General features: G+C 61.2%; 51 protein-coding genes and 4 tRNA genes (2 of these 55 running past the window's edge). 26 read left to right on the top strand and 29 right to left on the bottom strand.

Translation table 11 applies throughout. From position 1 onward, the window contains the following. Positions 1–891 carry the final stretch of an acetyl/propionyl/methylcrotonyl-CoA carboxylase subunit alpha gene (locus tag ACO77H_RS11395; RefSeq protein ID WP_169954374.1) on the top strand. 1,062 nt of this gene lie to the left of the window's left edge, so the window shows 891 of its 1,953 coding nt (coding positions 1,063–1,953); its start codon lies beyond the left edge, outside the window; its stop codon occupies positions 889–891. Here ACO77H_RS11395 and ACO77H_RS11390 read toward each other — a convergent pair. Further along, complete coding sequence (locus ACO77H_RS11390) at positions 888–1,532, bottom strand: LexA family protein (RefSeq protein ID WP_432755472.1); 645 nt, start codon at positions 1,530–1,532, stop codon at positions 888–890. The two genes, ACO77H_RS11395 and ACO77H_RS11390, sit on opposite strands and share 4 nt — an antisense overlap. Before the next feature lie 130 nt (positions 1,533–1,662). On the opposite strand from ACO77H_RS11390, the gene ACO77H_RS11385 reads away from it, so the two are divergent. Beyond that, positions 1,663–2,010 (top strand): DUF6124 family protein, encoded by a 348-nt coding sequence (locus ACO77H_RS11385; RefSeq protein ID WP_432755471.1) that lies wholly within the window; start codon positions 1,663–1,665, stop codon positions 2,008–2,010. A 479-nt stretch (positions 2,011–2,489) separates the two neighbouring features. Beyond that, positions 2,490–3,641 carry a M14 family metallopeptidase gene (locus ACO77H_RS11380; protein WP_432755470.1) on the top strand — a complete coding sequence of 384 codons (1,152 nt, stop codon included), beginning with the start codon at positions 2,490–2,492 and terminating at the stop codon, positions 3,639–3,641. A gap of 21 nt (positions 3,642–3,662) precedes the next feature. Here the strand turns inward: ACO77H_RS11380 and ACO77H_RS11375 are convergent, their stop codons facing one another. Further along, the gene (locus ACO77H_RS11375) at positions 3,663–4,118 is read right to left on the bottom strand and encodes a winged helix-turn-helix transcriptional regulator (protein WP_170043120.1); all 456 of its coding nucleotides are present in this window, start codon (positions 4,116–4,118) and stop codon (positions 3,663–3,665) included. Between the two features lie 97 nt (positions 4,119–4,215). Between ACO77H_RS11375 and ACO77H_RS11370 the strand changes: the two genes are divergently transcribed. Next, a complete protein-coding gene (locus tag ACO77H_RS11370; RefSeq protein WP_170058825.1) occupies positions 4,216–5,481 on the top strand; it encodes an MFS transporter in 1,266 nt (421 codons plus the stop codon). On the opposite strand, the gene ACO77H_RS11365 is transcribed toward ACO77H_RS11370, so the two are convergent. The 4 genes from ACO77H_RS11365 to ACO77H_RS11350 all read right to left on the bottom strand — a co-directional run bounded on the left by ACO77H_RS11365 (position 5,379) and on the right by ACO77H_RS11350 (position 9,977). Continuing rightward, a complete protein-coding gene (locus ACO77H_RS11365; RefSeq protein WP_432755469.1) occupies positions 5,379–5,915 on the bottom strand; it encodes a cytochrome b in 537 nt (178 codons plus the stop codon). The two genes, ACO77H_RS11370 and ACO77H_RS11365, sit on opposite strands and share 103 nt — an antisense overlap. After that, complete coding sequence (locus tag ACO77H_RS11360; RefSeq protein ID WP_432755468.1) at positions 5,912–6,994, bottom strand: catalase family peroxidase; 1,083 nt, start codon at positions 6,992–6,994, stop codon at positions 5,912–5,914. The genes ACO77H_RS11365 and ACO77H_RS11360 overlap by 4 nt, the downstream gene beginning before the upstream one ends. 101 nt (positions 6,995–7,095) lie before the next feature. Next, positions 7,096–8,373, bottom strand: coding sequence for a hypothetical protein (locus ACO77H_RS11355; RefSeq protein ID WP_432755467.1), 1,278 nt, complete (start codon positions 8,371–8,373; stop codon positions 7,096–7,098). Next, a complete protein-coding gene (locus ACO77H_RS11350; protein ID WP_432755466.1) occupies positions 8,370–9,977 on the bottom strand; it encodes an amino acid adenylation domain-containing protein in 1,608 nt (535 codons plus the stop codon). The genes ACO77H_RS11355 and ACO77H_RS11350 overlap by 4 nt, the downstream gene beginning before the upstream one ends. Before the next feature lie 205 nt (positions 9,978–10,182). Between ACO77H_RS11350 and ACO77H_RS11345 the strand changes: the two genes are divergently transcribed. Genes ACO77H_RS11345 through ACO77H_RS11330 form a run of 4 tightly spaced genes read left to right on the top strand, consistent with a single transcriptional unit; the run spans position 10,183 to position 13,897 of the window. After that, entirely contained in the window at positions 10,183–10,689 is a 507-nt protein-coding gene (locus ACO77H_RS11345) for a sigma-70 family RNA polymerase sigma factor (protein WP_169954384.1), read from the top strand. Beyond that, positions 10,686–11,432, top strand: a complete 747-nt coding sequence (locus ACO77H_RS11340; RefSeq protein WP_169954385.1) for an anti-sigma factor family protein — start codon at positions 10,686–10,688, stop codon at positions 11,430–11,432. The genes ACO77H_RS11345 and ACO77H_RS11340 overlap by 4 nt, the downstream gene beginning before the upstream one ends. A 12-nt stretch (positions 11,433–11,444) precedes the next feature. Beyond that, on the top strand, positions 11,445–12,557 hold the full coding sequence (gene zapE / locus ACO77H_RS11335) for a cell division protein ZapE (RefSeq protein ID WP_432755465.1): 1,113 nt from the start codon (positions 11,445–11,447) through the stop codon (positions 12,555–12,557). A gap of 35 nt (positions 12,558–12,592) precedes the next feature. Further along, positions 12,593–13,897, top strand: coding sequence for a leucine-rich repeat-containing protein kinase family protein (locus ACO77H_RS11330; RefSeq protein WP_432755464.1), 1,305 nt, complete (start codon positions 12,593–12,595; stop codon positions 13,895–13,897). A 133-nt stretch (positions 13,898–14,030) separates the two neighbouring features. Here ACO77H_RS11330 and ACO77H_RS11325 read toward each other — a convergent pair whose 3' ends face one another. Together ACO77H_RS11325 and ACO77H_RS11320 are read right to left on the bottom strand one after the other, a co-directional pair. Further along, a complete protein-coding gene (locus ACO77H_RS11325; protein WP_057441529.1) occupies positions 14,031–14,738 on the bottom strand; it encodes a YebC/PmpR family DNA-binding transcriptional regulator in 708 nt (235 codons plus the stop codon). Positions 14,739–14,856: 118 nt separating this feature from the next. Further along, the gene (locus tag ACO77H_RS11320) at positions 14,857–16,182 is read right to left on the bottom strand and encodes an MFS transporter (protein WP_170057941.1); all 1,326 of its coding nucleotides are present in this window, start codon (positions 16,180–16,182) and stop codon (positions 14,857–14,859) included. A gap of 266 nt (positions 16,183–16,448) precedes the next feature. Between ACO77H_RS11320 and ACO77H_RS11315 the strand changes: the two genes are divergently transcribed. The 4 genes from ACO77H_RS11315 (at position 16,449) to ACO77H_RS11300 (ending at position 20,166) form a co-directional block, all read left to right on the top strand. Next, positions 16,449–17,327, top strand: coding sequence for a LysR substrate-binding domain-containing protein (locus tag ACO77H_RS11315; RefSeq protein WP_432755463.1), 879 nt, complete (start codon positions 16,449–16,451; stop codon positions 17,325–17,327). Between the two features lie 276 nt (positions 17,328–17,603). Further along, the gene (locus ACO77H_RS11310; protein WP_432755462.1) at positions 17,604–18,587 is read left to right on the top strand and encodes a DUF1852 domain-containing protein; all 984 of its coding nucleotides are present in this window, start codon (positions 17,604–17,606) and stop codon (positions 18,585–18,587) included. Positions 18,588–18,613: 26 nt separating this feature from the next. Next, on the top strand, positions 18,614–19,642 hold the full coding sequence (locus tag ACO77H_RS11305) for a methionine synthase (protein WP_076962641.1): 1,029 nt from the start codon (positions 18,614–18,616) through the stop codon (positions 19,640–19,642). An 8-nt stretch (positions 19,643–19,650) separates the two neighbouring features. Beyond that, positions 19,651–20,166 (top strand): flavin reductase family protein, encoded by a 516-nt coding sequence (locus tag ACO77H_RS11300; RefSeq protein ID WP_170043131.1) that lies wholly within the window; start codon positions 19,651–19,653, stop codon positions 20,164–20,166. 154 nt (positions 20,167–20,320) lie between these two features. Here the strand turns inward: ACO77H_RS11300 and ACO77H_RS11295 are convergent, their stop codons facing one another. Next, a complete protein-coding gene (locus ACO77H_RS11295; RefSeq protein WP_432755461.1) occupies positions 20,321–21,181 on the bottom strand; it encodes a LysR substrate-binding domain-containing protein in 861 nt (286 codons plus the stop codon). 112 nt (positions 21,182–21,293) lie between these two features. Between ACO77H_RS11295 and ACO77H_RS11290 the strand changes: the two genes are divergently transcribed. From ACO77H_RS11290 to ACO77H_RS11280, 3 genes are all read left to right on the top strand, one after another. Beyond that, on the top strand, positions 21,294–22,403 hold the full coding sequence (locus tag ACO77H_RS11290; RefSeq protein WP_172314155.1) for a 2-aminoethylphosphonate--pyruvate transaminase: 1,110 nt from the start codon (positions 21,294–21,296) through the stop codon (positions 22,401–22,403). Between the two features lie 78 nt (positions 22,404–22,481). Beyond that, a complete protein-coding gene (gene phnX, locus ACO77H_RS11285; RefSeq protein WP_169954393.1) occupies positions 22,482–23,309 on the top strand; it encodes a phosphonoacetaldehyde hydrolase in 828 nt (275 codons plus the stop codon). A 114-nt stretch (positions 23,310–23,423) separates the two neighbouring features. After that, positions 23,424–23,969 carry a cytochrome b gene (locus ACO77H_RS11280; RefSeq protein ID WP_099169023.1) on the top strand — a complete coding sequence of 182 codons (546 nt, stop codon included), beginning with the start codon at positions 23,424–23,426 and terminating at the stop codon, positions 23,967–23,969. Here the strand turns inward: ACO77H_RS11280 and ACO77H_RS11275 are convergent. Together ACO77H_RS11275 and ACO77H_RS11270 are read right to left on the bottom strand one after the other, a co-directional pair. Further along, positions 23,966–24,856, bottom strand: a complete 891-nt coding sequence (locus ACO77H_RS11275) for a 1-aminocyclopropane-1-carboxylate deaminase/D-cysteine desulfhydrase (RefSeq protein WP_432755460.1) — start codon at positions 24,854–24,856, stop codon at positions 23,966–23,968. The two genes, ACO77H_RS11280 and ACO77H_RS11275, sit on opposite strands and share 4 nt — an antisense overlap. A 57-nt stretch (positions 24,857–24,913) precedes the next feature. Further along, positions 24,914–26,953, bottom strand: a complete 2,040-nt coding sequence (locus ACO77H_RS11270; protein ID WP_169954395.1) for an NADPH-dependent 2,4-dienoyl-CoA reductase — start codon at positions 26,951–26,953, stop codon at positions 24,914–24,916. Between the two features lie 211 nt (positions 26,954–27,164). Here ACO77H_RS11270 and ACO77H_RS11265 point away from each other — a divergent pair, with 211 nt between their 5' ends. Both ACO77H_RS11265 and ACO77H_RS11260 read left to right on the top strand, forming a co-directional pair. Beyond that, positions 27,165–28,295 carry a carbon-nitrogen hydrolase family protein gene (locus ACO77H_RS11265; protein WP_169954396.1) on the top strand — a complete coding sequence of 377 codons (1,131 nt, stop codon included), beginning with the start codon at positions 27,165–27,167 and terminating at the stop codon, positions 28,293–28,295. Positions 28,296–28,299: 4 nt separating this feature from the next. Further along, entirely contained in the window at positions 28,300–29,340 is a 1,041-nt protein-coding gene (locus ACO77H_RS11260) for an AraC family transcriptional regulator (protein ID WP_169954397.1), read from the top strand. Between the two features lie 268 nt (positions 29,341–29,608). Here the strand turns inward: ACO77H_RS11260 and ACO77H_RS11255 are convergent, their stop codons facing one another. Next, a complete protein-coding gene (locus ACO77H_RS11255; protein ID WP_169954398.1) occupies positions 29,609–30,397 on the bottom strand; it encodes a DUF2242 domain-containing protein in 789 nt (262 codons plus the stop codon). Positions 30,398–30,441: 44 nt separating this feature from the next. After that, entirely contained in the window at positions 30,442–31,386 is a 945-nt protein-coding gene (locus ACO77H_RS11250; protein WP_432755459.1) for a LysR family transcriptional regulator, read from the bottom strand. Between the two features lie 126 nt (positions 31,387–31,512). Here ACO77H_RS11250 and ACO77H_RS11245 point away from each other — a divergent pair, with 126 nt between their 5' ends. Then, positions 31,513–32,688, top strand: coding sequence for an MFS transporter (locus ACO77H_RS11245; protein ID WP_432755458.1), 1,176 nt, complete (start codon positions 31,513–31,515; stop codon positions 32,686–32,688). 63 nt (positions 32,689–32,751) lie between these two features. Here ACO77H_RS11245 and ACO77H_RS11240 read toward each other — a convergent pair whose 3' ends face one another. The 10 genes from ACO77H_RS11240 to ACO77H_RS11195 form a co-directional block, all read right to left on the bottom strand. Further along, a complete protein-coding gene (locus tag ACO77H_RS11240) occupies positions 32,752–34,623 on the bottom strand; it encodes a SurA N-terminal domain-containing protein (protein ID WP_432755457.1) in 1,872 nt (623 codons plus the stop codon). A gap of 230 nt (positions 34,624–34,853) precedes the next feature. Next, positions 34,854–35,126: an HU family DNA-binding protein gene (locus ACO77H_RS11235; RefSeq protein ID WP_003174819.1), complete on the bottom strand. Its 273-nt coding sequence runs from the start codon at positions 35,124–35,126 to the stop codon at positions 34,854–34,856. A 148-nt stretch (positions 35,127–35,274) separates the two neighbouring features. Beyond that, positions 35,275–37,671 (bottom strand): endopeptidase La, encoded by a 2,397-nt coding sequence (lon, locus tag ACO77H_RS11230; protein WP_169954402.1) that lies wholly within the window; start codon positions 37,669–37,671, stop codon positions 35,275–35,277. 160 nt (positions 37,672–37,831) lie between these two features. Beyond that, entirely contained in the window at positions 37,832–39,115 is a 1,284-nt protein-coding gene (clpX, locus tag ACO77H_RS11225; protein WP_029298419.1) for an ATP-dependent Clp protease ATP-binding subunit ClpX, read from the bottom strand. Between the two features lie 112 nt (positions 39,116–39,227). Continuing rightward, on the bottom strand, positions 39,228–39,863 hold the full coding sequence (gene clpP / locus ACO77H_RS11220; protein ID WP_029298421.1) for an ATP-dependent Clp endopeptidase proteolytic subunit ClpP: 636 nt from the start codon (positions 39,861–39,863) through the stop codon (positions 39,228–39,230). 92 nt (positions 39,864–39,955) lie between these two features. Further along, positions 39,956–41,266 carry a trigger factor gene (gene tig / locus ACO77H_RS11215; protein ID WP_029298423.1) on the bottom strand — a complete coding sequence of 437 codons (1,311 nt, stop codon included), beginning with the start codon at positions 41,264–41,266 and terminating at the stop codon, positions 39,956–39,958. Between the two features lie 401 nt (positions 41,267–41,667). Then, positions 41,668–41,743 (bottom strand) — tRNA-His (locus ACO77H_RS11210). A gap of 77 nt (positions 41,744–41,820) precedes the next feature. Next, positions 41,821–41,905: transfer RNA gene (locus tag ACO77H_RS11205), tRNA-Leu, on the bottom strand. Positions 41,906–41,963: 58 nt separating this feature from the next. Next, a tRNA-His gene (locus ACO77H_RS11200) sits at positions 41,964–42,039 on the bottom strand. Positions 42,040–42,071: 32 nt separating this feature from the next. Next, a tRNA-Arg gene (locus ACO77H_RS11195) sits at positions 42,072–42,148 on the bottom strand. Positions 42,149–42,428: 280 nt separating this feature from the next. On the opposite strand from ACO77H_RS11195, the gene folD reads away from it, so the two are divergent. Together folD and pbpG are read left to right on the top strand one after the other, a co-directional pair. Beyond that, the gene (folD, locus tag ACO77H_RS11190) at positions 42,429–43,283 is read left to right on the top strand and encodes a bifunctional methylenetetrahydrofolate dehydrogenase/methenyltetrahydrofolate cyclohydrolase FolD (protein ID WP_432755456.1); all 855 of its coding nucleotides are present in this window, start codon (positions 42,429–42,431) and stop codon (positions 43,281–43,283) included. A 207-nt stretch (positions 43,284–43,490) separates the two neighbouring features. Beyond that, complete coding sequence (gene pbpG / locus ACO77H_RS11185; protein WP_169954404.1) at positions 43,491–44,414, top strand: D-alanyl-D-alanine endopeptidase; 924 nt, start codon at positions 43,491–43,493, stop codon at positions 44,412–44,414. Between the two features lie 48 nt (positions 44,415–44,462). On the opposite strand, the gene ACO77H_RS11180 is transcribed toward pbpG, so the two are convergent. Further along, positions 44,463–45,149, bottom strand: a complete 687-nt coding sequence (locus ACO77H_RS11180) for a peptidase C39 family protein (RefSeq protein WP_170058082.1) — start codon at positions 45,147–45,149, stop codon at positions 44,463–44,465. A gap of 212 nt (positions 45,150–45,361) precedes the next feature. Between ACO77H_RS11180 and ACO77H_RS11175 the strand changes: the two genes are divergently transcribed. Beyond that, a complete protein-coding gene (locus ACO77H_RS11175) occupies positions 45,362–45,523 on the top strand; it encodes a hypothetical protein (RefSeq protein WP_169954405.1) in 162 nt (53 codons plus the stop codon). A 38-nt stretch (positions 45,524–45,561) separates the two neighbouring features. Here the strand turns inward: ACO77H_RS11175 and ACO77H_RS11170 are convergent, their stop codons facing one another. Then, a complete protein-coding gene (locus ACO77H_RS11170; RefSeq protein ID WP_432755455.1) occupies positions 45,562–46,842 on the bottom strand; it encodes a Zn-dependent hydrolase in 1,281 nt (426 codons plus the stop codon). A 155-nt stretch (positions 46,843–46,997) separates the two neighbouring features. Beyond that, positions 46,998–48,485 (bottom strand): NCS1 family nucleobase:cation symporter-1, encoded by a 1,488-nt coding sequence (locus ACO77H_RS11165; protein WP_170057930.1) that lies wholly within the window; start codon positions 48,483–48,485, stop codon positions 46,998–47,000. Positions 48,486–49,088: 603 nt separating this feature from the next. Between ACO77H_RS11165 and hydA the strand changes: the two genes are divergently transcribed. The 3 genes from hydA (at position 49,089) to preA (ending at position 53,319) form a co-directional block, all read left to right on the top strand. Next, positions 49,089–50,528: a dihydropyrimidinase gene (gene hydA, locus ACO77H_RS11160; RefSeq protein WP_432755454.1), complete on the top strand. Its 1,440-nt coding sequence runs from the start codon at positions 49,089–49,091 to the stop codon at positions 50,526–50,528. A 148-nt stretch (positions 50,529–50,676) separates the two neighbouring features. Beyond that, positions 50,677–52,044 carry an FAD-dependent oxidoreductase gene (locus ACO77H_RS11155; RefSeq protein ID WP_170043143.1) on the top strand — a complete coding sequence of 456 codons (1,368 nt, stop codon included), beginning with the start codon at positions 50,677–50,679 and terminating at the stop codon, positions 52,042–52,044. Beyond that, on the top strand, positions 52,045–53,319 hold the full coding sequence (gene preA / locus ACO77H_RS11150) for an NAD-dependent dihydropyrimidine dehydrogenase subunit PreA (RefSeq protein WP_169954410.1): 1,275 nt from the start codon (positions 52,045–52,047) through the stop codon (positions 53,317–53,319). A gap of 111 nt (positions 53,320–53,430) precedes the next feature. Here preA and ACO77H_RS11145 read toward each other — a convergent pair whose 3' ends face one another. Continuing rightward, positions 53,431–54,051, bottom strand: coding sequence for a TetR/AcrR family transcriptional regulator (locus ACO77H_RS11145; RefSeq protein WP_029298440.1), 621 nt, complete (start codon positions 54,049–54,051; stop codon positions 53,431–53,433). A gap of 115 nt (positions 54,052–54,166) precedes the next feature. Here ACO77H_RS11145 and copC point away from each other — a divergent pair, with 115 nt between their 5' ends. Together copC and copD are read left to right on the top strand one after the other, a co-directional pair. Next, a complete protein-coding gene (gene copC, locus ACO77H_RS11140; RefSeq protein WP_169954411.1) occupies positions 54,167–54,532 on the top strand; it encodes a copper homeostasis periplasmic binding protein CopC in 366 nt (121 codons plus the stop codon). A gap of 3 nt (positions 54,533–54,535) precedes the next feature. After that, positions 54,536–55,393, top strand: a complete 858-nt coding sequence (gene copD, locus ACO77H_RS11135; protein ID WP_432755453.1) for a copper homeostasis membrane protein CopD — start codon at positions 54,536–54,538, stop codon at positions 55,391–55,393. Between the two features lie 43 nt (positions 55,394–55,436). Here copD and ACO77H_RS11130 read toward each other — a convergent pair whose 3' ends face one another. Then, entirely contained in the window at positions 55,437–56,588 is a 1,152-nt protein-coding gene (locus ACO77H_RS11130) for an HlyD family secretion protein (RefSeq protein WP_170043145.1), read from the bottom strand. Then, positions 56,585–56,776: the final stretch of an MFS transporter gene (locus ACO77H_RS11125; protein WP_432755452.1), read on the bottom strand. Its footprint extends 1,470 nt past the window's final position; only the last 192 of its 1,662 coding nucleotides appear in the window; the start codon falls outside the window, past its right edge; it ends in the stop codon at positions 56,585–56,587. Before ACO77H_RS11125 ends, ACO77H_RS11130 begins: the two co-directional genes overlap by 4 nt.

The raw sequence follows: 56,776 nt of genomic DNA, 5'->3' as shown, positions 1-56,776 counted from the left end.
GCCACCGGGCATCTGGCGCTGTACCGTGAATCGGCGCCAGGCCCGGGACGCCGGGTGGACAGTGGCGTCGAGCAGGGCGACGACGTCTCGCCCTTTTACGACCCGATGCTTGGAAAACTGATTGCCTGGGGCGAGGACCGCGAACAGGCGCGCCTGCGTCTGTTGAGCATGCTCGACGAGTTTGCGGTCGGCGGCTTGAAGACCAACCTGGGCTTTTTGCGGCGCATCATCGGCCACCCGGCATTCGCTGCGGCGCAGTTGGATACCGGCTTCATCCCGCGCTATCAGGAGCAATTGCTGCCGGGCGCCAGCGCCTTGAGCGATGAGTTCTGGCACGCGGCTGGGCACGCGTTTATGCAAAGCCAACTGCCTCGACTGCGGGACGACGACCCCGCCTCGCCGTGGGCTGCGACGCAGGGCTTTCGTGCGGGCCTGCCCGCCGAGACTTCACTGCACCTGAGCTGCGACGGCCAGGACCGCTTGGTAACGCTGCAAACGCACGCTGTGCCGCAACTGCGCGACGAACACTTGGTGATCGCGGATGCCGGAATCCGCCGCTCGCACCTGGCCGTGCGCCATGGGCAGACGCTGTTCCTGCGCTGGCAGGGTGAGATGCGCGGCGTGACGCTGTTTGATCCGATCGCCGCCGTCGATGCCGGACAGGCCCATCAGGGCGGCCTCACTGCGCCGATGAACGGCAGCATCGTGCGGGTGCTGGTGGAAGTCGGGCAGACGGTCGAGGCTGGCACACAACTGGTGGTGCTCGAGGCCATGAAGATGGAGCACAGCATCCGCGCGCCCCATGGGGGGGTGGTCAAGGCGCTGTATTGCCAGGAAGGCGAAATGGTCGGCGAAGGCAGCGCCTTGGTGGAGCTGGAGGCCCTGGCCTAGAACTTCACCGTGGCCTGTACCACGACGCCGATGATCTGACAGTCATCGGTGAGCAGGGCCTTGGGGTAGGTCGGGTTGAGCGGCATCAGGTAACGCTGGCCGCTTTCCTCGATCAACTTGCGAAAGGTCGCCTGGCTGCTGCCGGCCCATTGGGCTACCACCAATTTGCCGGGCTCGGCGGCGAGAGCCGGGTCCACCAGGATCATCATCCCTTCGGCGATGCTCGGCCCGCTCGGTGCCGTCATCGCATCACCGCTCACCTGCAGCCAGAACGCCTCGCCATCGGCGTCGTAGTCGCTCGCCTCAAAACGCGCAGGGCCGTAGGCCGGCCGCGATTCATGGACCCGGCCGGGCTGCTTCCAGTCCCTCACGGGGTAGCGAAAATACGGGTTGTATTGAACGGCCGGCGCGGCTTCGTCGGCCGGGGCCTCGCCCTTCTCGCGGATTACCAGTGCCGCTTCCAGGTAACCCAGGCCCAGCTCCTCGAGCACCCGGTTCATGTCGTCGAGGCTCGGTACCCGGCGCTTGCCCAGCCAATGCCCAACGCCACCCTGGGACATGCCCAGGCGCGCGGCCAGTTGGTTTTGCGTGACCTTGCGGGCCTTCATGTTGGCTTTGACCAACGCTATCCATTTATCCATGGGGCATGACAATACCGGGTGTATTCGCGGCGACAATAAACAGTTTGTAGTAATCAATCAAATGACATAAATACAGATCGTATTATTATCAGCTCCACCTGTTCACCTTCCCACCCAGAGCACCGACCACATGACCACAACCCCGGATCACCTGCCTGGTACACCTGATTACGATGAAATTAAGTGCTTGCAGGGCAGCGACGCAGCCCGGCGCGCCTTGGACTACTACTTCAAAGAAGACGCCGAGCCCACATCGGACGATGTGGCCTGGTTCGAGGCCAGCCCCACTGTCAGCCATGAAGAAGCCCTGGTCCACGCTTCGGACCTGCTACGCAGCGCCGCCGCCATCGCGTATGAGCTGGCGAACAACAAGCTGGGGGGCACCCGGGACCTGGCGTTTTCGGTGGTGTATCTGATTGATATGGCCAAGGCCATGCTGGAGCGTCCACTGCAACTGGTCGGCGGGAAAACCCCTTGACCCGGTAGGCGTGCAGGAACAGAAGGAAAAATATTTCTATCTGGCAGATAAAAACATTTGACTTGCAAATGATAATGATTATTATTGCATGCAGCTGGTCGCGAGATCAGTCGATAGACCAAGGGACCTTAGGTCGGACTCTTGGAATATCTCCTCATCAGGCTAATCACGGTTTTTGACCCGGCTCTTTGGCCGGGTCTTTTTTTTGCCAGTTATTCTGGCGTGGCTTCAGGCTAATGAAGACTGTGTGTTGCTTGATGGCGCGCATGGTAGCAAAAGACCATCGCCGAAAGAAAGCCGATAAAGCGCTCTAGCCCGGATCTTTCCAAATTAGCACTTGAGAATCAATCTCATAGACTCTAAGCTGCTGCAGCGTCAAGGATGACGCCCCCTTCTTTTTCGCATTAATTTGCGTCCAGATTTTACCCCGCGCCTGTGTAAACTGCCCGCCACACCATTTAAATTCAGGCAAGCAGACTATGACCGTGGCCTTGACCTCCATCAAAATCAGCAGCGACTTCGACAGCGGCAATATCCAGGTGCTCGACACCAGCGATGCCCATCAGTTGCTGCTGGCAATCAAGCCGGATACCCGCAGCCAGCACTTCCAATGGTTCCACTTCAAGGCCGAAGGGATGCACATTGGTCATACCCATACCTTCCGCCTGAGCAACGCTGGCCAGTCTTCCTACAAACATGCCTGGAGCGGCTACAACGCCGTGGCGTCCTATGACCATATCAACTGGTTCCGGGTGCCGACGCGCTTTGATGGCGAAACCTTGCACATCGAATTGCAAACCGAGCAAAAATACGCCTGGCTCGCCTACTTCGAGCCCTACAGCCGCGCGCGCCACGCCTGGTTGATCGACCAGGCGCTGAACCGCGCCGGAACGCAACTGCTGGCCACCGGCAAGAGTGTCGAAGGCCGTGATATCTCCCTGCTCCGCCGTGGCAAGGGGGACGCGGGGCAGCGCAAAGTGTGGATCATTGCCCAGCAGCACCCAGGCGAGCACATGGCCGAGTGGTTTATGGAAGGCATCATCGAACGCCTGCAACAGGACGGTGATGATGAGCTGAAAAAACTCCTGGCCGCCGCCGACCTGTACCTGGTGCCGAACATGAACCCGGATGGCGCGTTCCATGGCCATCTGCGCACCAACGCCATGGGCCAGGACCTCAACCGCGCCTGGCAGAGCGCAAGCCAGGAACTGAGCCCGGAAGTGCTGTTCGTCCAGCAGCAGATGGAGAAGTACGGCGTAGACCTGTTCCTGGATATCCATGGCGACGAGGAAATCCCCTACGTGTTCGCCGCAGCGTGCGAAGGCAACCCCGGCTACACCCCGCGTATCGAAGGCCTGGAAAAACACTTTCGCAGCCACTTGAGCGAGCTGACCCGCGACTTCCAGACCACCCATGGCTACACCCGCGACCTGCCTGGCCAGGCCAATATGACCCTGGCGTGCAACAGCGTGGGCGAGAAATTCGACTGCCTGTCCCTGACCCTGGAAATGCCCTTCAAGGACAACGACGATGCGCCCGATCCGCGTACCGGCTGGTCTGGCAAACGCTCCCGGCAACTGGGCAAGGACGTGTTGAGCACCGTGGCGGACATGGTCAACGTACTGCGCTGACCCTGCCCCAATAAGTTAACCCTAAGCCTCGGACTGCGCCGCCACCCGCAGGCAGTCCTGCGGTCCGAGCACCCGGCCATCCGCCGCATGCACCTGCAAAGCCTGCAGCGGCTGACCGTGCTCACGGTCCAACAGCACCGAATGGGCCTCGCCTTCGGCGTAGAAAAACCCCTCGCCCCATTGCCGCAACCCAATGATCACCGCAAACAGCCCCCTGCCCTTTTCCGTCAACACGTACTCCTGATAAGCGCTGCCATCCGAGGCCGGGACAATCTCGAAAATTCCGTGACCGACCAGGCTGCGCAAGCGCGTGGCCAGTATGTTCTTGGCCATGCCCAGGCTGCGCTGGAACTCGCCAAAGCGGCGGATGCCATCGAATGCATCGCGAATGATCAGCAGCGCCCAACCATCGCCAATCGCCTCCAGTGAGCGCGCCACCGGGCATTCGGCAGTTTCAAAGCGGGTGAGTCTGACCATGGGTAACGCCTGCCTGACAAAAAATGTAGTTGCAATATAAAACCGCAATACCTACCGTACAACCAGTTTCATTTAGCAACCACATTGAGAATTGAGCATGCCCCCATCATCGTTAAGCGCCGCCGTGGTGCTGCTGTTTGCCATTGCCTGTGGCCTGTCGGTGGCGAATGTCTATTACGCCCAACCCCTGCTCGATGCCATGGCCATGACGTTCGCCATGGACCCCGCCACCGTCGGCATCGTGATCAGCCTGACCCAGGTTGGCTATGGCGTTGGCCTGTTACTGCTGGTGCCGCTGGGCGATCTGCTCAATCGCCGGCATTTGATCGTCGGGCAGTTACTGCTGTCCACCGGTGCGGTGTTGCTGGTCGGCCTCTCCAACAGCCTCGTCGGGTTTCTGGCCGGCCTGCTGCTGACGGGCCTGCTCGCCGTGGTGGCCCAGGTGTTGGTGGCCTACGCCGCCAACCTGGCGCGGCCCGAGCAACGGGGGCATGTGGTGGGCCTGGTGACCAGTGGCATCGTGGTTGGCCTGCTGCTGGCGCGCACGGTGTCCGGGATCATGGCGGACCTGGCCGGCTGGCGTTCGGTGTATCTGCTGTCGGCGGGCTTGACCCTGTTGATGGCACTGCTGCTCTGGCGTGTCTTGCCCACCACCGAGCAGCCTCGGGCGTCAGGCTCCTATCGCCAGTTGCTGGTTTCAGTGTTCAGCCTGTTGCGTGAGGAAAAAGTACTACGCGACCGCGCAGTGCTGGCGTTTCTGATTTTTGCCGCGGGTACCGTGCTCTGGACCCCGCTGGTGCTGCCCTTGAGCGCCCCACCCCTGTCGTTGTCCCACACCCAGATCGGCCTGTTCGGCCTCGCCGGTGCCGCCGGCGCATTGGGCGCGGCCCATGCCGGGCGCCTGGCAGACCGCGGCCTCGCCCAGTGGACCAGCGGCGCGGCCCTGGTGCTGATGCTGCTGTCATGGCTGGCCATCGCCTTGACCCAGTCTTCGTTGTGGGCGCTGCTGCTTGGGGTGATTACCTTCGACCTCGGCCTGCAAGCCGTGCATGTCACCAGCCAAAGCCTGATCTACAGCGTACGCCCCGAAGCCCAAAGCCGCCTGGCAGCCGGCTACATGCTGTTCTACTCGGCGGGCAGCGCCCTGGGCTCGCTCGGCGCGACCCTGATGTACGCCTGGGCCGGCTGGCTCGGCGTGTGTGCCTTGGGCGCCGCCATCAACCTGCTGGCGCTGGTGTACTGGCGGGCGACCCTGGGGCCTCAGTCCTTGCCGAGCATGCTTTGCAGCACGCCATCCCGGCGAACCCAACCATGGAACAACGCCGCCGCCAAATGCAGCAGCACCGTGAGGAACAGCAAATAAGCGAGATACCCATGGGCCTTGCGCAGCACCGCGAACAACTGCGCGTTGGCCGGCACCCACGAAGGCAACTGCAGCGCGCTGGACAGCATTACCGGGTCACCCGCCGCCGAAATCATCGCCCAGCCCAGTAGCGGCAGCACCAGCATCAAGCCGTACAGCAGCAGATGCGACGCCTTGGCCGCCAACACCTGCCACGCCGGTAAATCGGCAGGCAACGCTGGCTGACGGGTAGAAAAACGCACCGCCAGGCGCACGATCACCAACAGCAGAATCGCAATGCCCAACGGCTTGTGCAGGTGCAACAACCATTCATGGCGCTGGGACACCGAAGCCACCATGCCAGCACCGATAAACAGCATGGCGATGACCATCAGCGCCATCAGCCAGTGCAGCAGGCGCGCCAGCGGGGCGAAAAACCGCGGTTGGGCATTCATGGCCGGGACTCCTGAGGGGGGTTGGGCAACTGGCTGACTTCACCGGTACGGCGCAGGTATGAACTGGCATAGGCAGCGGAACGTGCCGCCAGCAGCGGGTCATTGGACGCTTCGATACCGCTGGGCAGGATCAGCGGGTCAAAGTTGATATCGCGGCAATCGCCGTCCAGCTGTGGCTGGCTGCGTTCGAACACCAGGGTGCCGGCGTTCAGCACCGTGTGCGCGCCGGCCCAGGCCTTGCTGGCGTCATCCACCGGGTCCGCGGGGTTGGCCAGGGTGATCTGCAATTGCCAGCGCAAGGGTCCGGCCGCCAACCGCTGCTCCAGGTCGGCCTGGAGAAAATCCGCCCCTCCTGGCGCAACGGCGCCACTGGCGTCCTGGCTCATCGGCACCACGCCCCAGCGCACGGCCTGGCGCTGCCCGTTGGCGCTGACCAGGTAAAACGCATTGATGCCGTTGTAAGTTTCACTGGCATAGCTGGCCGAAGGCCTGGCGGTCTTGACCCAGGCCAGGAACGGCGCGGTCTCGGGATGACTGGCAAAAAACGCCGGCAGACTGGCCGGGTTGGGCTTGCCGGTCGCAGGGTCCGCAGCCCCCGCCTTGAGCATCTGGTAGAAGGCCTCGGGGGTGCCCACCGGGAACACCGGCATGCTATTCATCCCGCTGCGCCATTGCTGGCCGTTGGCCTGGTTGAACTGCACCGCCAGGCTGCGGATCGGCACGCTGCTGTCCGGGGCATAGGGGTTGCCGCTGGGTAGGGCGAAACGCCCGATCACCGGGGTGCGCGCTTCACTGAATACCTGCGCGCTGGAATAGGCACGCGCCGCAGGGCTGCTCTCGAAATAACCCGCCACGCATACGCCCTTGGCATGGTTGCGCCGGTAGCCAGGGTGCAGGCCGTTGTTGGTTTCCAGGGCATTGACCAGGGTCTTGGGGCGCAACCGCTGTGGGTCGAGGGTACCGTTGACGTAGGCAAAGGCCCCGGCAACGACGCCGACGACCACGCCGATAGCGGCCAGGCGCAGCACCAGGCTGGCGCGCCCCAACGGCGTGCGGGGTGGCGATGGATGATCTGGCATGAAGTGCTCCGAGGCCAACGGCCACAGGTGGAAGGTGCAATGAGACGCCGCTCACGCAGGCTTATTCCACCAAGGCCGTAGGCTTTTTCGCAGCGGGTGATTCAGGAGTCCCAGATCGCGCCATAGGCCGGGATCCCCCGCGCCTCCATTTGCGCCACCACCCGGCGCGTCAACGCCTGGTTGGCGATACAGATCACCGCTTCGGCACCAAAATCCTGCACCGCCGCGTACGCCAACTGCACCAGGTCTGGCTTGCCGCGCACGTCGGTGTCCCAAATCACTGCGTGCGGTTGCGCCCGCAGGATCTCGGCGACCAGCTCTTCACCATAGGTCTTTGCCGGGCTGCGGGTGGACCACACCAACTGGATCGGCACCTGCCCGGCCAGCAAGTGCGGCATCACCGGGCCAATCCCGCTGCCGGTGGCGATATACACCACCGACTTGAACAACGTCTCGATATTCGCCACGCCTGCCGTGGTAATGCCCTTGACCCAGACATGGGCTGGCATGTGCTCGATAAAACGCCCCGTCCAGTCCCCGGCCCTGGAAATAATCAGGCGAAAGCCCGGCTGGCCCGGGGTCGGGATATTGGCAAACGAATGCCACTCCAGCAGGGGCTGCAGGCTGATCGCCGTCGACGAGCCGGCAAAGGGCGTGGTGTGGCGCAATGTGGTGATCACCGCATGAGCGCAAGGCCGCTGATGACTGACTGCCACTTTGCGCAAGCGCAACCAAGGCAGGGCAATGCTCAAGGTCAGCACCAACAGCATCCCGAATGCAACCGGATGAGCCTCGGCCAGCAGTGCCTGCACCCAGAACAACAGCAAGGCCGCCCACCCCGCAAAGCGGTGCACGCGCTCAAAGCCATTGTGAAAACGCCTGCGAATCCCCGGCTGCGCCATGACCACCATCAACAGCAACACTCCCAACAGCGCCGCACTGACCAACAACCACGGCGCAGAAACACTCTGCGGCTGTTGCAGGTAACGCCAGCCCTGGCTGGCGACCAACAGCGCGAACCACAGCGTCGCCGCCAGCGCACCGCCGCTGTGCAGCCCGCCCAGGTGATAGACCTTGGCAGCATGGCGACGCAGGTACAGCGGCCAGCTCAGCGGGATGCGCGTGGCCAGCCAAAACAGCCCGTTGATCACGTACTGCTGGCGCACCAGGATCGCCAGGGACAGGTTGATCATCACCAGCATCGACACTTGCTGCGCGTCGATCACGGGCAGCTTCAAGCCAGACAGTGCAAACCACCCGTTGCCCAGCAGCACCAACGCCACCAGCCGGTTGTAATGGGAAAATATCGGCAAGCCACGCCACCGCCGCCACCCGCCAGGCAGGGCGGGCACTACCGTCGCCATCCACCGCTCAATCATGCTCGGCCCCCTGCTTTGAGGGCGAGTTGGCGACCCTCCTCGCTGTCACAGGCCCATTGCCGCAGCAGGGTCTTGTCGATCTTGCCGCGTGCCGTCAGGGGCAAGTGCTCCAAGGCAAAAATCACCGCCGGCACACAGTAGTAGGCCAGCCGCTGCGCGCAGAACTGCCTGGCTGCCGCAATGTCCGCCGTGGCCGGTGTGACGAATGCCACCAGGTGCTGACTGTCGAACTTCAACGCCACCGCCCGGCTACAGGAGCCACTGGCCTCCAGCGTGCTGGCCAGCGCGTCCAACTCCACGCGAAAACCGCGCACCTTGACCTGATCGTCGACCCGCCCCAGATGCTCTAGGGCCCCATCGTGCGTCCAGCGCCCCAGGTCGCGGGTACGGAACATCATCCGCCCCGCCCCCAGGAACGGATCAGGCCGATAACGCTGCGCAGTCAACAACGGGTCATGCAGATAGCCCGCCGTCACCCCGTCGCCCCCGGCCCACATCTCGCCCACTTCCCCCGGCGTGCAGGCCTGGCCGTGTTCATCCAGCACATACACGGTGTTGTTGGGCGTCGGTTGGCCGATGGTCAACGGCGCCCCCGGTACGTGCCGGTGCAAGGTGTTGACGATGGTGGTTTCCGTGGGTCCGCAACCGTTATAGAACGTGCAATGGGCCGCCCAGCGATCCGCCAGGGCCTGCGGGCATGGCTCGCCCGCCACTGCGACCACCTCAAGCGTGGCGCACTGTCGCGGATCCAGGGTGGCGAGAATCGACGGGGTGGCGATCAGCACTTGGCAATGGCGGGCCGTTTCGCCGATATCTTGCTGACGGATATACAACGTCGCCCCGTGGGCCAGGCAGCCGAGAATTTCCCAGGCGGCCATGTCAAACGCGATATTGAGGATTTGCCCAACCCTCATGCCCGGCTTGATGCCCAGGTTGCCCGGTGCCGTCAGCAGGATGTTGCACACATTGCGGTGCGTCACCCGCACCCCATTGGGCCGCCCTGTGGTGCCGGAGGTGAACAGCACAAAACACAGGCTGGCGGGGTCTGGCGCGGCGACGTTCAGCTCGCAGGCCTGCGCCACCCACGGCTGTTGCGCCAGGAACTCGTCCAGGCACACGCACAAATGCCCCGCTGCCAGCGGCAATTGGTCCTTGAACCCCGACAAGGTCAGCACCACTGCACTCGACAGCGCCTCAAGGATCATCGCCAACTGCGCCGGCGGAGTGATCCTGGCATCCTGCGGCACATAGGCCGCGCCGATCTTCAACACCGCGAGCATCCCCACCAGCATGGGGATCGACCGCTCGACAAACAGCGCCACCGTATCGCCCGCCATCACCCCCTGCGCGAGCAGGTGCCGGGCCAGCCGATCGGCCTGGCGGTTCAACTGCTCATAGCTGATGCTCTGGCCCGAGCAGAGCGCGGCGATCCCATGGGGGGTTGCCGCAGCGTGCGCCTCGAATGCCTGGTGGATACACGCGTACGGCAGCGCCCGCGCCGGCCCGCAGCCCCAGGTTTGAAGGGTATGACGTTGGATGATGGGCAAATGGCCCAGTGCCTTGGTGCAAGCAAAACCGCTATCCGCTGCTGTCGTCGATATCATGGGTCAACTCCTCAACTGGCCCCTGCCTCACACTGTTCGGGCAGGCAGGGGGCTGGACTGAGGACGATTCACGACATTACAGGGCTACGGGAGCTTACAAACGATAGAGACCAAGGCTATCTACAGCGCTTATTTTTCCCACAGATGGAATAACCTTTGCCCCTAGGCGTCTTCCTCAACACCGCCCACGACACGCAGGCCCTCCATGCACGAGCTCGACGACCAGTTGCGTGAACTCCTCCCCAGGCTGCGGCGCTTTGCCCTGTCCCTGACGCGCAACCCCAGCAGCGCCGACGACCTGGTGCAGGCCAGCCTGGAGCGCGCCATCGTCAGCTGGCGCCACAAGCGCGTCGACGGGGATTTGCGCGCCTGGCTGTTTTCGATCCTCTACCGGCAGTTCCTCGACGCGCACCGGCGTTCGCGGCGCTATGCGCGGATGCTGGAGTTCTTTACCGGCCGCGATGACGCGCAACCGTCAGTCGAACGCACGGTGATCGCGCAATCGACCCTGCAGGCCTTCGACCAGTTGAGCAGCGAGCAACGCGCCCTGCTGCTATGGGTCTCGGTGGAAGGCTTGAGCTACAAGGAAGTCGCCCATATCCTCGACGTGCCCATTGGCACCGTGATGTCACGCCTGTCCCGCGCCCGCCAGGCCTTGCGCCAGCTCAGCGACGGCGATATCACCCGCCCTACCCTGCGGATACTCAAATGATCAGCCTGCCCCCCAATGAACGCGACCTGCACGCGTACGTCGATCACCAACTCAGCGAGCCGGATCGCCGCCAATTGCAGATCTGGCTCGCCGCCCACCCCGAGGTCGCGGCCCAGGTCCACGCCTGGCAACAGGATGCCCAGCACCTGCGCGCGGCCATCGGTGCGCCGCCAGCGGTCAACCCCGAGCTGGATCCGGCGCTGCTTCGCCAGCGCCTCAAGCGCCAGTCGCGCCGCCACCTGGCCACTGCCGCCATGTTGCTGGTCGCCATCGGTCTGGGCGGCCTGGGTGGCTGGCAAGCGCGGCAGGCCACCCTGCTCGCCAGCAGCCTGCCGATGACCGACGCCATGCAGGCCTATCGCCTGTTTGCCCAGAACCCGATCATGCCCGCCGACTACCAGGTGCAGGGCAATGGCGATATGCAAGCCTGGCTCGACCGCTACTTCGCCCAGGCCCATCGCCTGCCAGACCTCAGCCAGGCCGGCTTCAGCCCAGTCAGCGCGCGCCTGCTCAGCACCGACCAGGGCGCGGCGGCGATGGTGCTCTACGAGAACCCACAAGGCCGGCGCATCAGTTTCTACATTCGCCCGCCGGGCCCGCAGAACACCCTGCTGCCAAGGGGCAGCCGCAGCGCCGAGGGGCTCCAGGCCGAGTACTGGTCCAGCCCCGGCTACAACTATGCGATGGTCAGCCAAGAGGACGAGCCGACCACCCCATTGCTCAAGCAGACCACTCGGTTCTAGGACGCCACCGCCATGCCTTTTCGAGAGAGCCGCCCGCGTCGCCTGCCCTTGCTCAGACGCCTGTTCGGCAAAACAACCGCCAGTGACAGCGCGCCAGCCATTCAGCGGTTCTTCGCGGACAAGGCCCGGCAACAGGGCTACACCCTCAGCCCCAGCCAATTACAGGTGATCGACGCCATGGCCCGGCAGACCTCGTACCTGCTGGACCGGCGCCCGACCCGCAGCCTGTACCTGCACGGCGCCGTCGGCCGGGGCAAAAGCTGGCTGCTGGACGGGTTTTTCCAGGCCCTGCCATTGCCTGACAAGCAGCGGGTGCATTTCCACGACTTTTTCGCCCGCCTGCACCGTGGCATGTTTGCCCACCGCCAACAGGCCGATGCCCTGGGCGTCACCCTGGACCAGTTGCTCGACGGCTGCCGGGTGCTGTGTTTCGACGAATTCCATGTGCATGACATTGGCGATGCGATGTTGATCACTCGTCTGTTCAAGGCCCTGTTCCAACGGGGCATCCTGGTACTGGTCACCTCCAATTACCCGCCCCAGGGCTTGCTGCCCAACCCGCTGTATCACCAGCGTTTCAAACCGGTGATCGACTTGATCGGCGCGCACATGGACGTCATGCAAGTCAGCGCGCCCCAGGACTACCGGGGCCTGGCGCAGAACCACCAGCAGCAGCGTTTCACCCACGGCCAATACGTGTGGCCCGGCACCCCGGCCCAGCGCCGCGAACTGGCGCTGCCCGCCACCGCTGGCCCGCCCCTGGCGCTGGCGGTCGGCTCGCGGCAACTGCAAGTGCGCTGGCACCAGGCGCGCAGCCTGGCCTTGACCTTCAACGACCTGTGCGAACAGCCCACCGCCGTGATGGACTACCTGTTGCTGTGCGAGGATTTCGACCACTGGATCATCGACGACCTGCCGCTGCTCGGCGATTGCCCGATTGCCGTGCAACAGCGCTTTATCAACCTGATCGACGTGCTGTACGACCAGGACAAGCACCTGACCCTGCTGGGCCAACAGCCACTGGACGACGCCCTGCAAGGCCAGGCAATTGACCTGGCGCGTACCCGCAGCCGCCTGGGGCAGTTGCAACAAGTCAGCCCGCTGGCGCTCAAGTCGCTATCATGAGCGCCTTTGACCTTGTCGAGTGACCTAAGCTGTTCATGGATACCCTTGCCCAACTCAAGGCCGGCCAACTGGCTGGCATCAAGCGCCTGGACCTGTCCTGCGGCCTGACGCAGTTCCCCCGGGAAATCTTCGACCTGGCCGACTCCCTGGAAATTCTCAACCTGAGCGGCAATGCCCTGCGCAGCCTGCCGGACGACCTGCATCGCCTGCCCCACCTGCGCGTGCTGTTTTGTTCGGACAACGCCTTTACCGAGCTGCCCTCGTGCCTGGGCCTGTGCCCGCAGTTGAGCATGGTCGGCTTCAAGGCCAACCAGATCGAGCAGGTGCCCGCCGCCGCGCTGCCACCGCAGTTACGCTGGCTGATCCTCACCGATAACCGCATCCGCCAGTTGCCGGACGCACTCGGTGAGCGGCCACTGCTGCAAAAACTCATGCTGGCCGGCAACCGCCTGGAGCAACTGCCCGCGAGCCTGGCCCAGTGCCATAACCTCGAACTGCTGCGCATCGCTTCCAACCGCCTGACTCAGTTACCCCACTGGCTGCTGACACTGCCGCGCCTGACCTGGCTGGCCTATGCCGGCAACCCGGTGGAAAGCGCGGTGGACGTGGCAACTGATGACGCGACGCCGAACATTCCCTGGGCCGAACTGGAACTGGGCCAGGTGCTGGGCGAAGGCGCCTCGGGGGTGATTCGCAAGGCCCTGCGCAAACCGTCGAACGAGCCAGTCGCGGTCAAACTCTACAAGGGCACCATCACCAGCGACGGCTCGCCGCTGCACGAAATGCAGGCCTGCATTGCCGCCGGGCTGCACCCGAACCTGATCAAGGTGCAAGGCCGCGTGGTCGGCCACCCCGATGACCAGGCCGCGCTGGTGATGGACCTGATCGATCCGAGCTACCGCAACCTCGCCGGCCTGCCCAGCCTGGCGTCCTGCACCCGGGACATCTACGACCCCACCACCCGCTTCAGCGTGGAGGTAGCGTTGCGCATGGCACGCGGCATCGCCTCCGTGGCCGCGCACCTGCACCGGCACGGCATCACCCATGGCGACCTGTATGGCCACAATATTTTGTGCAATGCCCAGGGTGCTTGTTTGCTTGGGGACTTTGGCGCCGCGTCGTTCCATGCCACGGCCGACACCCTGGAAACCAGGGCGTTGCAGCGCATTGAAGTGCGGGCGTTCGGGGTGTTGCTGGGGGAGTTGCTGGAGCGGATTGACGCGGGTTTGAGTGATGCACTGCGCCAGACGCTGGAGACACTGGGTGACAGTTGCTGCCAGACGCAGGTGCTGGCGCGTCCGGCGTTCGAAGAGATCGAGGCACTGCTGTCCTCACTCTGAAACGCCCTGTAAATGTGGGAGCGGGCTTGCCCGCGATAGCAGTGGGTCAGCCAGCTGATGTGCCATCTGATACACCGCTATCGCGGGCAAGCCCGCTCCCACACAAGTCTGCGCCCATAATTCCAGGCCGGGTTTAGCCCGCCAGGCCGACGAACATATCCTGCACGTCGTCATGGTTGTCCAGGCCTTCGAGGAAGGCTTCGACTTCAGCCATCTGCTCATCGCTCAAGCCGCTGACCGGGTTTTTCGCAAGGTAGCCCAACTTGGCCGACAACACGGTAAAACCCTGCTCCGGCAAAGCCTTCTGCACCGCGTCCAGGTCGGTGGTCTCGGTGATGAACAGGGTCGTGCCCTCTTCTTCACCTTCTTCAAAGTCCTGGGCGCCGGCTTCGATGGCGGCCATTTCCGGGTCGGCGTCCGGGGTATCCGGCGAGGCTTCGATCAGCCCTACGTGGTTGAAGTCCCAGGCCACGGAGCCCGAAGCCCCCAGTTGCCCCTTGCGGAACGCCACGCGGATTTCCGCTACGGTGCGGTTGATGTTGTCGGTCACGCACTCAACGATCAACGGCACCTGGTGCGGGGCAAACCCTTCGTAGGTCACGCGATGATACTGCACGGTCTCGCCCAGCAGGCCCGCGCCTTTCTTGATCGCGCGCTCGAGGGTTTCCTTGGGCATCGAGGCCTTCTTGGCCTGCTCGACCACCAGACGCAGGTGGGCGTTGGTCGCGGTGTCCGCACCGTTACGGGCGGCAATGGTGATTTCCTTCACCAGCTTGCCGAAAATCTTGCCCTTGGCATTGGATGCCGCTTCTTTATGTTTAACCTTCCACTGTGCGCCCATGACTCACTCTCTTGATATCCGTGGCGCCGAGACGTCTACTGGCCGGCGCTTTGGCCGCAGAGTTTATAGGGCAAGAACCCATCGTTCCACCAAAAAACCGGCCAGCGTTGCAGGGGCCTCAGGTGCGCAGGGGTTTGATCGCGACGGAACGATCCGGCACAAAGTCACCCACTTGCGCCAGAACCGCAGGCCGCGCGTTCCAATAGGGCATCAGCACCAGCGCCGAAAACAACGCGGCGCCGGCGAACACGATAAACACCGTCACCGTGTCGAAGTAGCCCGGCAGCAGGCCACCGAGGATCGCCCCCACCGAACCGCAGCCGTTGACGAAGCCCGCTGCCGTGGCGCCCGCCTTGGCCGTACCGAAGTCAATCGCCGCCGTGCTGCTGATCATCGAGTCCGGCCCGTACAGGGTCAGGCCCATCACAAACAGCAAGGCCATCACCAACAGCACGCTACCGGTATGCAAGGCCCCCATGAACAGCGCCAGCGACACCGTCAGCGCCAGCAGGCTGAGGACACAGGCCGGCATGCGCCGGGCGCCGAACAGTTTGTCGGACGCCAGGCCAATCATGATCGGCCCCAACAACCCCGCCAGCTCGAACGCCGTCGGCACAATCGCTGCGCCGACCTTGCCCACCGAGGGCATCTGCTCATAGACAATCACCGGGCCCCACAACAGGATCGCGTAGCGCGCCGGTTTCAACAGGAAGTACGCCAGGCCCAGGGTCAGCACCGTGCGGTTGCGCAAGATCTCGCGCAACGGCTCAAGGATGCTGATTTTTTTCGCCGCTGCCTGCTCTTCAGCGCTCATTGCCGGCTCGGGTTCCACTTGCGGCAGGCCGACGTCCTGTGGCGTGTTGCGCTGGAAGATAAAGAACAGCACCGCCACCACCGCCACCACCGCGGCACTGGAGATAAATGCCGCGTGCCAGCTGCCAATCAGGGTGTAGGCCCACCAGCCGGCAAATGGCGATGCCACCAGCCCGCCAAACGCGTAACACGAGCTCCACAGCCCCAACACCCGCCCGCGCTGCTGCGCCGGGAAGAAACTGCCAAGGTTCTTGCACAGCCCCGACCAGCCGGTGGACTGCGCCAGCCCCTGGATCAACATGCAGGTGACAAAGATCGGCAAAGTGGCAAACGTACCCATGACCAGGGCGGCGGCCGCCGAAATCACCAGCCCGCCCAACACCACCACCCGTGGGCCGAAACGGTCGGCAAGCATGCCCCAGGTGAACTGGCCAACGGCATAGGCCGCCAGGTACAGGCCATCTAGGTTGGCCATCATCATCTTGTCCAGCGGGAAACTGGGGTCGTCGACGAGCCCCAACTTGGCCACGGAAAACGCTTTGCGGGTGAAATAGAAGGCGGCATATGCCAGCCAGGTGATGGCGAAAATCTGCATGCGCCAACGCTTGATGCTACCCATAGGGATATTCATGGTGGTTCTGACCTCAGGTGTGAGTGTGCCGGCAGAATCGAGAAGCAATTGCCTGTGTTTTTATTGTTTTGCACTGCAGTACCGGGGCGCAGGGCGCTGGGTACTGGTCAGATGAGTCCTGCAAGGGTGCACGCAAGGGCCCATGATCGCCGAAGTTGTAGGACTCAACCTACGGCGACTGAGCGCTATCAAAGCAATGGCTGACTAATAGGTAAAATCGATTTATCGTATTTCAAATATAAGCTCAGCTTGTAAGAGGTCGTGCCATGTCGGTTTCCCATGCCCAACTCAAAGCCTTCCATGCGGTGGCCGTCCACGGCAGCTTTACCGCGGCGGCGCAGCGGCTGTTCCTCACCCAGCCGGCCATTTCCGATCAGGTGCGCAAGCTTGAAGAGCGTTTTGGCGTGCTGCTGTTCCATCGCAACAAGCGTTCGGTACGCCTGACCGACCTGGGGGAGCGCCTGCTGAGTATCACCCAGCGCCTGTTCGTGATTGCCGCCGAAGCCGAGGAACTGCTGCAAGACTCCAAGGCCCTGCAGACCGGCAGCCTGACCCTGGCCGTGGACGCGCCGGTGCATGTGCTGCCGCAGATCGCGCGGTTTTGCGAACGCTATCCGGGGATCACCGTAAGGATCGAGACCGGCAACACCGATGATGCGCTGTATCGCCTGCACAACTATCAGGCTGACCTGGCGCTGGTGGGGCGCGATGTCGACGATGAGCGCCTGCTCTCGATCCCCCTGCGCGATGACCCGATGCTGGCGTTTGTCGCACGTAACCACCCATGGGCCGGGCGCGAGTCCATCGACCTGGCGGACCTGGACGACACGCCCCTGGTGCTGCGGGAAATCGGCTCGGTGACCCGTCAGACCCTGGAGCGCGAGATGCACCAGGCCGGGCTGCGCATCCGCCCGGCGATCCAGGTGGAAGGCCGCGAGGCCGCGCGTGAGGCGGTGGTGGTGGGGATTGGCGTGGGGGTGGTCTCGGCGTCGGAGTTCGGCGCGGATTCACGGGTGTATGCCATGCCCATCCGCGACTGCACCCAGCGCATGAAGGAAACGCTGGTGTGCCTCAAGGAGCAGAGTTCGCGGCGGGTAGTGGCGACTTTCCTGAAGATTGTCCGGGAAAGCCTGCGCGAAGATTAGCTGAGTAATTGCATTGAGTTGACCCGTGCACAGGCTCTCGATGACTGGCCAGACTCGACCCAACCTCGTTCCTGAGCCTGCACGCCATCATGAGCGTGACTAATACTCTTTTGAAATCAATTCGTTTTTGTTCATGTAGCCTCCTTGCTTAAAATACGTGCAGCTCTTCACGCTGGCCGATCTACAAGCCGTCGAGTGAAGAAACAGCATGTTGATCAAATCTGAAAGAGGCCAGGCGCCATTTCAGGTTTGTCCAAAATACGGGTGCAGGTCACGATGAACAACGAATTCACATTTGCTATCAAGAGCATTTGTTTTGATGAGAATTACTTTCCTTCAGACACTACGCGCATCACGACCAACTTTGCCAATCTGGCGAGGGGGGAGAGTCGTCAGGAGAATCTGCGCAACACGTTGAAGATGATTGATAATCGCTTTAATGCGTTGGCGCACTGGGACAATCCTAAGGGTGATCGTTACACGGTCGAGTTGGACATTATCTCCGCTGAAATGAAAATTGATACTGAAGGTCGCGGCCACGCTATTCCTTTGATTGAGATTTTGAAGACCACGATTGTTGATCGAGAAACCAATCAACGCATCAGTGGCATAGTGGGAAATAACTTCTCATCCTACGTACGAGACTATGACTTCAGTGTGCGGCTGCTGGAGCACAACAAGAACCAGTCACAATTCAGCACCCCACATGACTTTGGCGATTTGCACGGCAAACTATTCAAGTGCTTCGTCAACTCCAGCGCTTACAAAGAGCACTTCGACAAGCCACCGGTCATCTGCCTGAGCATATCCAGTACCCGGACATACCTGCGAACCGAGAACCAGCACCCTGTGTTGGGCTTTGAGTACCAGCAAGATGCCTACTCTTTGACAGATGAGTACTTCAGGAAAATGGGCTTGAAGGTTCGTTATTTCATGCCGCCGAACAGTGCCGCGCCACTGGCTTTCTACTTCTCAGGGAATTTGCTCGGTGATTACACCGATCTTGAGTTGATTGGCACCATTAGCACCATGGATACGTTCCAGAAAATCTACCGCCCTGAGATTTACAATGCAAACTCCGTAGCTGGAAAGTTCTACCAGCCTAGTTTGAAGCATCAGGACTATTCATTGACTCGAATTATTTATGATCGAGAAGAGCGAAGCCGACTGGCTACTGAACAGGGAAAGTTTGCCGAAGAGCAATTCATCAAGCCCTATAAGGTCATTCTTGATCAATGGTCTGTTAGCTGCGCGCTTTAATTAATTTCAAATCAAGGTCTTCTTTAATGAAAAAGCTGTTGCCTACTTCGACCGCTGGGAGCTTGCCTAAACCTTCCTGGCTTGCACAACCTGAAACGCTTTGGTCGCCCTGGAAATTGCAGGATGAAGAACTGGTTGAAGGTAAACAGGACGCTTTGCGCCTCGCCTTGCAGGAGCAGCAGTTGGCCGGCATTGATATCGTCAGTGATGGCGAACAGACCCGTCAGCATTTTGTGACGACCTTCATCGAGCATCTCGAAGGGGTCGATTTCGAGAATCGTGAAACCGTCCGGATTCGTGATCGCTACGATGCCAGCGTGCCGACGGTTGTGGGTGCCGTTTCTCGGAAAAAGCCGGTGTTCGTGGAAGACGCCAAATTCTTGCGCCAGCAGACGAAGCAGCCAATTAAATGGGCCCTGCCCGGCCCCATGACGATGATTGACACCCTCTACGATGCTCACTACAAAAGCCGTGAAAAACTGGCTTGGGAGTTCGCGAAGATTCTCAATCAGGAGGCCAGAGAGCTTGAGGCTGCCGGGGTAGATATCATCCAGTTCGATGAGCCTGCATTCAACGTGTTTTTTGACGAGGTGAATGACTGGGGTGTGGCCACCTTGGAGCGAGCAATCGAAGGGCTCAAATGCGAAACCGCCGTGCATATTTGCTATGGCTATGGCATCAAGGCCAACACCGACTGGAAAAAAACGCTGGGTTCGGAGTGGCGCCAGTATGAAGAAGCGTTCCCCAAGTTGCAGAAATCCAGCATCGATATCGTCTCGCTCGAATGTCACAACTCTCACGTCCCGATGGATCTGATCGAGCTCATCCGGGGTAAAAAAGTGATGGTGGGCGCCATTGATGTGGCAAACCATGCCATCGAGACGCCCGAGGAAGTCGCCAATACCCTACGCAAGGCACTTCAGTTCGTAGATGCCGACAAGCTCTATCCTTGCACCAACTGCGGCATGGCTCCGTTGCCTCGCCAGGTGGCAAGGGGCAAGTTGAATGCGTTGAGCGCAGGCGCAGAGATCATTCGAAAAGAGCTGTCGAACTAGGAACCGCGATGTCACTCACTACCACTGCTACTTCCATCGAGCCCCTGAGTTTTCGTCAGGCGCTCGGGCACTACGCTTGCGGTATCACGGTGATTACTTCGCACACCGGTGATGAGCCGATTGGCTTTACTTGCCAGTCGTTTTATAGCGTATCGATGAACCCGCCACTGGTCTCGTTCAGCGTCATGTGCAGCTCGGCCAGCTATCCGAAGATTCGTGAGGCAGGTCGATTCGCAGTCAATATTCTGTCCGGTGAACAGGTTGGGATTTCCAACCAGTTCGCTCGTCGAGGCACGGATAAGTGGCATGGAATCGAATGGCAGGAATCACCGCTAGGTAATCCCGTCATTGCCGACAGCCTGCACTGGCTCGACTGTGAAATCCACGCCGAGCACGTCGCAGGCGATCACGTGATAGTGATTGGTGAGGTGAAAGCCATGGATCTGCAAAAGGCCGACACCGCACAGCCATTGCTGTATTTCAAAGGGCAGTATCGCAACCTGGCGGCGCATGGCGCAGTTTGAGCGACGAGGGTTTTCCTGCGTAAACGCACTGGCCACAAGCCACTGCGTTATGTTGCGTTAACGCACACTAGACACCTACAGCCCTGCGAGAGGGGTACGGGGCCAACTCGAAGTCGAATGCAAACGACTGGTCAAACGGGGTGCAACGTCCCAATCAGCTTGCGGCCAACTCGAAAAACGCCTGAATCAAGCGCAACTCGCGGCGTCGTTCCATGCAGCCGAGCATGTGCTGGTTCAGCAGCCCATCGCCACGGATCGCAATCGCATGCACCCGCGGGTCCCGGCTGACTTCCATGGAGGACACCACCCCCACCCCCAATTCGGCGGCCACCGCTTCCGCCACCGCTTCGCGGCTATCGAGTTCCAGCAACACCTTGGGCTGCACGCCGGCCTTGGCACACGCCTCGTCGAAAGTGCGGCGGGTGATGGAACTGGGCTCGCGCAGCACCATGATCACCTGGTCCAACTGCTCCAGGCGAATACCCGCCGGGTCCGCCAGCCACGGATGGCCAGCCGGTACCAACGCGCAAATACGTGACTCGTTCAACGGCTGCAGGTGCACGCCCTTGCGCGGCTCGACTTCGGTCAACACCGCCACATCCGCATGCTCGGACAGCAGCGCCGCCAGGGTTTCCTGGGCATTGCCCAGGCGCAGGTTGACGGTGATCCCCGGGTAACGGGCACGCAGCTTTGCCAACATCGGCATGACCATATGCGGGCCATCCGCCGCCACCTCCAGGCGTCCGGTGAGCAATTGGCGGTTGGCTTCGAGCAGGGTCTGCGCTTCATCCACCAGGCCGAAGATGCTGCGGGTGATGGCCGCCAGCTTGATGCCCTCCTCCGTCAACTCCACGCGCCGCGCGGTACGCCGCAGCAGGGTGATCTGGTAGTGCTCTTCCAGCGCCTTGATATGCCCGGTCACGGCTGGCTGGCTGATAAACAGGCGCGCGGCGGCACGGGTAAAACTGCCGTCCCGGGCCACCGCGTCAAATGCACGGAGTTGGAAAAGATTCATAGCTATCGGCCTCACTGATGGCTGGCATAACAACAAACAATTTGATTGATGACAAGCCAAACTGCAATTTATGTCCCGTAGCGTCATCCCACTGCTTTGCGAGGACATGAGAATGAGTACTGCCGCGCCGATCCTGCTCACACCTGGGCCCCTGACCACCTCTGCCCGCACCCGCCAGGCGATGATGGTTGACTGGGGTTCGTGGGATGACCGCTTCAACCAACTGACCGCCAGCCTCTGCGAGCAACTGCTGGTGATCATTAACGGTGGCGACAGCCATCACTGCGTGCCCTTGCAGGGCAGCGGCACGTTCGCCGTCGAAGCCGCCATCGGTACCCTGGTGCCCCGCGATGGCAAAGTGCTGGTGCTGATCAACGGCGCCTACGGCAAGCGCCTGGCGAAGATCTGCGAAGTGCTGGGCCGCCCGTTCAGCACCTTCGAGACCGCTGAGGACCAGCCCACCACCGCCGCCGATGTGGACCGCCTGTTGCAGGCTGACAGCAGCATCACCCATATCGCGCTGATCCACTGCGAAACCAGCACTGGCATCCTCAACCCGCTGCCGGAGATCGCCCAGGTCATCCAGCGCCATGGCAAGCGCCTGATCATCGACGCCATGAGCTCCTTTGGCGCGCTGCCCATCGACGCCGCCCAAGTGCCGTTTGACGCCCTGATCGCTGCCTCCGGCAAATGCCTGGAAGGCGTGCCCGGCATGGGCTTTGTCTTTGCCAAAAAAGACGCACTGGCCGCCGCCCAGGGCAACAGCCATTCCCTGGCCATGGATTTGTTCGACCAGCACGCCTACATGGCCAAGACCGGGCAATGGCGCTTTACCCCGCCGACCCACGTGGTAGCCGCCCTGCATGAAGCGCTGCTGCAATACAACGAAGAAGGCGGCCTGCCAGCCCGTCACCAGCGCTATGCCGCCAACTGCCAGACGCTGCTGGACGGCATGGCCGACCTCGGCCTGCGCAGCTTCCTGCCGGCCGCGATCCAGGCGCCGATCATCGTCACCTTCCACGCGCCAAACGATCCGCGCTACCAGTTCAAGGACTTCTACGAGCGGGTCAAGGCCAAGGGTTTCATTCTGTATCCGGGCAAATTGACCCAGGTAGAAACCTTCCGCGTGGGCTGCATCGGTCACGTCAACCAGGCCGAGATGCAAGCGGCGGTGGCGGCGATTGCCCAGGCGCTGCAAGAGATGGAAGTGCTCGAAATCTGACTCCCTTCGGCGATGGGGCCTTCAGGGCCGCTATCGCCGGCAAGCCGGTTCCTACACATTATTTACAGGATTTGAACCATGAACTATCAGAACCCCAACACCCTGCAGGCCGCCATCCTTGATTGGGCCGGTACCGTGGTCGACTTTGGCTCGTTTGCCCCCACGCAGATTTTTGTCGAGGCGTTTGCCGAGTTCGACGTGCAGGTTTCCATCGAAGAAGCCCGTGGCCCGATGGGCATGGGCAAGTGGGACCACATCCGCACCCTGTGTGATCAGCCGCAAGTGGCCGAGCGCTATCGCAAGGCCTTCGGCCGCACGCCGACCGATGATGACGTGACCGCCATCTACGAGCGCTTCATGCCGTTGCAGATCGAGAAGATCGCCGAACACTCGGCGCTGATTCCCGGCGCCCTGGAGACCATCGCCGCGCTGCGTGCGCAAGGGATCAAGATCGGCTCCTGCTCCGGCTACCCCAAGCAAGTGATGGACAAGGTGGTCGAACTGGCGGCTACCAACGGCTACATCGCCGACCATGTCGTCGCCACCGACGAAGTGCCCAATGGCCGCCCATGGCCGGCCCAGGCCCTGGCCAACGTGATCGCCCTGGGTATTGATGACGTGGCGGCCTGCGTGAAGATCGACGACACCGTGCCGGGCATCCTCGAAGGCCGCCGCGCCGGGATGTGGACCGTGGCGCTGACCTGCTCGGGCAACGCCCTGGGCCTGACCTACGAGCAGTTCCGCGCCCTGGACCCGGCGACCCTGGCCAGCGAACGCAAGCGTATCGAAACGATGTTCGCCGGCTCGCGCCCGCACTACCTGATCGACACGATCACCGACCTGCCCGGCGTGATCGCCGACATCAATCAGCGCCTGGCACGTGGTGAAATGCCGCAAAGCGCCTGATCGAGATCAATACATCGCCCCTCACTCGGGCAAACCTTGCATAACAGGTTTAGGCTTTAGGGACTCCGTCGCCAAAGAACGGAGGTTTGCCCCTGATGAGTGAGGAAAGACGCGATGCCGTGGAAAAACAGCGAGTCCCGTTACAGTACGATGTCCATCGCCTTGCACTGGCTGATGCTAGTGCTGCTGGTGGCGGTCTACGTCACCATTGAATTTCGCGGGATTTTCCCCAAAGGCAGTGGCGGACGCACGTTAATCAAGGAACTGCACTTCATGTTCGGCCTGACCGTATTCGTACTGGTCTGGCTGCGCCTGTTTGCCCGCAGCCTTGGCGTGGCGCCGAAGATTTTGCCCGCGCCGCCGCAATGGCAAGCGCTACTGGCGACCTTGATGCACGTGGCGTTGTATGTGTTCATGATCGGCATGCCGATCTTTGGCTGGCTGATTGTCAGTGCCGAAGGGCATTCGGTGTGGTTCTACGGGATCGAGTTGCCACCGCTGATCGGTGAAAACAAGGACCTGGCCAAGCAGATCGAAGGCTGGCACGTATTGGGCGGCACCATCGGCTACTGGCTGATCGGCCTGCATGCGGCGGCGGGTCTGTACCACCACTACTTCATGCGGGATAACACCGTGTTGCGCATGTTGCCCAAGCGTTAATCCACAAAACCCCGGCGGCCCTGCAAGCCGCCGGTGTGCACAAAGACCAGGCGAGTGCCGGGGGCAAAGCGCCCGGCCTCGATCTGCTGCTTGAGCGCCAGCAGCGCCTTGCCGGTATAGAGCGGCTCCAGGGGCAAGCCACTGGCCTGCTGCGTGGCGTCGATGAAGGCCAGCAATGGCGGGTCGACTTTCGCAAAACCGCCACGACTGGCGTTCAACAGTTCATACCCGCCCTGCACGATGGCCCGCACGTTCTGCACGACACCGTGGTCATCCGGCACCGCCATGGCCCCGTAAACAGGATGCGCGCCCGCCTCCGCCAGCACCAAACCCGCCAGGGTGGTACCGGTGCCGGCTGCCAGCCACCAGGCGTCGTAGTCGGCCCACCCCAGGGCGGGCAACTGCCTGCGCACCTGCTCGACCAACACGCCACAGCCCAACGCCCCGGTCATGGCGCCGCCGCCCTCAGGTACGGGATGAAGGTGCGGATACCGCTCGCGCCAGGGCAACCAGAAGTCCGGCGCATGACGCGCACGGTAACCGCCGTAGCCCAGCCAGTGCAGTTGCATGCCGAAGGCTTGCAGGTCGAGGACCGTCGGGGTGTCTTGCGGGTGCCCGCGCAACAGGCCGACGGTGGCAAAACCGAAGCGTTTGCCGGCCGCCGCCAGGGCATGCAGATGGTTGGAGTAGGCGCCGCCCAGGCTGATGATGCCGCTGGCACCCGCCTGTCGCGCCTGGGCCAGGTGCCCGGTGAGCTTGAACCACTTGTTGCCGCTGATCAGCGGGTCGATGCGGTCCAGGCGCAGCACGGCCACCTCGACCCCGTTCAGCCAATCCAACTGCAAGGGTTCAAGGGGCGCGTGGGGAAGCCAATCGAAAGGACCCATCAGGGCATGTCTGCATGAAAAAAGGGGCGGTAGTCTAACACCGCCCCTGCGCGGCCCTTACAACTCGGCGGCCAGGCGCGAGCCCTGGTTGATGGCGCGCTTGGCATCCAGCTCGGCGGCCACGTCGGCACCGCCGATCAGGTGCACGTTCTGGCCAGCGGCGACCAGGCCGTCCTGCAGTTCGCGCAGCGGGTCCTGGCCGGCGCAGATCACAATGTTGTCCACCGCCAGCACTTGCGGCTCGCCCTCGGCACCAATACGGATATGCAGGCCCTCATCGTCGATCTTCAGGTATTCAACGCTATTGAGCATCTGCACCTGCTTGTTCTTCAGGCCGGTACGGTGGATCCAGCCGGTGGTCTTGCCCAGGCCGTCGCCAACCTTGGAAGCCTTGCGCTGCAACAGGTAAACCTCGCGCGCCGGAGCGTGGGGCTGGGGTTTGATCCCGGCCACGCCGCCGCGGGCCTGCAATAGGGTGTCGATGCCCCACTCCTTCCAGAACGCTTCGCGGTCCAGGCTGGTGGACACGCCCTGGTGCACGAGGAACTCCGACACGTCAAAGCCGATACCACCGGCGCCGATCACGGCAACGCGCTTGCCCACCGGCTTGCGCTGCAGGAGCACGTCCAGGTAGCTGAGCACCTTGGGGTTTTCCACGCCAGGAATCGCCGGGGTACGCGGCGCAATACCGGTGGCGAGGATGATCTCGTCATAACCGCCGGCCACCAGTTGCGCCACATCCACCCGGGTGTTGAGGCACAGCTCGACATGGGTGGTCTGCAGCTTGCGCTTGAAGTACCGCAGGGTTTCAAAAAACTCTTCCTTGCCCGGCACGCGCTTGGCCACGTTGAACTGGCCGCCGATCTCGCTGGCCGAATCGAACAGGGTCACCTGGTGCCCGCGCTCCGCCGCCACGGTGGCAGCGGCCAGTCCGGCTGGGCCGGCGCCGACTACGGCGATTTTCTTGATCTGCTGGACCGGCAGGTAATTGAGCTCGGTCTCGTAGCAGGCGCGCGGGTTGACCAGGCAGGTGGTCAACTTGCCGCCGAAGGTGTGGTCCAGGCAGGCCTGGTTGCAGCCGATGCAGGTATTGATCTCATCGGCGCGCCCAGCGGCGGCCTTGTTGACGAACTCCGGGTCGGCGAGGAACGGCCGGGCCATGGACACCATGTCGGCATCGCCCTCGGCGAGGATCTGCTCGGCCACTTCCGGGGTGTTGATACGGTTGGTGGTGATCAACGGGATCTGCACCGCGCCACGCAGCTTGGCCGTGACTTTACTGAACGCACCGCGCGGCACCTTGGTGGCGATGGTCGGGATGCGCGCTTCGTGCCAGCCGATACCGGTATTGATAATCGTCGCGCCCGCCTGTTCGATGGCCTTGGCCAACTGGACGATTTCTTCCCAGGTGCTGCCGCCTTCCACCAGGTCGAGCATCGACAGGCGGAAGATGATGATGAAATTCGGCCCCACGGCTTCGCGCACCCGGCGCACGATTTCCACCGGCAGGCGCATGCGGTTTTCGTAGGCGCCGCCCCAGCGGTCGGTGCGGTGGTTGGTGTGGGCGGCGAGGAACTGGTTAATGAAATAACCTTCGGACCCCATGATTTCGACGCCGTCGTACTCGGCGACCTGGGCCAATACCGAGCAGGTGACAAAGTCGCTGATCTGCTTCTCGATGCCTTCCTCGTCCAGCTCCTTGGGCTTGAACGGGTTGATCGGCGCCTGGATCGCGCTGGGGGCGACCTGCTTGGGGCTGTAGGCATAACGCCCCGCGTGGAGGATCTGCATGCAGATCTTGCCACCGGCCTCGTGCACGGCCTGGGTGACGATCTTGTGCTTGAGCGCCTCGGCTTCGGTGGTCAGCTTGGCTGCCCCGGAGTACACCCCGCCTTCATCGTTCGGGCCAATACCGCCGGTGACCATCAGGCCCACGCCGCCACGGGCGCGCTCGGCAAAATACGCCGCCATGCGCTCGAAGCCGCCAGGTTTTTCTTCAAGGCCGGTGTGCATCGAACCCATCAGGGTGCGATTGCGCAAGGTGGTAAAACCCAGGTCCAACGGGGCCAGCAGGTGCGGGTAGGCAGCAGCGGTCATGGTACAGCTCCACAACGGATCATCACGGGACGTGACAGGCTCGAATGGCCGGCCATCGGTTTATGTTCCACAGACTAAGAGCCACGCCGTTAGCGCTCAATGACTGAAACTGACAACTTATTGATCCAAATGTGCAACGCCCCTTGGCAAGCGTGGCGACGCGCCCTACCCTAGGGGCGAACCCTGCACACGGCCTGTTGTCTGTTCCCCCATGCGTAAATTACTTGCTTTGACCCTCACCATGGCCCTGGTCGCCGCCGTTTCCGCCTATCTGGTCTGGACCCAGGAGCGCCCCGTGGGGCATTACCTGTCGGACCTGCGGATCAACCTGGCGGTAAACGAGGGCACTCCCGCCGATCACGGCAACCTGCTGGGCATCCAGCCGGAGCTGTTCCCCGCTGACTACCAGAGCCTGGAACGCTTGCACCTCAAGCTCTCGGCCTACCTACGCAATGCCCAGGAACTGGGCCTGCTCAACGATAAAACCATCGTGGTCCTGCCCGAACATGTCGGCACCTGGCTGATGGTCAGTGGCGAAAAAAACGAGCTGTATCAGGCGACTAACTTCAAGGAGGCGATGAACTGGCTGTCGGCGAGCAACCCTTTGCTGTTCCTGCGCGCATTGATCAGCGCCCAGGGCGATAACCGCCTGGACGATGCCTACCTGCGCATGAAGGCGCCGGCCATGGCCCGCGATTACCAGGTGCTGTTTGGTGGCCTGGCCAAGGAGTTCGGGGTGACCCTGGTTGCCGGCTCCATCGCCCTGCCCAACCCCAGTATCAGCCAGGGTCAACTGCAGGTCGGCCATGGCGCGCTGTACAACACCAGCCTGGTGTTCGACCGCGATGGCCTGCCGCTGGGCCAACCCCAGCGCCAGCTCTACCCGATTTTCGATGAGCGCGGTTTTATCGCCCCGGGCGACGAAAACGCGGTCAGCGTGATCGACACCCCGGCCGGGCGCCTGGGCATCCTGATCGGCAGCGACAGTTGGTACCCCGACAACTACCGCAAGCTCAACGAACAAGGCGCGCAGCTGGTGGCCGTGCCGGCACTGGTGATTGGCCGAGACACCTGGGACAAGCCATGGCGCGGCTTCAAAAGTGTGTCCACTCCCCCGGAAGTCAGCCTCAAGCCCGAAGAGCTCAGTGAAGGCGAAGCCTGGCATCGCCTGAGCCTGATCAGCCAGGCCCCCATCAGCCTGGCCGGTGCCGGCATGAGCGTATTCATGCGCGGGCAGTTCTGGGACCAGGGCACCAGCGGCCAGAGCTTTCTCAGTGCCAACGGTCAAGTCTTCGCCGACGGCAACGCACGTGGTGCGCGCCTGCTGAACGTGTGGCTGTAACTCCATGAAGCCGGCACCGATGCGCCTCGGGGACTTATCGGTGGGCATCGTGCACACCCTGGCCGACGCCATCCTCAGCCATGGCCTGGACCCGCAGCCGTTGCTGTTGCAATACGGCCTGGACCCGGCGCGCTTGAGTGAACCCGGCGCGCGCCTGTCGATCCCGCGCTATATGCGCCTGGGCCATGCGGCCATCCAACTGACCGGCGACCCCGGCCTGGGCCTGCGCATGGGCCAGTTGAGCCGTATGAATCAACTTGGCCTGGCCGGCGTCACCGCCGCCCAGGCGCCCAACGTGCGCGAAGCGGCACGCACCCTGACGCGCTTCGAAGCCTTGTACGGCGCCAACTATCGTGGCCAGTCGAGCTTTCATGAAGACGCCCAGGGCGCTTGGCTGCGCTTCTATTCCATCAGCCCGTACAACGCTTATAACCGCTTCGTGGTGGACTCGATTCTGGCCGGCTGGCTGCATCAGATGGCAAACTTGTGCCAGCAGCCGGTGCTGGCCGAGCGCATCGAAATCGAATTCGCCGCACCGGACTACAGCGCCAGCTACAGCGTGCTGGGCGAGTGCCCGGTGCAGTTCGGCGCCGAGCTCAACCAACTGCGGCTGAGCCAGTACAGCCTGGGCCTGCGCAACCCGCAGCACTGCCCAAGTACCTGGCACTTGCTGGTGCAATTGTGTGAACGGGAGTTGGAACAACTGACCCGCACCCGCAGCCTGCGCGAGCGCATCATTCGTTTGCTGGGGCCGATGCTCAATGGCGGCCGGGAACCCGACCTGGAAGAAGTGGCGGCACGCCTGAAGCTGCCAACCTGGACCTTGCGCCGCAAACTGGCCGAGGAAGGCACGCAGTTTCGCGCGATTCTCAACGACACCCGCCGCGACCTGGCCATGACCTACATTCGCGACACGGAACTGGCGTTTGGGGAAATTGCCTACTTGCTCGGTTTTGCCTCAGCGGAGGCCTTTCAACGGGCCTTCAAGCGCTGGAACAGCCAGACCCCAGGGGAATTTCGCCGCAGTCAGCGGCATTCCGCCTGACGCCTGCCTACAGCTCGGTGGCGTCGTCGGCCGGGTGCGAAGGGTCCAGTTCAAAGGCCTGGTATTCCAGCAGCTCTTCTTGATAATCGTCCATCGTCGACTCCTTGTGTCATCAAAGCAGGTTGTTCAAGTGACCTGCATCACCAGCCTAAAGTACCGTGGTGACGAAAAAAAGACAGGGTCATGACATTCCTGCGCTCCAAGATTAAACGTAGCGACGGGCAACGGATTTAATACATCAAACTTGACCCTCTCGGCCCGCGCGTAATTACTCGCCGGTGGCCGGCAGCGGTGGAATCACCTCTGTCGGTGCCGGCAGCACAGGCGTAGTCGGCACTTCTGCTGGAGTTTGCGGGGTAATGGGCATGGCCTCTACCGGCGGTGCAAGCGGTTCCGAGACCGCTGGCGCGACAGGTACCGGCGGCACTTCTTTCGGCGCTTCTACCTTATCCACCGCCGGCGCGGGCTTGGGTTCCGGTACGCCGAGATCGGCCTTGGGCGCTTCGGGAATGTGCTCGGCGGCTTTCACTTCCTGGGGCAGGAACACATCCACCAGGGAAAAGTAGCGGTCATAGAACTTGGGCGAGGTGACCGTCTCGCTGGCCACCTTGACCATGGAGTCGTCGGTGGAGCCGATCGGCATCGACACCGAACCGAGCACGCCCACCCCCAGGCTGGCGGAGTTGTTGACTTTCTTCAGCGCGTAGCGATCCTGCAGGGCGTTGGCAAACATGGTGGCATGATGCTCGCCGCTGCCATCTTCGGCACACACCACGTTGAAACTGATCTGTAGATGGGTCTCACCGGTCTGCTGGAAACTTTTGTTACCGCTCACCAGCTTCGGGTCGCTGCTGGTGATGATGTAGCCCTGGCTGAGCAACGCCCGGCGTGCCGCTTCGCAGGCCGCGATATCGCTGACCGGGTAATTGCGCGAAAACGTACCGGAGTCGTCGAAGTTCTCATGTTCGTAAATAGCGGTCTTGGGCGACGAGCAGCCCGTGGCGCCTGCCAGCACCAGCGCGAGCGCGAGGCCACGCAAGTGAAATGAAGTTGACATTGATCATCCTGAGGAAAACGGTCAGGGCGGTATTGTGCAACAGATCACCGGCTGCGCGCGCGGATTCCTGTCGATAAAACGTCACCAGCCGGCTCGACACGCGGTGCAGGAAAAAGCCTGGCGCTCATATGATCGATAAACACCCGCAGTTTGGCCGAGGCATGTCGGCTCGACGGCCAGAGCATCCAGAAGCTGCCACTGTGCTCCAGGTAATCGTCCAGCACCCGCTGCAGGCGGCCCTGCTCGACGGATTCGCGGACCATGAAGTCCGGCAGGCAGGCGATCCCAAGGCCTTCGTGCACTACGTGCTTTAGCGACTCGATGGTCGTGCTGACCAACGGTGCACGCAGCACCGGTTCGGGTTCGCCCGGTAAATGGCGCAGGGGCCAGCTCTCCAGCTTGCCGGTGGCGCAAAACTTGTGACGTAGGCAGGCATGATGGTTGAGGTCCGTAGGACAGGCCGGTACGCCGTGTAAGGCGAAGTACTGCGGCGCTCCCACCAGCACCAACCGATAGTGCCCCAGCAGCCGCGCCGACAGCCGCGAGTCCTCGGGCTTGCCGGTGCGCACCACAGCGTCGAAGCCTTCCTCGATCACATCCACCATGCGGTCGGAAAAATCCACGTCCAGCTCAATCTCTGGATAGGACCGCATAAACTCGGTCAGCACCGGCATCAACAGGCCCCTGACCTGGGGCAAACTGATGCGTAATTTGCCACGGGGGGTGGTCGCTGCTTCAGTCAACTCCTGCTCGGCCGCTTCAACCTCGGCCAGGATCCGCCGTGAACGCTCGAGAAACAGCGCGCCCTCGGCCGTCAGCGTGATACTGCGGGTACTGCGATGGAACAGCCGCACCCCCAGACGCTGCTCCATGCGCGCAATGCTTTTGCCCACAGCCGAGGACGACACCCCCAGCAGCCGACCGGCCTGGGTAAAGCTGCGGGTCTCCGCGACCTGCACAAACACCGACATACTGCCCAGACTGTCCATTGTCACTTCCTGCGAATTGCGGACATAAACGTCCGATAAGTTCGGAACCTTAGCCCATTTTTCCAAGTGGTTCAGCCCCCTACTCTGCCCCGATGTCCTGATGCCTTGAATACGGAGCCGAGCCACATGAATGACTGCAGTACACCGCAATGCCTGCCCAGCGAGCGCGAACGCCTGCCCATGGCGGGCTTGCTGGCGCTGGCCACCGCCGGCTTCATCACCATCCTCACCGAGGCGATGCCCGCAGGTCTGCTGCCCCAGATGAGCGCCGGCCTCGGGGTAAGCGAGGCGCTGGTCGGCCAGCTCGTCACGCTGTATGCCCTCGGCTCGTTGCTGGCCGCCATCCCCCTGACCATCGCCACCCGTGGCTGGCGCCGCCGCCCCTTGCTGATGCTAGCCATTGGTGGCTTCGCGCTAGTCAACAGTGTCACGGCACTATCAAGCGTGTATTGGCTGACCCTGGTCGCACGGCTGTTGGCCGGGGTGTTCGCGGGCTTGCTCTGGGCACTGCTGGCAGGATATGCCAGCCGCATGGTGGCCCCGCACCTACAGGGCCGGGCGATTGCCGTGGCAATGCTGGGCGCGCCCCTGGCGTTATCCCTTGGAGTGCCTGCCGGAACGTTTCTGGGCACTGCAGTGGGTTGGCGCTTGAGCTTTGCGATCATGACCGGGCTGACAGTGCTGCTACTGGCGTGGGTACGCTGGCAGGTGCCGGACTTTGCCGGGCAACGTGCGCAACAGCGCCTGGGCTTGCGCCAGGTCCTGCGTTTGCCGGGGGTGCGACCGGTGCTGTGGGTGACCTTTACCTACGTGCTGGCGCATAACATTCTGTACACCTATATCGCGCCGTTTCTGGCGCCCGCCGGGCTTACCGCCGACATCGACCGGGTGTTGCTGGTATTTGGCCTGGCCGCGCTGATGGGGATCTGGATCGTCGGCCTGTTGATTGACCGCCTGCTGCAGGTCCTACTGGTGAGCAGCTGCACCCTGTTTGCCGCTGCAGCATTGGCCCTGGGGCTGTGGATCGCCTCTACCGAGGTCGTCTACCTGTCAGTCGCCATCTGGGGCCTGGCATTTGGCGGCTTGCCTGCCTTGCTGCAAACCGCGCTGGCCAAATCGGCCGGTGACTCGGCGGATGCAGCCCAGTCGATGCTGGTGACGGTGTGGAACCTGGGGATTGCCGGCGGTGGGCTGCTGGGCGGCGTACTGCTTCAGGGATGGGGCGTCATGTGGTTTCCCTGGGTCGTTGCCGCCTTGGCTACGCTGGCATTGATCAGCACCCTGCAGCCTCGCCGCACCTGACAAACAGGCAAAAAAAGACCCCGGTTTCAGGCCGGGGTGTTTTTTTGAAACGGTATTACTACATCAGAACCGCTTGATGTCAGCCTTGGTTTCCAGCTCCTTGCGGAACGCGGCGAAGTCCTGCTGACCGACCCGCGAAGCGAGGAAGCGACGATATTGCTCCTTCTCTTCATCGGTTGGCGCAGCGCCTTCGTTGACGTTGTTCAAGCGCAGGATCATCAAGCTGCCATCCGGCAGGGTCACGTCGGTGAAGGTCGGTTTGTCCTTCGCCGCCGGCTTGGCCATGCGGAACAGCGCTTGCAGCACGGCAGGCTCGACGCCTTCCTGGCCACGGGTAGCAGCTTCGGTGACTTTCCAGGCCTGGCCATCAACCGCCTGGTCCAATGCCAGCTTGCCGTCGCGCAGGTTAGCGATCAGCTCGTCAGCATGGGTCTTCGCCGCAGCGCTTGCACGCTCCTTGGTCAAATGGGCACGGATGGCGGTCGCCACGCTTTCCAGCGGCAGTTGCTCCGGCTTGCGGTGCTCCTTGGCGCGCAGGACCACGATGGTTTCCGGATCCAGCTCGATGGCGGTGCTGTTGGCACCCTCATCCAGCACTTCAGGGCTGAAAGCCGCCTGGATCACAGCACGGTTGGCCGCGATGCCTTCGCCACCTTCACGGCCAAACGGCGCCGAAGTGTGTACGGTCAGCTTCAGGTCCGAAGCTGGCTGGGCCAGGTCGGAGGCTTCGAATGCCGCATCTTCCAGTTGCTTGGTTGCCTCGACGAAGCGCTGCTCCACTTGCTGGGTCTTCAGCTCGCGGGTCAGCTTGTCTTTCAGGCTGGCGAACGAAGGCACTTCTGGCGCTTCAACACCCAGCAGCTTGATCAGGTGCCAGCCGAAGCTGGAACGTACCGGTGCCGAGACCTGGTCCTTGTTCAAGGCGTACAGGGCGCTTTCGAACTCAGGATCGTAGACGCCAGGGCCTGCAAAACCCAGGTCGCCGCCGCTGTTGGCCGAACCCGGATCCTGGGAGAACTCCTTGGCCAGGGCCTCGAAGCTTTCGCCCTTGGCCAGGCGCGCCTGGACTTCCTCGATCTTGGCCTTGGCCTGGGCCTCGGTGACCTTGTCGTTGACTTCGATCAGAATGTGCGCGGCACGACGCTGTTCAGCGAGGTTGGCGGTTTCTTTCTCGTACAGGGCCTGCAGCTCATCGTCCTTGACCGCTACCTGGTCAAAGAACGAAGACTTCTTCAGCTCCAGGTAGTCGATGACGACCTGGTCCGGAGTCATGAACTCTTTGGCGTGTTGGTCGTAGTAAGCCTTGACCTCGTCGTCGGTGAGTTTCACGGCTGCCGGGTCGGCCTTGATGCTGACGGTGGCGAAATCACGGGTCTGTTTTTCCAGACGCGCAAAGTTCAGCACTTCCTGGTCGGTGACAAAACCGCTGCCGGCAATGCCTGCGCGCAGTTGGCCGATCAGCATTTCCTGGGTCAGCATCTGCCGGAACTGCATACGGCTGTAGCCCAGTTGACGGATCACCTGATCGAAGCGTTCAGCGCTGAACTTGCCGTCTTCCTGAAACTCCGGGGTCTGCAGGATCACTTGATCCAGTGCAGCTTCCGAGAAGGAGAACTTCGAATCGGCCGCGCCTTGCAGCAGCAGCTTGCGATCGATCAGGCCTTTGAGGGCCGCCTCGCGCAGCATTTTTTCATCCAGCAAGGACGCGTCGAAGTCCTTGCCCAGTTGTTGCATAAGCTGCCGACGTTGCATGTCGACGGCCTGGCTCAGCTCGTTTTGAGTGATTTCTTCACCATTGACCTTGGCCGCGTCCTGGCTGTTGGTCGTGGCCTGGAAAATGGCCTCGATACCGGTGAAGGCCATCAATACAACGATGAGCCCGATAATGGTCTTGGCAATCCAGCCTTGTGAATTGTCCCTGATATTCTGCAGCATGCGTCCCCCAGAAACGGTTGAACTTCAAAAATTAGGCAACCGTGGAGCGTGGGTAGAATCCGGATAGAAGAAAGGCGCATCCGAGGATGCGCCTTCTCGTAACTGGCGGAACGGACGGGTGTTGAACCCGCCCCCCGGCGTCGCGACCCAATGGATACTCAGGTCAGTTGCCGCTCCGCTGCCAGGCCAGACCTGCGTCCAGCCCGGATAGGCAAAGGCTTGAACGAAGCTTAGTTGACGGCTTCTTTCAGGGCTTTACCGGCTTTGAAACCTGGTTTCTTGGCAGCAGCGATTTGCAGTGCTTTGCCAGTCTGTGGGTTACGGCCAGTGCGGGCTGGACGATCGGTCACAGAGAAAGTACCGAAACCTACCAGTACCACGGAGTCGCCGGCCTTGAGAGCGCCAGTGACGGATTCGATTACTGCGTCCAGCGCACGGCCAGCAGCGGCTTTCGGGATATCAGCAGATGCGGCGATAGCATCAATCAGTTCCGACTTGTTCACTCTAAGTCCCCTTATATCTATTGAGTATGATTCTAAGTTTTTTGGTGAAAGCAAAAACCAGTGCTGAATGGCCTACAGGCACTTATAAGAGCCGCTTTATAACAAGGGCTCTAAAAAGCTGTCAAGGAAGCCACCAAGCTTAAACGTATTAATGCGTGCTAATTCTTTCCTTAGAGTCAGTCTCGCGTTTTTCGTCCTTCGCGACTATCTCGGGAGCCACATCCGGCAAGGGCTCCGGCGCGTATTGCAGCGCAATTTGCAGGACCTCGTCAATCCATTTAACCGGTTTAATCTGCAGATCCTGCTTAATATTGTCAGGAATTTCCTTCAAGTCGCGAACATTCTCTTCAGGAATGATCACCGTCTTGATACCACCACGGTGTGCAGCCAGCAGTTTTTCCTTCAGGCCACCAATGGCCAGTACCTGACCACGCAGGGTGATTTCCCCGGTCATGGCCACATCGGCGCGCACGGGGATGCCGGTCAGGGCCGATACCAGGGCCGTGCACATGCCTACGCCAGCGCTAGGGCCGTCTTTGGGGGTCGCCCCTTCCGGCATATGGATGTGGGTGTCGTGCTTCTCGTGGAAGTCCAGGGGGATCCCCAGGCTGCGGGCGCGGCTGCGCACCACGGTCTGCGCGGCCGTGATGGACTCGACCATCACGTCACCCAGGGAACCGGTCTTGATCAGTTGCCCCTTGCCCGGGATCACCGCGGCCTCGATGGTCAGCAATTCGCCGCCCACCTGGGTCCACGCCAGACCAGTCACCTGCCCGACCTGATCCTGCTGCTCGGCCAGGCCATAGCGGAATTTGCGCACACCCAGGAAGTGCTCCAGCGCATCGGCCGTAACCTTCACGGAGAAGCGTTTTTCCAGGGCATGTTCTTTGACTGCCTTACGGCAGATCTTCGCCAATTGACGCTCAAGGCCCCGTACGCCGGCCTCGCGGGTGTAGTAGCGAATGATGTCGCGGATCGACTCGACATCAAATTCGATCTCGCCCTTCTTCAACCCGTTGGCCGCAATCTGCTTGGGCGCGAGGTACTTGACGGCGATATTGATCTTCTCGTCTTCGGTGTAACCCGGCAGACGAATCACCTCCATCCGGTCCAGCAGGGCTGGCGGGATGTTCATCGAGTTGGAGGTGCACAGGAACATTACGTCGGACAGGTCGTAGTCGACTTCCAGGTAATGGTCGTTGAAATTGTGGTTCTGCTCGGGGTCGAGCACTTCGAGCAAGGCTGATGCAGGATCGCCCCGCATGTCGCTGCCCATTTTGTCGATTTCATCGAGCAGGAACAGCGGATTGCGCACGCCAACCTTTGTCATCTTTTGAATCAATCTTCCCGGCATCGAACCGATGTAAGTCCGGCGATGTCCACGGATTTCCGCTTCATCACGCACGCCACCGAGGGCCATGCGTACGAATTTTCGGTTGGTGGCGTTGGCAATCGACTCGGCCAGCGAGGTTTTACCCACGCCCGGAGGACCGACCAGGCACAACACCGGGCCACGAATCTTCTTCACGCGCTTTTGCACGGCGAGGTATTCGAGGATGCGCTCCTTGACCTCCTCCAGGCCGTAGTGATCGGCGTCGAGGATATCTTCGGCACGCGCCAGGTCCAGGCGCACCTTGGTCTGGGCTTTCCACGGCACCTGCACCAGCCAGTCGATGTAGGAACGAACCACGGTGGCTTCGGCCGACATCGGCGACATTTGCTTGAGTTTGTTCAACTCGGCGGTGGCTTTGGTCAACGCATCTTTTGGCAGGCCTGCGGCATCGATGCGCTTTTTCAGCTCTTCGATTTCGTTGTGACCTTCCTCGCTGTCGCCGAGCTCTTTCTGAATGGCCTTCATCTGCTCGTTCAGGTAGTACTCGCGCTGGCTGCGCTCCATTTGTTTCTTGACGCGACCGCGAATGCGCTTCTCGACCTGCAGCAGATCGATCTCGGCATCCAGCAGGGCCAGGACATGCTCGACCCGGGTCGACAGGTCGATGATTTCGAGGATGTCTTGCTTCTGCTCGATCTTCAGCGCCATGTGCGCGGCCATGGTGTCGACCAGGCGGCTTGGCTCATCAATGCTGTTGAGGGAGGACAGGACTTCAGCCGGGACTTTCTTGCCCAGTTGCACATATTGCTCGAACTGGGACAGCAGGCTGCGTACAAACACTTCGGATTCGCGCTCAGGCGCATCGACTTCGTCGATCAACGCCACTTCTGCACGCAGGTGGCCGTCCACCTCCATGAAGCGCTCGACCGCACCGCGCTGCTCACCCTCGACCAGCACCTTGACGGTGCCATCCGGCAGCTTGAGCAATTGCAGAACGGTGGCAATGGTGCCGACGCGATACAGGGCGTCTTCGCCTGGATCGTCGTCAGCCGGATTTCTCTGGGCCAACAGCAGGATCTGCTTGTCGCCCGTCATCGCGGCCTCGAGGGCTTCGATAGACTTCTCGCGCCCCACGAACAGCGGGATAACCATGTGCGGATACACAACCACATCACGCAATGGCAAGAGAGGCAATTCAATGGTTGTCTTCATGATTTCGCCTCTATGACAGATGAAAGTAAGCTTGAAACCAAGATGGGGGCTGCGTGTAAAAAAAACAAGCTCAATGCTGGCAGTTACACACAGTAAAAATCCCTATGAAAAACAAAGGGGCCCCTAGAGGCCCCTTGTTTGTACCGAAACTGCGAAACGCTTACGCGTCTGGCGCAGCCTTGGCAGCCGGCTCACTGTTTTCGTAGATATACAGTGGCTTGGACTTACCTTCTATAACGCTTTCGTCGATCACCACTTTACTCACCTCGGACTGCGAGGGGATTTCGTACATGGTGTCGAGCAGTACGCCTTCGAGAATCGAGCGCAGGCCACGTGCGCCAGTCTTGCGCTCCAGTGCCCGCTTGGCCACCGATTTGAGCGCATCGGCACGGAACTCGAGGTCTACACCTTCCATTTCGAACAGCTTGGCGTATTGCTTGGTCAGGGCGTTTTTCGGCTCGGTGAGGATCTGAATCAGAGCAGCCTCGTCCAGTTCGTCCAGCGTAGCCAGGACCGGCAGACGGCCAACGAATTCCGGGATCAGACCGAATTTGACCAGATCGTCAGGCTCGACTTCACGCAGGGACTCGCCCACCTTCTTGCCTTCTTCCTTGCTGCGCACTTCTGCACTGAAACCGATGCCGCCACGGGTGGAGCGGTTTTGAATAACCTTTTCCAGGCCGGAGAACGCACCGCCACAGATAAACAGGATGTTACGCGTATCAACCTGCAGGAATTCCTGCTGCGGGTGCTTGCGGCCGCCTTGGGGCGGTACGGAAGCGACCGTGCCTTCAATCAACTTCAGCAGGGCTTGCTGCACGCCTTCACCGGAAACATCCCGGGTGATCGACGGGTTGTCGGACTTGCGCGAAATCTTGTCGATTTCATCGATATAGACAATACCCATCTGGGCCTTCTCTACGTCGTAATCGCACTTCTGCAGCAGTTTCTGAATGATGTTCTCGACATCTTCACCCACGTAGCCAGCCTCGGTGAGGGTGGTGGCGTCGGCGATGGTGAACGGAACGTTCAGCAGGCGAGCGAGGGTTTCTGCAAGCAGGGTTTTACCCGAGCCTGTAGGACCGATCAGCAGGATGTTGCTCTTGCCGAGTTCGACCTCGTCACCTTTCTTGTCACGCTGGTTCAAGCGCTTGTAGTGGTTGTACACCGCTACGGCCAGAACCTTCTTTGCACGCTCTTGACCAATCACGTACTGATCAAGGATGCCGCTGATTTCTTTAGGCGAAGGCAATTTATGCGCGCTGCTTTCGGCCTGTGCCTCCTGCACCTCCTCACGGATGATGTCATTGCACAGGTCGACGCACTCGTCGCAGATAAAGACCGAGGGGCCGGCAATCAATTTGCGCACTTCATGCTGGCTTTTGCCACAGAAGGAGCAATAGAGCAGCTTGCCGTTGTCCTCGCCGTTGCGGGTGTCAGTCATTCGTTCGATCCAAATCCGATAGGCTTGCAACACAAGATGAAGGCTTATGCGGGCTTTTTCAAGCCCGCCGGTGGTCGGACATGCCGACCAGCCCTATTTTGAGCGGCTTATATTAAGCGGGGCGCTTGTCGATCACGGCGTCGATCAGCCCGTATTCACGCGCGGCCTCGGCACTCATGAAGTTGTCGCGGTTGGTATCGCGCTCGATTTCTTCCAGGGTGTGCCCGCTGTGCTTGGCCATCAGCGTATTGAGACGCTCACGGATAAACAGGATTTCCTTGGCGTGGATTTCGATGTCCGACGCCTGGCCCTGGAAACCGCCCAGTGGCTGGTGAATCATCACGCGCGAGTTAGGCAGGCAGAAACGCTTGCCTTCAGCACCTGCGGTCAGCAGGAATGCACCCATGCTGCAGGCCTGGCCAATGCATGTGGTGGATACGTTCGGCTTGATGAACTGCATGGTGTCGTAGATCGACATGCCCGCCGTCACCGAACCGCCTGGGGAGTTGATGTAGAGATGGATGTCCTTGTCCGGGTTTTCCGCTTCAAGGAACAGCAGTTGCGCACAGATCAGGTTGGCCATGTAGTCCTCTACCGGACCAACCAGAAAGATCACTCGCTCCTTGAGCAGGCGCGAGTAGATGTCGTAGGCGCGTTCGCCACGAGCAGATTGCTCGACAACCATCGGGACCAGGCCGCCTGCGGCCTGGATATCAGAGTTCTGCTGAATATACGAATTACGGAACATGCTCTGCAGTTACTCCCAAATAGTCATGTCTTGAATACGCATAAGCCAGCGCGAGGCTGGCTTATGGGTGTATTTTCAAACGAGTTGGACAATCAGTCGGCTTGTGCTGCTTCTGCCGGCTTGACTGCTTCTTCGTAAGAGACCGCTTTGTCGGTCACCTTAGCCTTCTGCAGAACAGTATCCACAACTTGTTCTTCCAGCACAACCGAACGGACTTCGTTCAACTGCTGGTCATTCTTGTAGTACCAAGCCACGACCTGCTCAGGCTCCTGGTAGGCCGAAGCCATTTCCTGGATCATTTCGCGAACGCGGTCTTCGTCAGGCTTGAGGTCGAACTGCTTGACCACTTCAGCCACGATCAGGCCCAGCACGACGCGGCGCTTGGCTTGCTCTTCGAACAGCTCGGCCGGCAGTTGGTCAGGCTTGATGTTGCCACCAAACTGCTGAACAGCTTGTACGCGCAGGCGGTCCACTTCGTTGGACAGCAGAGCCTTAGGCACTTCGATCGGGTTGGCGGCCAGCAGACCGTCCATGACCTGGTTCTTGACCTTGGACTTGATGGCCTGGCGCAGCTCACGCTCCATGTTCTTGCGAACTTCGGCGCGGAAACCTTCGATACCGGTTTCCTTGATGCCGAACTGGGCGAAGAACTCTTCGTTCAGTTCTGGCAGCTTAGGCTCGGAAACACTGTTGACAGTCACGGTGAACTCGGCGGCTTTGCCAGCCAGATCCAGGTTCTGGTAGTCAGCAGGGAAAGTCAGGTTCAGAACACGCTCTTCACCGGCTTTAGCGCCAACCAGACCGTCTTCGAAACCCGGGATCATGCGATTGGAACCCAGTACCAACTGGGTGCCTTTGGCTGAGCCGCCAGCGAAGACTTCGCCGTCAACCTTGCCTACGAAATCGATGTTCAGCTGGTCTTCGTTCTGGGCAGCGCGATCGGCCACTTCAAAACGGGTGTTCTGCTTGCGCAGGATTTCCAGCATGTTGTCCAGGTCGGCATCAGCCACTTCGGCGCTCAGGCGCTCGATTTCGATACCTTCGAAGCCAGCGACGGTGAACTCTGGGAACACTTCGAATACGGCAACGTATTCAAGGTCCTTGCCAGCTTCCAAGGACTTAGGCTCGATGGAAGGCGAACCAGCCGGGTTCAGCTTTTGCTCGACAACAGCTTCGTAGAAGGAAGCCTGGATCACGTCACCTACGGCATCTTGACGCGCGTCAGCACCAAAGCGGCGCTTGATTTCGCTCATCGGCACTTTGCCTGGACGGAAACCAGCGATCTTGGCCTTCTGGGCAGTCTGCTGCAGACGCTTGTTGACCGCAGTCTCGATGCGCTCTGCCGGCACGGTGATGCTCATGCGGCGCTCGATAGCAGTAGTATTTTCAACAGAAACTTGCATGGATATTCCTCGTTGCACAGACGTTAGCCGGCCGTTTCCGACCCAAGAATCAAGGGCATGCATTCTAGTGGGTCAAACTCAAGAAGTCACCCTACTGAAAACGGGTTAAAAAACAGCAGGCATTTTACAGGTACGAATGCACGAATGCTCCTCGCCCCAGTGACAAATACAGCCAATCACGCCAGGGCTCTGTACCAACCCTTCTATATATAGAAGAAGCTGCCAACCATCTCCCTGGCTGCCAACCTTGCGCACAAGGCCGGCGGGTAGTACGGCATCATCGAGAAACAAAAATACGACGAAACGCCCACCCCTGCGACCCAGAACCTGCAGTCGCCGAATACGTAAACCGCTAAAACAAAAAAGGCGCCAGACTGTTAAATCTGGCGCCTTTCGGAATATGGGGTGGACGAAGGGGATCGAACCCTCGACAACGGGAGTCACAATCCCGTGCTCTACCAACTGAGCTACGCCCACCATATTGCGTGACAAAGAAGCCAATCGCCTTCTCTGTTAAGCACCAACCCAGCCCATGGCAAGGGTGACGCTGTATTTGGTGCGGATGAAGAGACTCGAACTCTTACGCCTCGCGGCGCTGGAACCTAAATCCAGTGTGTCTACCAATTCCACCACATCCGCGGCTTGAAGCTTTTAAAACAAAGGCGCCAGACCGTTAAATCTGGCGCCTTTTGAAATATGGGGTGGACGAAGGGGATCGAACCCTCGACAACGGGAGTCACAATCCCGTGCTCTACCAACTGAGCTACGCCCACCATCTTGCGCTACTTGTGCCAAAGCTGCCTAATGGCGCACCCGGCAGGACTCGAACCTGCGACCATCCGCTTAGAAGGCGGATGCTCTATCCAGCTGAGCTACGGGCGCCTGATTAATCTGTACTCTTGGAGGACTACAAACTAAATGCTTCCAGCCTCACACAATAAAACCACTATTGCGCTCGACCTTCTTAACCAGTGCTAGGCTGTGCCCGACAAGTGCGACGAATAGTATAGACGCCCCCAGGGGCCGTCAAATCTTTTTTGAAAAAAATTCATTTTATTTAAGGGGTTAGGGGAATTTGCAGACCAAGCGCCTTTGCCCTCACGTCCTGGCGTGCGAGAATGCGCGCACTTTTCCTCCCCCTCTCGATGGTTAATCACGCGTAATGACTGCACAACTTATCGACGGCAAATCAATCGCCGCCAGCCTGCGCCAGCAGATCGCCAAACGTGTCGCCGAACGTCGCAAGCTTGGCCTGCGCACGCCGGGGCTCGCGGTGATCCTGGTCGGCAGCGATCCTGCCTCCCAGGTTTATGTCTCGCACAAGCGTAAAGACTGTGAAGAGGTCGGCTTTGTTTCCAAGGCCTACGACTTGCCTTCCGACACCACCCAACAGGCACTGACCGACCTGATCGACGGCCTCAACGACGATCCGAACATCGACGGCATCCTGCTGCAATTGCCGCTGCCGGAGCATCTGGATGCCTCCCTGCTGCTGGAGCGCATCCGCCCCGACAAGGACGTCGACGGTTTCCATCCTTATAACGTCGGTCGCCTGGCCCAGCGTATCCCCCTGCTACGCCCCTGCACGCCAAAAGGCATCATGACCCTGCTGGAAAGCACCGGCGTGGACCTGTATGGGCTGGACGCGGTGGTCGTTGGCGCTTCCAACATTGTTGGCCGCCCGATGGCCATGGAACTGCTGCTGGCCGGCTGCACCGTGACCGTCACCCACCGCTTCACCAAGGACCTGGCAGGCCACGTCGGCCGTGCCGACCTGGTAGTGGTCGCCGCCGGCAAGCCGGGCCTGGTCAAGGGCGAGTGGATCAAGGAAGGCGCCATCGTGATCGACGTCGGCATCAACCGCCAGGAAGACGGCAAGCTGGTGGGCGACGTGGTGTATGAAACCGCCCTGCCCCGTGCCGGCTGGATTACTCCGGTGCCGGGTGGCGTAGGCCCGATGACCCGTGCGTGCCTTCTGGAAAACACTCTGTACGCGGCCGAAATGCTGCACAGCTAATAACCCGCCGCACTAAAGAAGCCCTGCCTTATGGCGGGGCTTTTTATTGCCCGCAAAAAAAGTCGTTTTTTCTTTGTTTTTAAGAGCTTTCGTCTGGCTTTAGAAGAACATTCGACAGTTTCTGGCCCATACTAATAATATGTAACGTCATTTTTCATAAAGCCGGTCGCACCCGGTATTTTTCTATCTTTTAGCGAGTCCATCCGCGTGAATATTCGTCTCTCTCTCGTCAGCCTGTTCTTCGCATTCGCAGGCACTGTCGCCAACGCCAGTGAAACCACCCTGGCCCCACGGGATACCTCGCAGCTGCATATCGCTTCGGGTAGCGCGATGCTGGTGGATTTGCAAACCAACAAGGTGATCTACGCCAGCAACCCCGACGTAGTCGTGCCGATTGCTTCCGTCACCAAATTGATGACCGGCATGGTGGTGCTGGACGCCAAGCAGAACATGGACGAGTACATCTCCATCAACATCAGCGACACCCCGGAAATGAAAGGCGTGTTCTCACGGGTCAAGCTCAACAGCGAGATGCCGCGCAAGGAGATGTTGCTGATCACCCTGATGTCCTCGGAAAACCGTGCCGCTGCCAGCCTGGCCCACCACTATCCGGGCGGTTATGCCGCATTTATTGCCGCGATGAACGCCAAGGCCAAGGCCCTGGGCATGAACAGCACGCGCTATGTCGAGCCCACCGGCCTGTCGATCCATAACGTGTCCACCGCCCGCGACTTGAGCAAGCTGGTGCAAGCCGCGCACAAATACCCGCTGCTCACGCAACTGAGCACCACCAAGGAAAAAACCGTGTCGTTCCGCAAGCCCAGCTACACCCTGGGCTTTTCCAATACCGATCACCTGGTCAACCGGGCCAACTGGGATATCAAGCTGACCAAGACCGGCTTCACCAACCAGGCCGGCCACTGCCTGGTGCTGGTGACGAGCATGGGCAATCGTCCGGTATCGCTGGTGATCCTCGATGCTTTCGGCAAGTTCACGCACTTTGCCGATGCCAGCCGCATCCGCAAGTGGATTGAAACCGGCAAGAGTGGCTCGGTGCCGGACGTGGCCCTGCAATACAAGGCCGACAAGAATCTCAAGGCCCGCCAGACCGGGGTCGCCCAGTCCCATTGATACACGATTGGCAGGTACAAAAAACGGCGCCCTCGGGCGCCGTTTGCTTTATGGCTGCTTCGGTCTTTCGGCCATCACCTTGAGTGCCTGGGCTGCCGCCTGCTCCTGGCCGGCCTGGGCGGTTGCGTTAGCGGCCTGCTGCCACCGCCCCGCATCCAGATTGGCCGGCAACTGGCTTGGGCGCTGGACCAGCACCGCCCACTGCCCGGCGCTGCTCCAGGCGGACTCGAAGTCGCTGAACGCCACCGGGCGTCGCCGGTCCCTTGCGACTCGCAGCAATACCGTACTGTTCTGCTGGTTAAAGCCCACCAGTACCGCATAACGCGGCTCGGCCCAGAGTGTCGAGCCCTCGGTGATGCGCACCATCACCGGATACCCCGCCGCCACCTGCGCCAACAGCGCGGTTAGCTTGGCATCCAGCGGATACACCAGCATCCCGTACTCACGCGCCAGTATCTGCATATTGCGCTCAAGGTCCGCTTCCCCACCCGGCAGGTGCAATGGCTTATCCAGCAAGCCCGGTGTAATCACAATGCCTTGTTGCGACAGCATGCTGGCCAAGGCGGCTGGGCCACCCTGGTAGGTGTCGCCTCGAAAGGCCGGCACACCGTTGAGCTCTACACGTTCGGGCAGTCCGTGGATTTTCGAGGGGGTGGGATGCCCGGCACACGCGGCCAATCCGAGGACGCAGGCAGCCACCAGCGAGGATTTTTTGAGACTCGACCGTAAACGCAACTTCTTCACTCTCTTGATCATCTGCGGGCTGGGGCGTTGATCATAGGGCGCTCTTGGACGCCGGTATAGCCTTGGGCAGCAGTAAAAAGCCCGGGATAGAGCAAACAAGTTGGACGGACACGACCATTGGTCAATAGCACGCAACCGGGAGGCAGCTAGACTGTCCATTGCAAAGACAGTGTGTGCCCTGCACAGGGCAAAAGGAGGCACTCATGAGCCTGACAACCACGATTTTCCTGCTGGTGCTTGGCTGGCTGGCCGTCGCCGGCGCCATGTTGTGGGGGGTATTGCGCGTGACCCGCCGGCATCATCATCCACAGCCCAAGGCCGCGACACGCGCCAAGGCCCATAAGCCTGTCGCCCATCACGCCTGATAAATAATGTAGGAGCCGGCTTGCCGGCTCCTACAGGTTCAGGCCACCCGCTTGTTGGCCACGGCCGCCGACGCCGCCACCATCGCCCGCAGCAATACCGCGCACCCCGCCGCCAGGTCATCCGGCGCCGCGTTTTCGATCTCGTTATGGCTGATCCCGCCCTCACACGGCACGAATATCATCCCCGCCGGCCCCAATTCGGCAACGAAGATCGCGTCGTGCCCGGCACCGCTGACGATATCCATGTTCGACAGGCCCAGGCCATTGGCCGCCTCACGTACAGCATCGACACACCCCTTGTCGAAATACAGCGGTGGAAAATCGGCGGTAGGCACCATTTCGAAGGTCAGGCCGTGCTTGGCGCAGGTGTCGTCGATCACCTGGCGCACCTGGGCAATCATCGAGTCCAGGCGTGCCGGCTCCAGGTGGCGGAAGTCCAGGGTCATGCGCACCTCGCCAGGGATCACATTGCGCGAGCCCGGGTAGGCTTGCAGGCAACCCACGGTGCCACAGGCATGGGGCTGATGGCCGAGGGCTGCTGCGTTTACCGCAGCCACCACTGCCGAAGCACCGACCAGGGCGTCCTTGCGCAGGTGCATCGGCGTCGGCCCAGCGTGGGCCTCGACCCCACGCAGGGTCAGGTCGAACCATTTCTGGCCGAGCGCCCCCAGCACCACGCCGATGGTTTTGCGCTCATCTTCAAGGATCGGGCCTTGCTCGATATGGGCTTCAAAATAAGCCCCTACCTTGTGCCCACTGACCGGTCGGGTGCCCGCATAGCCAATCGCATTCAGCGCATCGCCCACCGTGACGCCCTCGGCATCGGTCTTGGCCAGGGTGTCTGCCAGGGTGAATTTCTCGGCAAACACCCCGGAGCCCATCATGCATGGCGGGAAGCGCGAGCCTTCTTCGTTGGTCCACACCACCACCTCCAGCGGCGCCTCGGTTTCGATCTGCAGGTCATTGAGCGTGCGCAACACCTCCACTCCCGCCAATACACCGAAGCAGCCGTCGAACTTGCCGCCAGTCGGCTGGGTGTCGATATGGCTGCCGGTCATCACCGGCGCCAGCGCCGGGTTGCGCCCAGGGCGACGAGCAAAGATATTGCCCACACCATCGACGGTCACGGTGCAACCCGCATCCTCGCACCATTGCACAAACAGATCGCGGGCCTGGCGATCCAGGTCGGTCAGGGCCAGTCGACACACACCGCCCTTGGGGGTAGCGCCAAGCTTGGCAAGGTCCATCAACGACTGCCACAGGCGGTCGCGGTTGACATGCTGATGGGTGGATTGCAGAACGTCGATGGCAGCGTTCATGGTGATCTCCTCAGGCAGTATTTCTTATGATTGACGCGGTCCAACTGTGGGAGCGGGCTTGCTCGCGAAGGCGGTGTATCAGTCAATATATCCATCACTGACCCACCGCCTTCGCGAGCAAGCCCGCTCCCACAGTTGATTGCATTCCACATCGCTTACAGGGATGTCTTGGCAGCGACCGGGCTGGTTTTGCGCTTGCTGCACAGGCCGTAATACAACACCCCGCCCAGCGCCGAACCGGTGAACCAGCCATAGCTGTAGAACCAACTGAATGCATCGCTACCCAGCGACAGCAAGGTCAGCACCACCGGCACACCAAAGGCGATAAACCCCGCCACATTCCACGCCGGGTACACGTCATCGCGGTACAACCCCGCCAGGTCCAGCTGCTGGCGGCGGATCAGGAAATAGTCCACCACCATGATCCCGGCAATCGGCCCCAACAGGCTCGAATAACCCAGCAGCCAGTTGGAATACACGGTTTCCAGGCTGACATCGGACACGATCAGGCCGAGTTTTTTCAGCAGTTCATGGGCCATCAACGCCAGCCCCACCAGGCCGGTAAGCACCACGGCGGTGGTGCGGTTGATCAGCTTGGGCGCGATGTTCTGGAAGTCATTGGTGGGCGAGACAATATTCGCCGCCGTGTTGGTCGACAGCGTGGCAATGATGATCAACGCCATCGCCACCGCCACCCACACCGGGCTCTGGATGTGGCCGATCAGGGTCACCGGGTCGGAGACGCTGACCCCCACCAACTTCACCGAGGCGGCGGTCATGATCACGCCCAATGCGGCGAACAGGAACATGGTCAGCGGCAGGCCAAAAATCTGCCCCAGGATCTGGTCCTTCTGGCTTTTGGCATAGCGGCTGAAGTCGGGAATATTCAACGACAACGTGGCCCAGAACCCGACCATCGCCGTCAGCCCGGCCATGAAGTAACCCGTCAGGCTCGCGCCTTCGGGCCGCTTGGGCGGAATCGCCATGAGTTCGCTGAGCGACACATTGGGCAACGCCCACACCAGCAGGCCGATACCTACCGCCACCAGCAGCGGCGCCGACAGGGTTTCCAGCCATTTGATCGACTCGGCGCCACGCAGCACCACCCACAGGTTCAGCACCCAGAAGATCATGAAGCCGATCACCTCGCCGGTGCCGCCCAGGCTCTTCCAGCCCTCGAAAATCGAGCCGAGGAACAAGTGGATCGCCAGCCCGCCGAACATCGTCTGGATACCGAACCAGCCACACGCCACCAGCGCACGGATCAGGCACGGCACATTGGAACCAAGGATGCCGAAGGATGAGCGCAACAGCACCGGGAACGGAATGCCGTACTTGGTCCCGGGAAAAGCGTTGAGCGTCAGGGGGATAAGCACCACGATATTGGCCAGCAGGATCGCCATCAGCGCCTCGCCCACCGACAAACCGAAGTACGCGGTAAGCACCCCACCCAGGGTGTAGGTCGGTACGCAGATCGACATGCCGACCCACAGCGCCGTGATGTGCCACTTGTTCCAGGTTCGTTCGTGCACCTTGGTCGGTGCCATGTCGTGGTTGTAGCGGGGGCTGTCGAGGACGTCGCTGCCGGCGTCGAGTTCATACAGGCCGTCGCGTTCTATGACTTGCGATCTGTTCTGTTGCATGGCCGCTCCACGGTTTTTTTTTAAAATTATTGTTGCTCATCCGGCGCTCAACGCTGGATGGCCGTAGTCCCGCATGGACAACATGACATCACGGACCCGGCCAACCGCCAGCGCACTCAATTACCGTGCCGCAAGCCGTCACCCCATCCGTACCGCTTATATAACTGGCTGATGTTTATCAGCTTTATTTTATTTACCGAAAAGTCCCACGGCACTTTCAACGTTACTCAGGCCAAATAACGCAGAAGTTGTCCGAACAATCAGGACTCAATCTGGTGCAACACAATTATTTTTATTACTACCCGCCGTCAAGAGGCAACTCTCAAGCGTCTGATTTGCAATAGGAAATGTTGCTCATATTGGGAACCTGTCAAGCGCGTCAAAATGGTGAATGGACGCTACATTTTGGTGATTTGAGATTTTTATCTATATATTTCAACAACTTAATCTGGATATATGTTTATAAAAAATAATCTTGATCATTCGAAAAACTCGGGCTAGTTTCTATTCCTGTCACAACTGACAAGAATAAATCTTGCACGGTGTGCAGCACTACAACACTTAGAACTGGCATAAGCCGGTCAAGCCTCTGAGGAACTCGGCATGTCTCTGTTGATCCGTGGCGCTACCGTTGTTACCCATGATGAAAGTTATAAAGCCGATGTCTTGTGCGCAGACGGTCTAATCCGCGCTATTGGCACTGATCTGGATATTCCCGCCGGCACCGAGATACTCGATGGCAGCGGCCAATACCTGATGCCCGGCGGTATCGACCCCCATACCCATATGCAACTGCCCTTCATGGGCACCGTGGCCAGCGAGGACTTTTTCAGCGGTACGGCAGCGGGCCTGGCGGGCGGGACCACGTCGATTATCGATTTTGTGATTCCCAACCCACAGCAGTCGTTGCTGGAAGCCTTTCACCAGTGGCGTGGCTGGGCCCAGAAGTCGGCGGCCGACTACGGGTTTCATGTGGCGATCACCTGGTGGAGCGAACAGGTGCGCGAGGAAATGGCCGAGCTGGTGAGCCATCACGGCATCAACAGCTTCAAGCACTTCATGGCCTACAAGAACGCGATCATGGCCGCCGACGACACCCTGGTCGCCAGCTTCGAGCGCTGCCTGGAACTGGGCGCGGTGCCCACCGTGCATGCGGAGAACGGCGAACTGGTGTATCACCTGCAACGCAAGCTGATGGCACAGGGCATCACCGGGCCCGAGGCCCATCCGCTGTCGCGCCCCTCACAAGTGGAAGGCGAAGCCGCCAGCCGCGCGATCCGCATTGCCGAAACCATCGGCACGCCGCTGTACCTGGTACACGTCTCGACCCAGGAAGCCCTCGACGAAATCACCTACGCCCGCGCCAAGGGCCAGGCGGTCTATGGCGAAGTCCTGGCCGGGCACCTGCTGCTGGACGACAGCGTGTACCAGCACCCCGACTGGCAGACCGCTGCGGGCTACGTGATGAGCCCGCCCTTCCGCCCACGCGGGCACCAAGACGCGCTGTGGCGCGGCCTGCAATCGGGCAACCTGCACACCACCGCCACCGACCACTGCTGCTTCTGCGCCGAACAAAAGGCCGCCGGGCGTGACGATTTCAGCAAGATTCCCAATGGTACCGCCGGCATCGAGGACCGTATGGCGCTGCTGTGGGACGAAGGGGTCAACACCGGGCGCCTGTCGATGCAGGAGTTCGTCGCGCTGACCTCCACCAACACGGCGAAGATCTTCAATCTCTACCCGCGCAAAGGTGCGATCCGGGTCGGCGCCGATGCCGACCTGGTGCTGTGGGATCCCCAGGGCTCGCGAACCATCTCGGCCAAGACCCACCATCAGCAGGTGGACTTCAACATCTTTGAAGGCAAGACCGTACGCGGCGTGCCCAGCCACACCATCAGCCAGGGCAAGCTGGTCTGGGTCGACGGCGACCTGCGCGCCGAGCGCGGCGCCGGGCGCTATGTCGAGCGGCCGGCGTATCCGGCGGTGTTCGAGCAGTTGCGCAAGCGTGCGGAGCATTCCAAGCCAGCCGCGGTGAAACGCTGACATCGCCGATCGCAGGCAAGCCAGCTCCCACACTTGATCGGGTTCACACAGTTCAAATGTGGGAGCGGGCTTGCCCGCGATGAGGCCAGTGCAAACAACAAAAAAATCAATGCCCGCCAGAGGCAAAAAAAACCGTGAGGACACTACCGTGATCCAGACCCTGAACCACCTCCCCCACCCCGACGAAGACAAGGCGACCCTCGCCAGCCATTTCACCGACCTGGCACCGCCCCTCAACGCTCGCCAGGCGCACCTGGAAGCCTCGCGCTGCCTGTATTGCTACGACGCACCGTGCGTCAACGCGTGCCCCAGCGAGATCGACATTCCGTCCTTCATCCGCAACATCCACACCGACAACGTCCAGGGCGCAGCGCAAAAGATTCTCTCGGCCAACATCCTCGGTGGCAGCTGTGCCCGGGTGTGCCCGACCGAAATCCTCTGCCAGCAGGCCTGTGTGCGCAACCACAGCGAAGAATGCGCCCCGGTGCTGATCGGCCTGTTGCAACGCTATGCCATCGACCACGCGCACTTCGAGCAACACCCGTTCCAGCGCGCCGCCCCTACCGGCAAGCGCATCGCGGTGGTCGGCGCCGGGCCGGCAGGTTTGTCCTGCGCCCATCGCAGTGCCTTGCATGGGCATGACGTGGTGATTTTCGAAGCCCGGGAAAAGGCCGGTGGCCTCAACGAATACGGGATCGCCAAATACAAACTGGTGGATGACTTCGCCCAGAAGGAGCTGGATTTCCTCCTGCAGATCGGCGGCATCGAAATCCGCCACGGTCAGCGCCTGGGTGACAACCTGAGCCTGAGCGACCTGCACCAGCAATTCGACGCGGTGTTCCTCGGCCTGGGCCTGGCCGCCAGCAAACACCTGGGCCTGCCCCATGAGGACGCCCCCGGCCTGCTCGCCGCCACCGATTACATCCGCGAACTGCGCCAGGCCGACGACCTCAGCCAACTGCCCCTGGCCGACCGCTGCATCGTGCTGGGTGCCGGCAACACCGCCATCGACATGGCCGTGCAAATGGCCCGCCTGGGCGCGCGCGATGTCAACCTGGTCTACCGCCGTGGGCTTGCCGACATGGGCGCCACCGGCCATGAGCAAGATATCGCCAAGGCCAATCAGGTGCGCCTGCTGACCTGGGCCCAACCCGACACGGTGCTGCTGGACGACCAGGGCCAGGTACGCGGCATGCGCTTTGCCCGCACGCGCCTGGAAAACGGCCGCCTGCACCCCACCGGCGAAACTTTCGAGCTGGCGGCAGATGCGATCTTCAAGGCCATCGGCCAAGGCTTCGACGACCAGGCCTTGCACGACCCACTGGCCCAGCAACTGCAACGCCAGGGCGAACGGATCTTTGTCGATGCGCAGCTGCAAACCAGCATCCCCGGCGTGTATGCCGGTGGCGATTGCGTCAGCCTCGGGCAAGACCTCACCGTCCAGGCCGTGCAACACGGCAAGCTGGCCGCCGAGGCCATGCACGCTCAACTCATGCTCAATGTGGAGGCTGCGTAAATGGCCGATCTATCGATTGTGTTCGCCGGTATCAAAGCCCCCAACCCGTTCTGGCTGGCCTCCGCACCACCCACCGACAAAGCCTACAATGTGGTGCGCGCCTTCGAGGCCGGCTGGGGGGGTGTGGTCTGGAAGACCCTGGGCGAAGACCCGGCGGCGGTCAACGTCTCGTCCCGTTATTCGGCGCACTTTGGCGCCAACCGTGAAGTGTTGGGTATCAACAATATCGAGCTGATTACCGACCGCTCCCTGGAGATCAACCTGCGGGAAATCACCCAGGTGAAAAAGGACTGGCCGGACCGCGCGCTGATCGTGTCGCTGATGGTGCCGTGCGTCGAAGAGTCATGGAAAAACATCCTGCCGCTGGTGGAGGCCACCGGTTGCGACGGCATCGAGCTGAACTTCGGTTGCCCCCACGGCATGCCGGAACGAGGCATGGGCGCGGCCGTGGGCCAAGTGCCGGAGTATGTGGAGCAGGTGACACGCTGGTGCAAGACCTACTGTTCGCTGCCGGTGATCGTCAAGCTCACGCCCAACATCACCGATATTCGCGTGGCCGCCCGTGCTGCGTATCGCGGGGGCGCCGATGCGGTGTCGCTGATCAACACCATCAACTCCATCACCAGTGTCGATCTGGAGCGCATGGTCGCCCTGCCGATCGTCGGCACCCAGAGTACCCACGGCGGCTACTGCGGCTCGGCGGTCAAGCCGATTGCCTTGAACATGGTCGCTGAAATTGCCCGTGACCCCCAGACCCAGGGCTTGCCGATCTGCGGGATCGGCGGCATCGGCAACTGGCGCGATGCCGCAGAGTTCATTGCCCTGGGCTGCGGCGCGGTGCAGGTATGCACGGCGGCGATGCTGCATGGCTTTCGCATTGTCGACGAGATGAAGGATGGCTTGTCGCGGTGGATGGACAGCCAGGGCTACAACAGCCTGCAGGATTTCTCCGGGCGCGCCGTGGGCAACACCACGGACTGGAAATACCTGGACATCAACTACCAGGTCATCGCCAAAATTGACCAGGCCGCCTGCATTGGCTGCGGGCGTTGCCATATTGCCTGTGAAGACACCTCGCACCAGGCCATTGCCAGCCTCAAGCAGGCCGATGGGACCCACGTGTACCAAGTGATCGACGACGAATGCGTGGGCTGCAACCTATGCCAGATCACCTGCCCGGTGGCGGACTGCATCGAGATGGTGCCGATGGATACCGGCAAGCCGTTTTTGAATTGGACGCAGGACCCACGCAACCCCTACCGAGAGGCGGTGTAGCCTTTTAAATCGCTATGGCAGGCAAGCCAGCTCCCACATTTGATCGAGTTCACACAATCAAAATGTGGGAGCTGGCTTGCCTGCGATAAGGCCCTCAACCGCACCACAAACTCAGGGCTCCAAGCCAATCCCCCGCAAAATCACGCTGGTCACCGTCTGCACCGCCCGTTCGAACTGCATATCCGACAACGCCTGATGGTCGTTGAGGATCATCACCTGATGATCAAAGTCGGCATAGTGCTGGGTCGAGGCCCAGATCATATATAGCAGGCTCGACGGCTCCACCGCGAGGATGCGTTTGTCTTCCACCCACTGGCGGATTTTCGCTTCCTTCATCTTGGCCCAGTCGTACAGACTTGCATCCAACGCTTCACCGAGGGTCGGCGCACCGTGGATGATTTCATTGGCCCAGACTTTGGAGCCATAGGGGCGACTGCGCGAATGCTGCATCTTCGCCCGGATGTAGCTGCTGAGGACCACCCTCGGGTCATCGAACATCTCGAAACACAGGGCGTCCTGCTTCCACACTTCCAGCAGGTCGAACAGCACCGCGCTGTACAACTCGCTCTTGGTGCTGAAGTAGTAATGCAGGTTGGAGCGCGGCAGTTGCGCCTGTTCGGCAATGTCGGCCATGGCGGTGCTGCCGTAGCCCTTTTCGGCGAAGACCTTCTCAGCCGCCAGCAGAATTTTTTCGACGTTGACCCGACGGATACCGATCTTGTGATTGCCCATAGGGGCTCCCTGACAACGACATGTCTTGAAGACTACCATCCGCTCTAGATCGGGGCGACAGCCCGAGTGGAAACTTCGTACACTGCCCACTCCTCCCATTGATAGGTAGTGCACGATGTTGATCAAGAAAACCCTGACCACGGTGACCTTGCTGGCCTCGCTGCTGGGCGCTTCGGCGGCTTTTGCCCATGCCCACCTGAAAAACACCACGCCGGCGGCCGACAGCACCGTCGCCGCGCCCGCCGACCTGCGCCTGGTGTTCTCTGAAGGTGTCGAAGCCACGTTCACCAAGGTTTCCCTGAGCAAGGACGGCACCGAAGTGGCGGTCAAAGGCCTGGAAACCCCGGACGCCGACAAGAAAACCCTGGTGGTGACCCCTGCCGCGCCCTTGGCTGCCGGCACTTACAAGGTGGAGTGGCATGCGGTCTCGGTCGATACCCACAAGAGCGAAGGCAGCTACAGCTTCAAGGTCGGCCAATAACCCATGGCAACCCTGCTGGTGCTGTGCCGTTTCCTGCACTTTCTGGCGGTGCTGCTGATGTTCGGGGCTTGTGTGTTCCGGCCCGTGCTCCTGGGCAACAAACCCCAGCCGGCACTGGATCGGCAATTGGCGCGCATCACCACGCTACTGGCCTGGCTGGCCCTGGGCAGCGGCGTGGCGTGGTTGCTATTGATCAGTGCCAGCATGGCTGGCAGCGAACTATTGGCGCTGGACCTGGCCACCGTGCAATTGGTGCTGGGCAAGACCTTCTTCGGCCAGGTCTGGAGCGCGCACCTGCTGCTCAATGGCTTGTTGGTGCTGGGCTTGCTGACGCCCTGGAGCCGCCTGCGCCTGCCACTGACGGTGCTGCTTTTGGCAACACTGGCCCCGGTGGGCCACGGCGCCATGCTCAGTGGCCTGAACGGCCAATTGCTGATCCTCAATCAGGTGGTACACCTGCTCTGCGTCGGGGCCTGGCTCGGTGGGTTGCTGCTGTTGGTGTTGATCCTGCGCCAAGCGCAGCGCACCGACCTGGAAGAGGTCCTGCGGCGCTTCAGTGGTGTCGGTTACGGGCTGGTAGCGGGTTTGCTGGTCAGCGGGCTGATCAATGTCCGCGTGCTTACCGGGCAATTGTGGCCTACCCCGCTGTTCAGCGGGTTTGCCTTGATCCTGTTGATCAAGGTGCTGCTGGTGGCGGGCATGCTGGGCCTGGCATTGCTCAACCGGCTACGGATCAAGGGTTGCCAGCAACGTCCGGGCCAATTGCAGGCCAGCGTGTTGCTGGAATGGCTGCTGGGCGCGGCGGCCGTGGCGGCCGTTTCGCTGTTGGGCACCCTGCCACCGATGCTCACGGCCCCATAAACAAAACCTCTGCAGGAGCCGGCAAGTCGGCTCCTGCCAGGGGTCAGGGCGGGCTGTTCTTCAAGCGCCCCGCCGTGTCGATACTGACCACCACCGACAACCCCGGCCGCAAGCGTTCGCTCTGCTCCTGATCCGGGTCCACCGTGATCCGCACCGGCACCCGCTGCGCGATCTTGACGAAGTTGCCGGTGGCGTTATCGGCCTGCAACAGGCTGAACTCGGCTCCCGTGGCCGGCGAGATACGCTGCACCGTGCCGTGGAACTTGCGGTGGTTCAGGGCATCGACGGTGAACGTCACCGGCTGGCCCACCTGCACGTTGTCCATCTGGGTTTCTTTCATATTGGCGATCACCCACAGCTGGTTCGGCACCAGCGCCATCAACTGCGCGCCGGAGTTGACGTAGGCCCCCAGGCGCACGCCGATCTGCCCCAACTGGCCGTCCCTGGGTGCGAGCACACGGGTGTTCGACAGGTCGATCCGCGCCAACTCCACGGCGGCCTCGGCGCTGGCGACGGCGGCTTCCAGCGAGCCGCGATTGACGATCACCGTCTGCAGATCCTGGCGGGCGATTTCCAGGCTGGCCTGGGCCTGGGCCACGGCGGCGATGGTCTGCGCGTTGGCGGCGCGGGTCACGTCCAGTTCGCGGCGCGATACCGAGCCGTCGCTGATCAGTTCTTCGTTGCGGCGCAGGTCGGCGGTGCTTTTGCGCGCCTGGGCCTGGCTGTCGGCCAGGGCCGCCTGGCGCAACTTGATGGTCGCCTCGGCGCTGTTGCGCTGTTGCACCACGTTGGCCAGGGACGCCTGCTGTACCGCCAGTTGCGCCTGGGCCTGGTCCAGGCGCTGCTTGTAGATGCGATCGTCGAGGCGCACCAGCAGATCCCCGGCCTTGACGTACTGGAAATCCTGCACCGGCACCTCGAACACATAACCGCTCAATTGCGGGCCGATGATCGTTACCTGGCCGCGCACCAGGGCGTTCTCGGTGGTTTCGACGGCACTGCTGAAAGGCGGCAATTGCCAGGCGTACAACACGATCAACACGCCGACGATCGCAATCGCGGCAAAGCCCAGGGACGAGATGACACGCACCCCCAACGAACGCTGTTCGGTGACCGTGGCACCGGGCGGCGTGGTGCCCTCCGGGGTGGAAGCAATGGCATTGGTGGTCGTGGTGGTAGCCGTAGGTTCGCTCATGAAGGAAGTGCGCCGCTAGGTTGAACGGAAGGCGCTGCGCTGGCGGCAGCTTTCTTGGTGGTGCTCATCAGCCACAGGCTGCGGGTAAAAATCCACAACATGGTGAGGATCGCGATGATCGCAATCAGCATGAACACGTCGTTATAGGCCATGACATTGGCTTCACGGGTGGCCGCCGTGGCCAGGCT

This window comes from Pseudomonas sp. WMBT8, from assembly GCF_050916005.1.
Lineage (GTDB): Bacteria > Pseudomonadota > Gammaproteobacteria > Pseudomonadales > Pseudomonadaceae > Aquipseudomonas.
The sequence above is the reverse complement of the archived record's forward strand: the minus strand, read 5'-3'. Positions and strand labels throughout refer to the sequence as shown.

Excerpts from the sequence above, each read along its gene's own strand:
- ACO77H_RS11390 (WP_432755472.1), bottom strand. The coding sequence starts at position 1,532 with ATGGATAAATGGATAGCGTTGGTCAAAGCCAACATGAAGGCCCGCAAG.
- ACO77H_RS11375 (WP_170043120.1), bottom strand. The coding sequence starts at position 4,118 with ATGGTCAGACTCACCCGCTTTGAAACTGCCGAATGCCCGGTGGCGCGC.
- ACO77H_RS11130 (WP_170043145.1), bottom strand. The coding sequence starts at position 56,588 with ATGAGCGAACCTACGGCTACCACCACGACCACCAATGCCATTGCTTCC.
- ACO77H_RS11145 (WP_029298440.1), bottom strand. The coding sequence starts at position 54,051 with ATGGGCAATCACAAGATCGGTATCCGTCGGGTCAACGTCGAAAAAATT.
- ACO77H_RS11280 (WP_099169023.1), top strand. The coding sequence starts at position 23,424 with ATGCCGTGGAAAAACAGCGAGTCCCGTTACAGTACGATGTCCATCGCC.
- ACO77H_RS11365 (WP_432755469.1), bottom strand. The coding sequence starts at position 5,915 with ATGAATGCCCAACCGCGGTTTTTCGCCCCGCTGGCGCGCCTGCTGCAC.
- ACO77H_RS11170 (WP_432755455.1), bottom strand. The coding sequence starts at position 46,842 with ATGAACGCTGCCATCGACGTTCTGCAATCCACCCATCAGCATGTCAAC.
- ACO77H_RS11260 (WP_169954397.1), top strand. The coding sequence starts at position 28,300 with ATGAAGCCGGCACCGATGCGCCTCGGGGACTTATCGGTGGGCATCGTG.
- lon (WP_169954402.1), bottom strand. The coding sequence starts at position 37,671 with ATGAAGACAACCATTGAATTGCCTCTCTTGCCATTGCGTGATGTGGTT.
- copC (WP_169954411.1), top strand. The coding sequence starts at position 54,167 with ATGTTGATCAAGAAAACCCTGACCACGGTGACCTTGCTGGCCTCGCTG.
- ACO77H_RS11165 (WP_170057930.1), bottom strand. The coding sequence starts at position 48,485 with ATGCAACAGAACAGATCGCAAGTCATAGAACGCGACGGCCTGTATGAA.
- phnX (WP_169954393.1), top strand. The coding sequence starts at position 22,482 with ATGAACTATCAGAACCCCAACACCCTGCAGGCCGCCATCCTTGATTGG.
- tig (WP_029298423.1), bottom strand. The coding sequence starts at position 41,266 with ATGCAAGTTTCTGTTGAAAATACTACTGCTATCGAGCGCCGCATGAGC.
- ACO77H_RS11310 (WP_432755462.1), top strand. The coding sequence starts at position 17,604 with ATGAACAACGAATTCACATTTGCTATCAAGAGCATTTGTTTTGATGAG.
- folD (WP_432755456.1), top strand. The coding sequence starts at position 42,429 with ATGACTGCACAACTTATCGACGGCAAATCAATCGCCGCCAGCCTGCGC.
- ACO77H_RS11295 (WP_432755461.1), bottom strand. The coding sequence starts at position 21,181 with ATGAATCTTTTCCAACTCCGTGCATTTGACGCGGTGGCCCGGGACGGC.
- ACO77H_RS11315 (WP_432755463.1), top strand. The coding sequence starts at position 16,449 with ATGTCGGTTTCCCATGCCCAACTCAAAGCCTTCCATGCGGTGGCCGTC.
- preA (WP_169954410.1), top strand. The coding sequence starts at position 52,045 with ATGGCCGATCTATCGATTGTGTTCGCCGGTATCAAAGCCCCCAACCCG.
- ACO77H_RS11340 (WP_169954385.1), top strand. The coding sequence starts at position 10,686 with ATGATCAGCCTGCCCCCCAATGAACGCGACCTGCACGCGTACGTCGAT.
- hydA (WP_432755454.1), top strand. The coding sequence starts at position 49,089 with ATGTCTCTGTTGATCCGTGGCGCTACCGTTGTTACCCATGATGAAAGT.
- ACO77H_RS11245 (WP_432755458.1), top strand. The coding sequence starts at position 31,513 with ATGAATGACTGCAGTACACCGCAATGCCTGCCCAGCGAGCGCGAACGC.
- ACO77H_RS11330 (WP_432755464.1), top strand. The coding sequence starts at position 12,593 with ATGGATACCCTTGCCCAACTCAAGGCCGGCCAACTGGCTGGCATCAAG.
- ACO77H_RS11275 (WP_432755460.1), bottom strand. The coding sequence starts at position 24,856 with ATGGGTCCTTTCGATTGGCTTCCCCACGCGCCCCTTGAACCCTTGCAG.
- zapE (WP_432755465.1), top strand. The coding sequence starts at position 11,445 with ATGCCTTTTCGAGAGAGCCGCCCGCGTCGCCTGCCCTTGCTCAGACGC.
- ACO77H_RS11255 (WP_169954398.1), bottom strand. The coding sequence starts at position 30,397 with ATGTCAACTTCATTTCACTTGCGTGGCCTCGCGCTCGCGCTGGTGCTG.
- ACO77H_RS11290 (WP_172314155.1), top strand. The coding sequence starts at position 21,294 with ATGAGTACTGCCGCGCCGATCCTGCTCACACCTGGGCCCCTGACCACC.
- ACO77H_RS11320 (WP_170057941.1), bottom strand. The coding sequence starts at position 16,182 with ATGAATATCCCTATGGGTAGCATCAAGCGTTGGCGCATGCAGATTTTC.
- ACO77H_RS11300 (WP_170043131.1), top strand. The coding sequence starts at position 19,651 with ATGTCACTCACTACCACTGCTACTTCCATCGAGCCCCTGAGTTTTCGT.
- ACO77H_RS11350 (WP_432755466.1), bottom strand. The coding sequence starts at position 9,977 with ATGATATCGACGACAGCAGCGGATAGCGGTTTTGCTTGCACCAAGGCA.
- ACO77H_RS11265 (WP_169954396.1), top strand. The coding sequence starts at position 27,165 with ATGCGTAAATTACTTGCTTTGACCCTCACCATGGCCCTGGTCGCCGCC.
- ACO77H_RS11345 (WP_169954384.1), top strand. The coding sequence starts at position 10,183 with ATGCACGAGCTCGACGACCAGTTGCGTGAACTCCTCCCCAGGCTGCGG.
- ACO77H_RS11270 (WP_169954395.1), bottom strand. The coding sequence starts at position 26,953 with ATGACCGCTGCTGCCTACCCGCACCTGCTGGCCCCGTTGGACCTGGGT.
- ACO77H_RS11305 (WP_076962641.1), top strand. The coding sequence starts at position 18,614 with ATGAAAAAGCTGTTGCCTACTTCGACCGCTGGGAGCTTGCCTAAACCT.
- ACO77H_RS11355 (WP_432755467.1), bottom strand. The coding sequence starts at position 8,373 with ATGATTGAGCGGTGGATGGCGACGGTAGTGCCCGCCCTGCCTGGCGGG.
- ACO77H_RS11240 (WP_432755457.1), bottom strand. The coding sequence starts at position 34,623 with ATGCTGCAGAATATCAGGGACAATTCACAAGGCTGGATTGCCAAGACC.
- ACO77H_RS11380 (WP_432755470.1), top strand. The coding sequence starts at position 2,490 with ATGACCGTGGCCTTGACCTCCATCAAAATCAGCAGCGACTTCGACAGC.
- copD (WP_432755453.1), top strand. The coding sequence starts at position 54,536 with ATGGCAACCCTGCTGGTGCTGTGCCGTTTCCTGCACTTTCTGGCGGTG.
- ACO77H_RS11360 (WP_432755468.1), bottom strand. The coding sequence starts at position 6,994 with ATGCCAGATCATCCATCGCCACCCCGCACGCCGTTGGGGCGCGCCAGC.
- ACO77H_RS11385 (WP_432755471.1), top strand. The coding sequence starts at position 1,663 with ATGACCACAACCCCGGATCACCTGCCTGGTACACCTGATTACGATGAA.
- clpX (WP_029298419.1), bottom strand. The coding sequence starts at position 39,115 with ATGACTGACACCCGCAACGGCGAGGACAACGGCAAGCTGCTCTATTGC.
- ACO77H_RS11250 (WP_432755459.1), bottom strand. The coding sequence starts at position 31,386 with ATGGACAGTCTGGGCAGTATGTCGGTGTTTGTGCAGGTCGCGGAGACC.
- ACO77H_RS11325 (WP_057441529.1), bottom strand. The coding sequence starts at position 14,738 with ATGGGCGCACAGTGGAAGGTTAAACATAAAGAAGCGGCATCCAATGCC.
- ACO77H_RS11370 (WP_170058825.1), top strand. The coding sequence starts at position 4,216 with ATGCCCCCATCATCGTTAAGCGCCGCCGTGGTGCTGCTGTTTGCCATT.
- clpP (WP_029298421.1), bottom strand. The coding sequence starts at position 39,863 with ATGTTCCGTAATTCGTATATTCAGCAGAACTCTGATATCCAGGCCGCA.
- ACO77H_RS11175 (WP_169954405.1), top strand. The coding sequence starts at position 45,362 with ATGAGCCTGACAACCACGATTTTCCTGCTGGTGCTTGGCTGGCTGGCC.